This window comes from Novosphingobium sp. TK46 (assembly GCF_055361525.1).
The window spans coordinates 3,736,515-3,793,803 of sequence record NZ_CM143963.1 but is presented as its reverse complement, the minus strand read 5'-3'; the positions used below and the strand labels follow the sequence as shown (position 1 = coordinate 3,793,803).

At 62.5% G+C, this 57,289-nt stretch carries 50 protein-coding genes, 2 pseudogenes and 1 riboswitch (2 of these 53 only partly in view); of the genes and pseudogenes, 40 read left to right on the top strand and 12 right to left on the bottom strand.

The features are described from left to right. Positions 1 to 246: the 3' portion of a hypothetical protein gene (locus ACXJ1Z_RS18070; RefSeq protein ID WP_463778579.1), read on the top strand. It extends 54 nt beyond the left edge of the window; only the last 246 of its 300 coding nucleotides appear in the window; its start codon lies beyond the left edge, outside the window; the stop codon is at positions 244 to 246. On the opposite strand, the gene ACXJ1Z_RS18065 is transcribed toward ACXJ1Z_RS18070, so the two are convergent. Beyond that, positions 163 to 618, bottom strand: a complete 456-nt coding sequence (locus ACXJ1Z_RS18065) for an Arm DNA-binding domain-containing protein (protein WP_463778577.1) — start codon at positions 616 to 618, stop codon at positions 163 to 165. The genes ACXJ1Z_RS18070 and ACXJ1Z_RS18065 overlap by 84 nt on opposite strands. A gap of 252 nt (positions 619 to 870) precedes the next feature. Between ACXJ1Z_RS18065 and ACXJ1Z_RS18060 the strand changes: the two genes are divergently transcribed. The 8 genes and pseudogenes from ACXJ1Z_RS18060 (at position 871) to ACXJ1Z_RS18025 (ending at position 7,479) form a co-directional block, all read left to right on the top strand. After that, entirely contained in the window at positions 871 to 1,689 is an 819-nt protein-coding gene (locus ACXJ1Z_RS18060) for an SDR family NAD(P)-dependent oxidoreductase (protein ID WP_463778576.1), read from the top strand. Further along, positions 1,686 to 2,978 (top strand): sulfotransferase family protein, encoded by a 1,293-nt coding sequence (locus ACXJ1Z_RS18055; RefSeq protein ID WP_463778574.1) that lies wholly within the window; start codon positions 1,686 to 1,688, stop codon positions 2,976 to 2,978. Before ACXJ1Z_RS18060 ends, ACXJ1Z_RS18055 begins: the two co-directional genes overlap by 4 nt. Positions 2,979 to 2,990: 12 nt before the next feature. Then, positions 2,991 to 4,259, top strand: a complete 1,269-nt coding sequence (locus ACXJ1Z_RS18050) for an alkyl sulfatase dimerization domain-containing protein (RefSeq protein ID WP_463778573.1) — start codon at positions 2,991 to 2,993, stop codon at positions 4,257 to 4,259. After that, positions 4,256 to 5,050, top strand: a complete 795-nt coding sequence (locus ACXJ1Z_RS18045; RefSeq protein ID WP_463778571.1) for a sugar phosphate isomerase/epimerase family protein — start codon at positions 4,256 to 4,258, stop codon at positions 5,048 to 5,050. The genes ACXJ1Z_RS18050 and ACXJ1Z_RS18045 overlap by 4 nt, the downstream gene beginning before the upstream one ends. Positions 5,051 to 5,084: 34 nt before the next feature. After that, positions 5,085 to 5,939 (top strand): SDR family NAD(P)-dependent oxidoreductase, encoded by an 855-nt coding sequence (locus ACXJ1Z_RS18040; protein ID WP_463778569.1) that lies wholly within the window; start codon positions 5,085 to 5,087, stop codon positions 5,937 to 5,939. A 5-nt stretch (positions 5,940 to 5,944) separates the two neighbouring features. After that, a complete protein-coding gene (locus ACXJ1Z_RS18035) occupies positions 5,945 to 6,730 on the top strand; it encodes a carboxymuconolactone decarboxylase family protein (protein ID WP_463778568.1) in 786 nt (261 codons plus the stop codon). Beyond that, positions 6,730 to 7,154 (top strand): annotated as a pseudogene (locus ACXJ1Z_RS18030) (NAD(P)-dependent oxidoreductase). Before ACXJ1Z_RS18035 ends, ACXJ1Z_RS18030 begins: the two are co-directional and overlap by 1 nt. Beyond that, positions 7,072 to 7,479, top strand: a complete 408-nt coding sequence (locus ACXJ1Z_RS18025) for an NAD-binding protein (RefSeq protein ID WP_463778566.1) — start codon at positions 7,072 to 7,074, stop codon at positions 7,477 to 7,479. The pseudogene ACXJ1Z_RS18030 and the gene ACXJ1Z_RS18025 overlap by 83 nt, the downstream one beginning before the upstream one ends. A 48-nt stretch (positions 7,480 to 7,527) precedes the next feature. Here the strand turns inward: ACXJ1Z_RS18025 and ACXJ1Z_RS18020 are convergent, their stop codons facing one another. Beyond that, entirely contained in the window at positions 7,528 to 8,784 is a 1,257-nt protein-coding gene (locus tag ACXJ1Z_RS18020; protein ID WP_463778565.1) for an MFS transporter, read from the bottom strand. 266 nt (positions 8,785 to 9,050) lie between these two features. On the opposite strand from ACXJ1Z_RS18020, the gene ACXJ1Z_RS18015 reads away from it, so the two are divergent. The 3 genes from ACXJ1Z_RS18015 to ACXJ1Z_RS18005 all read left to right on the top strand — a co-directional run bounded on the left by ACXJ1Z_RS18015 (position 9,051) and on the right by ACXJ1Z_RS18005 (position 15,457). Next, positions 9,051 to 11,192 carry a hypothetical protein gene (locus tag ACXJ1Z_RS18015; protein WP_463778563.1) on the top strand — a complete coding sequence of 714 codons (2,142 nt, stop codon included), beginning with the start codon at positions 9,051 to 9,053 and terminating at the stop codon, positions 11,190 to 11,192. A 228-nt stretch (positions 11,193 to 11,420) separates the two neighbouring features. Beyond that, the gene (locus ACXJ1Z_RS18010) at positions 11,421 to 14,243 is read left to right on the top strand and encodes a TonB-dependent receptor domain-containing protein (RefSeq protein ID WP_463778562.1); all 2,823 of its coding nucleotides are present in this window, start codon (positions 11,421 to 11,423) and stop codon (positions 14,241 to 14,243) included. 476 nt (positions 14,244 to 14,719) lie between these two features. Then, positions 14,720 to 15,457 carry a FadR/GntR family transcriptional regulator gene (locus tag ACXJ1Z_RS18005; protein WP_463778560.1) on the top strand — a complete coding sequence of 246 codons (738 nt, stop codon included), beginning with the start codon at positions 14,720 to 14,722 and terminating at the stop codon, positions 15,455 to 15,457. A gap of 335 nt (positions 15,458 to 15,792) precedes the next feature. Here the strand turns inward: ACXJ1Z_RS18005 and ACXJ1Z_RS18000 are convergent, their stop codons facing one another. After that, positions 15,793 to 16,818: an IS110 family RNA-guided transposase gene (locus tag ACXJ1Z_RS18000; protein ID WP_463778559.1), complete on the bottom strand. Its 1,026-nt coding sequence runs from the start codon at positions 16,816 to 16,818 to the stop codon at positions 15,793 to 15,795. Positions 16,819 to 17,374: 556 nt separating this feature from the next. Between ACXJ1Z_RS18000 and ACXJ1Z_RS17995 the strand changes: the two genes are divergently transcribed. Then, positions 17,375 to 17,596, top strand: a complete 222-nt coding sequence (locus ACXJ1Z_RS17995; RefSeq protein ID WP_463778557.1) for an OsmC family protein — start codon at positions 17,375 to 17,377, stop codon at positions 17,594 to 17,596. Positions 17,597 to 17,804: 208 nt separating this feature from the next. Here ACXJ1Z_RS17995 and ACXJ1Z_RS17990 read toward each other — a convergent pair whose 3' ends face one another. Further along, positions 17,805 to 18,164: a hypothetical protein gene (locus tag ACXJ1Z_RS17990; RefSeq protein WP_463781294.1), complete on the bottom strand. Its 360-nt coding sequence runs from the start codon at positions 18,162 to 18,164 to the stop codon at positions 17,805 to 17,807. Between ACXJ1Z_RS17990 and ACXJ1Z_RS17985 the strand changes: the two genes are divergently transcribed. From ACXJ1Z_RS17985 to ACXJ1Z_RS17970, 4 genes are all read left to right on the top strand, one after another. Next, positions 18,075 to 18,293 (top strand): transposase domain-containing protein, encoded by a 219-nt coding sequence (locus tag ACXJ1Z_RS17985; protein WP_463781292.1) that lies wholly within the window; start codon positions 18,075 to 18,077, stop codon positions 18,291 to 18,293. The genes ACXJ1Z_RS17990 and ACXJ1Z_RS17985 overlap by 90 nt on opposite strands. After that, positions 18,257 to 18,511, top strand: a complete 255-nt coding sequence (locus ACXJ1Z_RS17980) for a M48 family metalloprotease (protein WP_463778555.1) — start codon at positions 18,257 to 18,259, stop codon at positions 18,509 to 18,511. The genes ACXJ1Z_RS17985 and ACXJ1Z_RS17980 overlap by 37 nt, the downstream gene beginning before the upstream one ends. A 567-nt stretch (positions 18,512 to 19,078) precedes the next feature. Next, complete coding sequence (locus tag ACXJ1Z_RS17975; protein WP_463778554.1) at positions 19,079 to 20,134, top strand: alpha/beta hydrolase; 1,056 nt, start codon at positions 19,079 to 19,081, stop codon at positions 20,132 to 20,134. A 627-nt stretch (positions 20,135 to 20,761) separates the two neighbouring features. Continuing rightward, positions 20,762 to 22,105: a chloride channel protein gene (locus tag ACXJ1Z_RS17970; protein ID WP_463778552.1), complete on the top strand. Its 1,344-nt coding sequence runs from the start codon at positions 20,762 to 20,764 to the stop codon at positions 22,103 to 22,105. Between the two features lie 23 nt (positions 22,106 to 22,128). On the opposite strand, the gene ACXJ1Z_RS17965 is transcribed toward ACXJ1Z_RS17970, so the two are convergent. Further along, a complete protein-coding gene (locus ACXJ1Z_RS17965) occupies positions 22,129 to 22,275 on the bottom strand; it encodes an AraC family transcriptional regulator N-terminal domain-containing protein (protein WP_463781291.1) in 147 nt (48 codons plus the stop codon). Positions 22,276 to 22,487: 212 nt separating this feature from the next. Between ACXJ1Z_RS17965 and ACXJ1Z_RS17960 the strand changes: the two are divergent. Together ACXJ1Z_RS17960 and ACXJ1Z_RS17955 are read left to right on the top strand one after the other, a co-directional pair. Next, positions 22,488 to 23,213 (top strand): annotated as a pseudogene (locus ACXJ1Z_RS17960) (SDR family oxidoreductase). Between the two features lie 141 nt (positions 23,214 to 23,354). Next, a complete protein-coding gene (locus ACXJ1Z_RS17955) occupies positions 23,355 to 23,561 on the top strand; it encodes a TOBE domain-containing protein (protein WP_463778550.1) in 207 nt (68 codons plus the stop codon). A gap of 336 nt (positions 23,562 to 23,897) precedes the next feature. On the opposite strand, the gene ACXJ1Z_RS17950 is transcribed toward ACXJ1Z_RS17955, so the two are convergent. Both ACXJ1Z_RS17950 and ACXJ1Z_RS17945 read right to left on the bottom strand, forming a co-directional pair. Further along, positions 23,898 to 24,662, bottom strand: a complete 765-nt coding sequence (locus ACXJ1Z_RS17950) for an SDR family NAD(P)-dependent oxidoreductase (RefSeq protein WP_463778549.1) — start codon at positions 24,660 to 24,662, stop codon at positions 23,898 to 23,900. Positions 24,663 to 24,697: 35 nt separating this feature from the next. Beyond that, on the bottom strand, positions 24,698 to 25,525 hold the full coding sequence (locus ACXJ1Z_RS17945; RefSeq protein ID WP_463778548.1) for a sugar phosphate isomerase/epimerase family protein: 828 nt from the start codon (positions 25,523 to 25,525) through the stop codon (positions 24,698 to 24,700). Positions 25,526 to 25,649: 124 nt separating this feature from the next. Between ACXJ1Z_RS17945 and ACXJ1Z_RS17940 the strand changes: the two genes are divergently transcribed. From ACXJ1Z_RS17940 to ACXJ1Z_RS17930, 3 genes are all read left to right on the top strand, one after another. After that, on the top strand, positions 25,650 to 25,880 hold the full coding sequence (locus ACXJ1Z_RS17940) for a hypothetical protein (protein ID WP_463778546.1): 231 nt from the start codon (positions 25,650 to 25,652) through the stop codon (positions 25,878 to 25,880). A gap of 81 nt (positions 25,881 to 25,961) precedes the next feature. Beyond that, positions 25,962 to 26,171: a hypothetical protein gene (locus ACXJ1Z_RS17935; RefSeq protein ID WP_463778545.1), complete on the top strand. Its 210-nt coding sequence runs from the start codon at positions 25,962 to 25,964 to the stop codon at positions 26,169 to 26,171. 79 nt (positions 26,172 to 26,250) lie between these two features. Then, a complete protein-coding gene (locus ACXJ1Z_RS17930; RefSeq protein ID WP_463778543.1) occupies positions 26,251 to 26,853 on the top strand; it encodes a LysE family translocator in 603 nt (200 codons plus the stop codon). Between the two features lie 346 nt (positions 26,854 to 27,199). Here ACXJ1Z_RS17930 and ACXJ1Z_RS17925 read toward each other — a convergent pair whose 3' ends face one another. Beyond that, entirely contained in the window at positions 27,200 to 28,714 is a 1,515-nt protein-coding gene (locus ACXJ1Z_RS17925; protein ID WP_463778542.1) for an amidase, read from the bottom strand. 341 nt (positions 28,715 to 29,055) lie between these two features. Here ACXJ1Z_RS17925 and ACXJ1Z_RS17920 point away from each other — a divergent pair, with 341 nt between their 5' ends. From ACXJ1Z_RS17920 to ACXJ1Z_RS17905, 4 genes are all read left to right on the top strand, one after another. Further along, the gene (locus tag ACXJ1Z_RS17920) at positions 29,056 to 31,641 is read left to right on the top strand and encodes a TonB-dependent receptor plug domain-containing protein (protein WP_463778540.1); all 2,586 of its coding nucleotides are present in this window, start codon (positions 29,056 to 29,058) and stop codon (positions 31,639 to 31,641) included. A gap of 86 nt (positions 31,642 to 31,727) precedes the next feature. Further along, positions 31,728 to 32,294: a GNAT family N-acetyltransferase gene (locus tag ACXJ1Z_RS17915; RefSeq protein WP_463778539.1), complete on the top strand. Its 567-nt coding sequence runs from the start codon at positions 31,728 to 31,730 to the stop codon at positions 32,292 to 32,294. Positions 32,295 to 32,393: 99 nt separating this feature from the next. Then, positions 32,394 to 34,004, top strand: a complete 1,611-nt coding sequence (locus ACXJ1Z_RS17910) for a flavin monoamine oxidase family protein (RefSeq protein ID WP_463778537.1) — start codon at positions 32,394 to 32,396, stop codon at positions 34,002 to 34,004. Between the two features lie 26 nt (positions 34,005 to 34,030). Further along, the gene (locus ACXJ1Z_RS17905) at positions 34,031 to 34,534 is read left to right on the top strand and encodes a RidA family protein (RefSeq protein WP_463778536.1); all 504 of its coding nucleotides are present in this window, start codon (positions 34,031 to 34,033) and stop codon (positions 34,532 to 34,534) included. Between the two features lie 688 nt (positions 34,535 to 35,222). Here the strand turns inward: ACXJ1Z_RS17905 and ACXJ1Z_RS17900 are convergent. Then, positions 35,223 to 36,101, bottom strand: a complete 879-nt coding sequence (locus ACXJ1Z_RS17900) for a transglutaminase-like domain-containing protein (protein ID WP_463778534.1) — start codon at positions 36,099 to 36,101, stop codon at positions 35,223 to 35,225. A 298-nt stretch (positions 36,102 to 36,399) separates the two neighbouring features. On the opposite strand from ACXJ1Z_RS17900, the gene ACXJ1Z_RS17895 reads away from it, so the two are divergent. From ACXJ1Z_RS17895 to cobJ, 9 genes are all read left to right on the top strand, one after another. Continuing rightward, positions 36,400 to 38,406, top strand: coding sequence for an HAD-IIB family hydrolase (locus tag ACXJ1Z_RS17895; RefSeq protein ID WP_463778533.1), 2,007 nt, complete (start codon positions 36,400 to 36,402; stop codon positions 38,404 to 38,406). After that, on the top strand, positions 38,403 to 39,551 hold the full coding sequence (locus tag ACXJ1Z_RS17890) for a glycosyltransferase (protein ID WP_463778531.1): 1,149 nt from the start codon (positions 38,403 to 38,405) through the stop codon (positions 39,549 to 39,551). Before ACXJ1Z_RS17895 ends, ACXJ1Z_RS17890 begins: the two co-directional genes overlap by 4 nt. Continuing rightward, complete coding sequence (locus ACXJ1Z_RS17885) at positions 39,548 to 40,495, top strand: glycosyltransferase family 2 protein (protein WP_463778530.1); 948 nt, start codon at positions 39,548 to 39,550, stop codon at positions 40,493 to 40,495. The genes ACXJ1Z_RS17890 and ACXJ1Z_RS17885 overlap by 4 nt, the downstream gene beginning before the upstream one ends. After that, positions 40,492 to 41,592: a glycosyltransferase gene (locus ACXJ1Z_RS17880; protein WP_463778528.1), complete on the top strand. Its 1,101-nt coding sequence runs from the start codon at positions 40,492 to 40,494 to the stop codon at positions 41,590 to 41,592. Before ACXJ1Z_RS17885 ends, ACXJ1Z_RS17880 begins: the two co-directional genes overlap by 4 nt. Positions 41,593 to 41,902: 310 nt before the next feature. Then, on the top strand, positions 41,903 to 43,129 hold the full coding sequence (locus ACXJ1Z_RS17875; protein WP_463778526.1) for a multidrug effflux MFS transporter: 1,227 nt from the start codon (positions 41,903 to 41,905) through the stop codon (positions 43,127 to 43,129). Between the two features lie 73 nt (positions 43,130 to 43,202). Then, a riboswitch (cobalamin riboswitch) is annotated at positions 43,203 to 43,433 on the top strand. A gap of 252 nt (positions 43,434 to 43,685) precedes the next feature. After that, positions 43,686 to 44,816: a ferredoxin-like domain-containing protein gene (locus ACXJ1Z_RS17870; protein WP_463778524.1), complete on the top strand. Its 1,131-nt coding sequence runs from the start codon at positions 43,686 to 43,688 to the stop codon at positions 44,814 to 44,816. Beyond that, positions 44,816 to 45,445, top strand: coding sequence for a precorrin-8X methylmutase (locus ACXJ1Z_RS17865; RefSeq protein WP_463778522.1), 630 nt, complete (start codon positions 44,816 to 44,818; stop codon positions 45,443 to 45,445). Before ACXJ1Z_RS17870 ends, ACXJ1Z_RS17865 begins: the two co-directional genes overlap by 1 nt. Continuing rightward, a complete protein-coding gene (locus tag ACXJ1Z_RS17860; RefSeq protein ID WP_463778520.1) occupies positions 45,442 to 46,194 on the top strand; it encodes a precorrin-2 C(20)-methyltransferase in 753 nt (250 codons plus the stop codon). Before ACXJ1Z_RS17865 ends, ACXJ1Z_RS17860 begins: the two co-directional genes overlap by 4 nt. Further along, complete coding sequence (gene cobJ / locus ACXJ1Z_RS17855; protein WP_463778518.1) at positions 46,191 to 46,943, top strand: precorrin-3B C(17)-methyltransferase; 753 nt, start codon at positions 46,191 to 46,193, stop codon at positions 46,941 to 46,943. Before ACXJ1Z_RS17860 ends, cobJ begins: the two co-directional genes overlap by 4 nt. Here cobJ and ACXJ1Z_RS17850 read toward each other — a convergent pair. Next, on the bottom strand, positions 46,919 to 47,668 hold the full coding sequence (locus ACXJ1Z_RS17850; RefSeq protein WP_463781290.1) for a cobalt-precorrin-6A reductase: 750 nt from the start codon (positions 47,666 to 47,668) through the stop codon (positions 46,919 to 46,921). The two genes, cobJ and ACXJ1Z_RS17850, sit on opposite strands and share 25 nt — an antisense overlap. On the opposite strand from ACXJ1Z_RS17850, the gene cbiE reads away from it, so the two are divergent. Genes cbiE through cobF form a run of 4 tightly spaced genes read left to right on the top strand, consistent with a single transcriptional unit; the run spans position 47,667 to position 50,786 of the window. Then, positions 47,667 to 48,875, top strand: a complete 1,209-nt coding sequence (gene cbiE / locus ACXJ1Z_RS17845) for a precorrin-6y C5,15-methyltransferase (decarboxylating) subunit CbiE (protein WP_463778516.1) — start codon at positions 47,667 to 47,669, stop codon at positions 48,873 to 48,875. The genes ACXJ1Z_RS17850 and cbiE overlap by 2 nt on opposite strands. Then, a complete protein-coding gene (locus ACXJ1Z_RS17840; RefSeq protein WP_463778514.1) occupies positions 48,857 to 49,237 on the top strand; it encodes a cobalamin biosynthesis protein in 381 nt (126 codons plus the stop codon). Before cbiE ends, ACXJ1Z_RS17840 begins: the two co-directional genes overlap by 19 nt. Beyond that, on the top strand, positions 49,234 to 50,019 hold the full coding sequence (gene cobM / locus ACXJ1Z_RS17835) for a precorrin-4 C(11)-methyltransferase (RefSeq protein WP_463778513.1): 786 nt from the start codon (positions 49,234 to 49,236) through the stop codon (positions 50,017 to 50,019). Before ACXJ1Z_RS17840 ends, cobM begins: the two co-directional genes overlap by 4 nt. After that, positions 50,016 to 50,786 (top strand): precorrin-6A synthase (deacetylating), encoded by a 771-nt coding sequence (cobF, locus tag ACXJ1Z_RS17830; RefSeq protein ID WP_463778511.1) that lies wholly within the window; start codon positions 50,016 to 50,018, stop codon positions 50,784 to 50,786. Before cobM ends, cobF begins: the two co-directional genes overlap by 4 nt. 69 nt (positions 50,787 to 50,855) lie before the next feature. Here cobF and ACXJ1Z_RS17825 read toward each other — a convergent pair whose 3' ends face one another. Both ACXJ1Z_RS17825 and treA read right to left on the bottom strand, forming a co-directional pair. Beyond that, entirely contained in the window at positions 50,856 to 53,432 is a 2,577-nt protein-coding gene (locus ACXJ1Z_RS17825) for a TonB-dependent receptor (RefSeq protein WP_463778510.1), read from the bottom strand. Positions 53,433 to 53,848: 416 nt separating this feature from the next. Beyond that, a complete protein-coding gene (treA, locus tag ACXJ1Z_RS17820; protein WP_463778508.1) occupies positions 53,849 to 55,435 on the bottom strand; it encodes an alpha,alpha-trehalase TreA in 1,587 nt (528 codons plus the stop codon). 283 nt (positions 55,436 to 55,718) lie between these two features. Here treA and ACXJ1Z_RS17815 point away from each other — a divergent pair, with 283 nt between their 5' ends. Then, positions 55,719 to 57,289 carry the 5' portion of an aspartyl protease family protein gene (locus ACXJ1Z_RS17815; protein ID WP_463778507.1) on the top strand. 193 nt of this gene lie beyond the right edge of the window, so the window shows 1,571 of its 1,764 coding nt (coding positions 1-1,571); its start codon is at positions 55,719 to 55,721; its stop codon lies beyond the right edge, outside the window.

Below are 57,289 nucleotides of genomic sequence, written 5' to 3'. Positions count from 1 at the left end.
GAGGCGGTAGAGCACGACAACAGGTGCGCTGATGCAGATCAAGCACCCGAAAGTGATCCGTCGCTTACGGTGGATTATGCATCGCTTGAAGCTGTATCGGTTCAAAAGGCAATCACATGGGCAGTCAGCCAGCGTTGCCCAGTCACCCTTTATCTCTACGATCTAGGCGGCGGCTTCGCGAGCAGTGAGCACTTCGATGCAGTTGGAAAGCGGTTCTTCGACGAAGGCGCAGATCGGGCAGGCTGAACGTCCGCAGAGGGGTGAGTTCGGACTGTCCGCTTTCGATGCCGACCCATCCAAAGCGAACGTCGATTGTTCCGGGACGGTTTGGCCGCCAGCGATGTCTCGCGAAGCGAGAAGGAGTGGATTGATCCCCATCTTTACTTGCTGTCGAAGCGTGTCACGGGTGTGGCGAGCGGTAGCTAACGAGATGCCTCCGAAGCCAGCGGACCCTAAACCAAGCTCTCGTGACTTGCCTTTGACCATGAAACGAAAGACCCATGAGCGGCCACCGCTTGCCCTCACTAAGAGCTGCAAACCATCTCCATCAGTATAGCGTCCCGGCATGGCTTCCTCGACTGCCGAAGGTGTGAGCACGTCCCTGAGTTTTTTGGGCATCGTTTTATCCTGATAAGAGGTCACTCATCGTACATCCGAGTTGAGACTTGCGGTCGCTTCCCCGCCTCAGCTAGCCCGACGTTGGCATGCAGAGGGTCGATGTGAAGAGCTAGCGTGCCGGCGACATAGCGCCGCAAGCTAACACCTTGACAAAGAGATAGAGGATACTCTTTAAGGATAGCAAGATTCGATGGGTCACATCGCTCCAAACGATCTGTGCTGTTTAGTGCACCAAAAAAGATGGGGAATTGGATGCCGAAGATGCCTTGGGACCTTGCTGGCAAGGTCATCGTCATTTCGGGGGGAAACTCGGGCATTGGCCTGGGCTTTGCACAGGGTATCGCCAAGGCGGGCGGCGATCTGGTGATCTGGGGACGTCGGCAGGAGAAGAACGAGGCGGCTGCGCAGGAACTGCGCAAGTACGGCGTTCGCGTACTGTCACAGGAAGTCGATGTTTCCGATGAAGCGCGCGTCATCGAAGCGTTTGCGGAAGCGGTGGCCGAGATGGGCCGGGTCGATGGCGCCATCGCCAACGCCGGCCTGATGATGAACCAGGGCTGCTTCACCAACATGACCAGCGAGGCATGGCACGGCCTGCTCGCCGTCAACCAGCACGGTGCATTCTATCTTGCGCGCGAAGCGGCGCGGCACATGCGCACGCGCGCCGAGGCCGGTGATCCGGGCGGCTCGATCCTGTTCTGCGCCAGCCTCTCGGCGGTGACCGGCTCAATCGGCATGCAGCACTACAACGCGTCGAAGGGCGCGATGGCCGCGCTCGCTCGCGGAATCGCGGTCGACATGGGCAAATATGGCGTTCGCGCCAACACGGTATGCCCGGGCTATACCGAAAGCGACACCGTCAAGGACCAGGGCCCAGACTCGCCGTTGGGTTCGCAAGTGCGCGAACGCTGCCCCATCCCGCGCTTCGGTACGCCCGAAGACTTTGAGGGCATCGGCATTTACTTCATGAGCGATGCGTCGCGCTATCACACCGGCGATCTGGTCAAGATCGACGGTGGCTGGATGGCGAATGCCGGCAAGCTCAACACCGCCGCCGAGCGCCGCGCGTGAGCGCCGCTGCTGACGTCGCCTCGGGCGAGATGAAGACCAAGGTGTTCCGCGTCGACCAGTTCCGCGACCCCAGTATCCCCGATGCACGTCGCGCCGAACTTGAGGCGGCCGAGGGCGAGCCGCTCGACATGTCGGTCGACGGCGTCCTCGCCGATGCGAGCACGCAAACCGGCCTCGACGACTTCGGACCGATAGACTTCGTGCCGCGGCTCGAAGCGTTGCTCGAGGAGGTTGCCGCCAATCCGAACCTATGGCGCTTTGCCAAGGCGAATTTCCGCGCGGCGTGCGTCAAGCAGGCGGCAAACCGGCTCAAGAACAAGGCGTTCCTCGACGCACATCCCGAAGTCGATGCGGTGAAGATCGATCGGCCGATCATCATCGTCGGCCTGCCGCGGTCGGGCACGACGCACCTGGAAAATCTTATCGCAGCCGATCGCCGGCTGCGCCACTTGCCGGTCTACTTGGGTTCTGAAGCGGTCCTGGCGCCGGGCGAGGAAGCTGGCCCAGACGGTCTGGACCCGCGCTGGGTACGCTCCAATGCGCACTGGGACCGCATGAAGCAGAACGCCATCATGGCAGCCATGCACGAACATTCGCCCGATCACGCCTGCGGCGAGAACGAGCTCCAGATGCCCGATTTCACCACGTATCAGTGGGAGTGGATGGCTGAAGTCCCGACCTGGCGCGACTACCTGCTGAGCCACGATCAGACGCAGCACTATGCCTATGGCAAGCGGATGCTCAAGGCGATTGCGCTGCAGTTCCCGTCCGAGCAGCGCTGGATTCTCAAGGGCAACCAGCACAGCGAGCAGATCCCCGCGCTGGTCGCAAACTACCCTGACGCTTATGTCGTGCAGATCCACCGCGATCCGCTCGCGATCCTGCAGTCAGTGCTGACGATGCGCGGCCTGTCGGTTCTTGCACACCAGAAGCAGCCCGACATCCAGGCCCACGTCGCCTATTGGATCGACCGCATCGAGCGGATGCTGCGCGCCTACCTGCGCGACATGGATGCGGTCCCGGCCGGGCAGCGGCTCGACATCCTGTTCGGCGACGTGATCGCCGATGACATCGGCACCGCGCAGCGCGTGCTGGATTTCGCGGGCTTGCCGTCGAACGACGAGAGCATCGCCGACATGCGCGGCTACATGGACAGCCATCCGCGCGGCAAGGACGGCCGGGTGGTCTATGACCTGGCCGGCGACTTCAACCTCGACATTCCGGCCTTGCGTGAGAAGTTCGCCTTCTACGTCGAGCGCTTTCCGGTCAAAATCGAGGTCAAGGCCTGACACAAGGCACGCTTGGGAGAGCACAGCATGAACACGAGCACACGCGACGCCGGTCAGCCACTCAACGCCCAGATCATTAACGACGGAGTCGGCCGGCAGGATGCGGTCGATCTTGGTGCAGGCATCTTCATGTCGCGCGACGTCTCGAACCTCTATCTCGTCACCACCGACGACGGTGACGTGCTGATCAACACCGGCATCATCTATAGCGCGGCCGAGAACAAGCGGCGCTTCAATGCGGTGAGCGCCGGCCCCTTGCGCAAGATCGTCTTCACGCAAAGCCACGAGGATCACATCGGCGGCTGGCCCACATTCAACGCGCCCGGTGTCGAGACGATCGGGCAGGCCAACCTGCCGTTCGTGCGCACGCAGTACCGTGATCTCGGCGAGGCGATGGCCCGCCGCTCGCGCCAGTTGTGGGCGCGCGACCAGAAGCGGGAACTGACCGAGCGGCCCGAGCCGGTGCTCACTACCATGTTCCACGACAGCCATGCCTTCGAAGTCGGCGGCCGGCAGTTCGAACTCTACTCGGTCAAGGGCGGGGAGACGGTGGACTCGCTGGTGGTCTGGCTGCCGCAGGACCGGATCGTGTTCACCGGCAACATGACCGGCCCGATCTTTGGCCACGTGCCAAACCTCTACACCGTGCGCGGCGAGCGCTACCGCTATGTCCAGTGGTACATCGACAGCGTGCAGCGCGTGCTGGACCTTGCGCCCGAAGTCCTGATCACCGGCCACGGTGAACCGGTGCGTGGTGCCGAAACCATCCGCACGCAGCTCACCGGGATGCGCGATGCGACGCAGTACCTGCGGGACCGTGTGTTCGAGGGCATGAACCGCGGCCAGAGCCTGTGGGAGCTGATGGAGACCATCAAGCTGCCGTCAGAGCTCGCGATCCCACAGGGCCATGGCAAGGTGCCGTGGATCGTGCGCGCCATCTGGGAAGAGCACCTCGGCTGGTTCCGGTACGAGTCCTCGACTGAGCTCTACGCAGTGCCGCCCCAGGCGGTGTACCCTGAGCTGATCACGCTGGCCGGCGGATCCGAACCGGTCGTGGCGCGCGCAAAGCAACTGCTGGACGAGGGCAAGCCGCTCCACGCGCTGCACCTGGCCGAGGCCATCTCCGCCGATGCCGGCGGGCACCGCGAGGCGCTGGACATTCAACTCGGCGCACAGCGGGCGATCTTGGAGAACGCCGGACGCGAGAACTTCAGCGAAGTGCGCTGGCTCGAAAGCGAGATCCGGCGCCTCGAGACCGCGCTGGCGGAGAGCGCCAAGTGATCAATCCGCGCCTCTCGATCGATGCGATGTGCACCTTCCGCTGGTCGTTCGATCGCGAACTCGCCTTGTGGAAGGACCTGGGTGCTCGGCATGCCGGGCTGCTGATGAACAAGATCGCCGACGATGCCGATCGCCATCTGGCCGACCTCGACGCTGCCGGCATCCGCATCAGCACCCTGATCACCGGTGGGTTCCAGCTCGCCGATCGCTCCACCTGGGACGAGACGCGCGCCCTGCAGCGGTCGATGATCGACCTGGTGGCGGCGCATAACGGTCACTCGATCTACTTCACCAGCGGCCGCACCGTGCGCTGCGACTGGGACGAGGATGTGGCACTGTTCGCCGAAGCAGTCGCGCCTACCGTCGAACATGGCCGCGCCAAGGGCGTGATCGCCGCGTTCGAGCCAAGCCTGCGCACCAGCGCCTCGTTCTGCACGCGCCTGGCAGACGCCGTCGACATCGCCGAGCAGACCGGGCTCGGGATCGTCTCGGACTTCAGCAACAACTGGATGGAACGCGGCCTGCCGCAGACGCTCAAGCGCGCCATGCCGCACATCGCATTGGTGCAGATCGGCGACATCGCCGTCTCGGGACCGGGCGGCCGCTCGCACATCGGGCGCGGCGACCTGCCGCTCGAGCGGATGATGGGTGACGTGCTGACTGCCGGATACGAGGGCGTCTTCGATCTCGAGGTCGTTCCCGCCGACTACACCGCGGATACCGACGAGACGGAGCTGCGCGCCGGCATCGCCGCCGCATCCGAACTACTCGACACCATGGGCGTACATTGAGCGCGAACACGCGCGTGAGCGAGAGGACAAGGCCATGACGACATTCTCAGGCAAGACGGCACTGATTATCGGCGCCGGACAGAACATCGGCCGTCGTATCGCGCAGGAGTGGGCCCGTCGCGGCGCACGAGTTGCCGTCGCCGACATCAGCGGCGATGGCGCTGAGGAAACCGCCGCCATTCTGCGTGCGGCCGGTGCCGAGGCGATCGGGCTACGCTGCGACGTCACCGACGACGCTTCGGTGCTGGCGACGATCGATACCGCGGAAGCCGCGCTTGGCCCGCTCGATATCCACATGAACAACGCAGGTCTGCTGGCAGGCGGCAACCCTGAGGACCTGCCCGTGTCCGAGTGGCAGCGCATGTTCGAGGTCAACCTGTTCGGCATGGTGCGCGCGAACAACGTCGTCGTGCCGCGGATGATGGAGCGCGGCAGCGGCCATATCGTCAACACCGCCAGCTTTGCAGGGCTCTATCCCTTTGCCGCCAGCCGCGTGCACTATGCCGCTTCCAAGGCGGCGGTCGTGTCGATGTCGGAGAACCTGGCGCTCTACCTCATGCAGTTCGGGATCAAGGTGAGCTGCCTGTGCCCGGGTCCGGTGATGACCACCTCCCCCGACGCGATGAAGCACTTCTCCAAGGGCTATGTGATGCGCGCGCCTGGCAGTCATATGCAGGTGATGAGCCAGCAGGACACCGCGCGCGTGCTGTCCGATGCGATGGAGCAGGACCGCATCATTATCCCGACACACCAAGAAGCTTGGCCTACCCTGAAGGAACGCGCCGCCGACCCCGACGCGTTTATCGCCAAGAAGCACGCCGAGTTCGTTCGCGGTGATACCGGCAAACCCGGCATTAGTCAGGACGTCATCGAGTCAATTGAGGATTGATCGCGATGACCTTGCTCGACCCTAAGGACCGAAGCGCCCAAGGAAGCGACACGGCACTCGGCGTGATCGCCCGAGGGTCGCGCACCCCGCAAACACCGATCGATGCCAGCTGGCGCGACTTCATCTTCGCAGAGATTTGGGCCCGGCCCGGTCTGGAACGCCGAGCGCGCTATCTCATCGCCATAGCGAGCGCGGCGAGCAGCGGCGGCGCTGTGGATCTAATCGACGATTATGTGCGCGGCGCGATCGAGAGTGGATTGCTGACCCAGGAAGAACTGCGCGAAGCGGCACTCCACCTGGCGGTCTACACCGGTTGGTCGCGCGGCGTTGAGCTGGATCGCGCCATCTCGCGCTTCGTCGACAACTCAGGCATCGCGCCATCCGCGTTCGCACCCATTCGCGCGGAGAGCTGGGATCCCGAGGTCCGCACTCGCGAAGGCATCGCCGAGTTCGGCCGTGTTATGGGCTTTCCCGGTCCGACGCCGATCACGCCATACTTTGACGCTGGTATCGACAACTTCGTCTTCGGCGAGATGTGGAAGCGCACCGCGTTAGACCAGCGTTCGCGTCGCTGGATCACGCTGGTCGGCGTATCCGAGAGCTGCGCGACAACGCCGATCAAGACGCACTTCTACGCGGCGATGGCGAGCGGCGACTGCACTCCGGATGAGCTGCAGGAGTTTGTGCTTCAATACGCGGTGCATGGGGGCTGGCCAAAAGCATCTGTTATCCAGGGAGCCGTCCTGGCAATGATCAAGAATTATGAAGGAGGTTTGCCGTGGGACGCGTGATGCGAGACCGCTTGCCACGCACCGCGTTTATCGGTCTCGGAAGCCAAGGCGGGCCGATGGCCGAACGCATGCTTGCAGGCGGCTATCCTCTTTCAGTTTGGGCCAGGCGTGCCAGCGTCACCGAGCCTTTCGTCGTCCGAGGAGCTATAGCGGAGCCATCCATTGAAATGCTTGGATATAAAGCAGATCACGTCGGGGTTTGCCTGGCGTCGATCAAGTCTGCGAGGGCTTGATCCCCGCCATGCGGCCAGGATCACTGCTCGCAATACACGCCACCATTCTTCCTGATCATTGTGAGGTGTTGGCACGGCGCTGCGCCGAGTCTGGGATCGCATTCGTTGATGCGCCAGTTAGTGGTGGCGGGCAGGAAGCAGCAGCCGGAACGCTCACGGTCATGTGCGGCGGAGAGATTGCCCGCTTTTGAGCAGGCGCGGCCCATGTTCGAGACGTTTGCAGGCAAGCTCGTGCGCCTTGGACCGTTCGGGTCAGGCCAGCGGGCCAAGCTGATCAATAACGCCTTGATGGCGGCAAATATGGGTCTGGCGCAAGCTGCACTGATGGCGGCCGAGGATCTCGGGATAGATCGCCAAGCCGCTGCCGAGTTGATCAAGGCAAGCAGTGGGCGCAGCTTCGGTTTCGAAGTGTTGGCCAGGCTTCGGCGACTTGCCTGTCGATGTCGGCGAGCAGGACTCGATGGGCCTGGGCCACGCGGCGCGCGATTGCGGTGCCGAGGCCGCCAGCGCCGATGACGATAACGAGGGGCAGGTGGGGGCGCAGTACGGGGCCGCGCAGCGAGATCATGCGGGGGTCCCGACCGGTGCGTCGTCCCAATCCGGGTACGCGCCGAGGCTGAACACGATCGCGCCGCTGACGAGCGAGATCGCGACGCCGACGAGCAGGAGATGGCTGTAGCTGCCGGTCGCGTCATAGGCGGCGCCTGCGGCCAACGGTCCGATCATCGAGGCTAGCGAGATCATGCTGGTCATGAAGCCGAAGATCGTGCCGTAGTTGCGCATCCCGGCGTAGCGCGCGGTGAGATAGCTGCACAGCTGCATCTTGGTGCCCGCCGCATAGCCGCTGATGACGATGCCGACGATGACGAGGCCGGTCGAGGCATAAGGTTCCAGGAACAGCGGCCAGGCGATCGCGGTGGAGGCCAGCGTCAGACCACCGACCCAGCGGACGTGGAAGCGGTCGACCAGGCTGCCCGTCACCAGCTTGCCCGCCACCCCGGCCACGCCCGACAGGCTGACGAGCCATGCGGCGCGCTCGCGGCTGATCCCGGCGTCGATCAGAATGGGGAACTGGTGGACGACAACCGCGATCGTCGCGGTGAGGACCAGGAAGGTGGAGATGGCAATCTTCCACAATGACGGGTCGCGCCAAGCCCGGCGAATGGTCAGCCCGGGCAGCATCTCCTTGGTCGACGGCGATGTCGTATCGCCGTTAGTCTTGCGCGGATTGGCCGAGCGCAGGAACAACAGAGAGGCCACAAAGGCGACGCCGCCCCAACCCAATCCGACGATGACGAACGTCATGCGCCAGCCCTGCGATGCGATCAGGGCATTGCAGAGCGGCGGCGCCAGGATCTGTGCGAGCGCGGTGCCCGACATCGTGACGCCGAGGGCAAGTCCACGGCTTGCCTTGAACACCGAGGCGACGGCGGTCGACCACAAGGTCGACTGGATGAACAGCGCCAGCATGCCCCACACCAGCCATAGCGCGATCCACTGCCCAAACGATCCAGAGGCTGTCGAAAAGGCGGCAACGGCGATGGCGTTCAAAGCGAGCCCGGGTAGAGCCAGGCGCCGCACGCCCCAGCGGTCAATGGCAGCGCCGACGAAGGGCGAAAGGAGGATGGCGATGCCGGCGCTGAGCGCCAGGCCTGCCGACAACTGTGTCCGATCCCAACCGAACTCGCGCTCCAACGGGCCCATGAAGACGCCTGCCGCCGGCGTCAGGAAGGAGACGAACGAAAAGCCCAGGCACGCCGCCAGCACCAATGGCCAATGCGCCGCCCACTCCGCTTTGCTGCTGGCTCTTGTGCCGGTCACACTCTCCACCCTCTTATTGATCTTGTTGCCTGCTTGGTAGATCGCAGATCCACGACGGTCTAGTTAAAAGGTTACTCAATAGGCCACTGCCGATGCTGACGGAGCGCAAAGCCCTCCACTCGGTCAATCACGTTTTGCTGCATCTGCCATAATGAAGAATGGTCTCTGGCATTAGTAGACTGACGCGAAACCTTTGCTTGCATCCGGATAGAGCGCGCTCAATAAGGCAACATTATCCGCCGGAGAGCGGCCATGGGGAGATGCGAATGATGGCGAAGAACCGGACGATGCTGCGCACCGCATCCATCTTGACCAGTGTGCTTGGCCTTTCACTTGTTACGACCTTCGTGCTGGCAAGCGCCGCCCCGGTCGGTGCGTCCGCCCCATCCCAAGCATCCGCTCAAGACCCGCTGTTCACGCAGCCCTACATCGATGTCGACGAATGGCGCGATACACCCGTCCGCCACCGCTATGTGCACGGCGGCTTTCGCGGAACAGATACACGGTTCTCATTCTATCTGCCGCCAAAGGAGATCTACCAGGGACGCTTCTTCCAGCACCTTACGCCATCGCCGGACAACGAGTACCTGGCGCAGCACCTCCCGCTCGGCGAGGAGAACAAAATCGGCTTTGCAATCGCCAGTGGCGGCTACTTCATCGAGACCAACGGCGGCGGGGCCAGTGTCTCGGGCTATGGCAGCGCCGACCCGACGATCGGCGCCTTTCGCGCCAACGCCGCGGCAGCGACCTACTCGCGCGCGGTTGCCTTGGCGATGTACGGTGGCAAGCGCCCTTACGGCTATGCCTTCGGTGGCAGCGGCGGCGCCTATCGTACGATCGGATCGTTCGAGAACACCCGCGGCGTCTGGGACGGCGCGGTCCCCTACGTGCTGGGCTCGTTCATGGCGATTCCGAACGGCTTTACGGTTCGCATGCACGCCATGCGGATCCTGCGCGATAAGTTCCCGCAGATCGTCGATGCGGTCGAGCCCGGCGGTAGCGGTGATCCGTATGCCGGGCTGACCGACGAGCAGGCGGCCGCCTTGCACGAAGTGACCCGCATGGGCTTCCCGATCCAGTCGTGGTTCGGTTGGCGCACCATGGGCATCCATGGTTTCGCGGCTCTGTATGGCGGCATGCTGCAGGCCGATCCGACTTACTTCACAGACTTCTGGACCAAGCCCGGTTACCTTGGCTTCGATCATCCCGAGAGCTTTGCCGGCCAGCGCATGCAGCACGTTTCGCGGATCACGAAAGTGATCCACGCCAAGGAGGCGGCGGCGCTGGGTCTCAACACTAGCGTGGTCAACGGTACCGTAAACGGTGGTGTCGATAATGCCTTCGGTGCGTTGCAGGGTTCCGGTGGGGATCGCGTCGTCGCATATCGCTTGGCCGCCGCGCCGCCGGCCATGCAGTTCCTCGGCGGCGACCTGTTCGCCCAGTCCGGGAAGGCGATCGGCAAGCGGCTGACGCTCAACCGGGTCGCCGGTGACGTGGTCATCCTCGGCGTGGCGGATCAGGCACTGGCCGCGCAGTTCGCGGTGGGCGATGAAGTGCGTGCCGACAATTCCAATTTCCTCGCCGCACAGACCTACCATCGCCACCAGGTGCCGCCCGGCACAGAGTTTCCTGAGTGGGATCAGTTTCGCGGTAGGGACGGCAAGCCGCTCTATCCGCAACGACCGATGCTCTTGGGCCCGATCTTCACCAAGGCGACCGCCGGCTCGCTGCTCGACGCCAATTTCGACGGCAAGATGATACTGCTGGAATCCTTGTGGGATCGCGAGGCGTTCCCCTGGCAGGGCGACTGGTATCGCAAGCGCGTCCAAGCTCGTTTCGGCGCGCAGGCCGACCAGCACTTCCGCCTGTGGTACGTCGACCATGCGCTCCATGGGGATATGACGAAGCAGGAAGACCCTACTCACACAGTCAGCTATCTGGGTGTCTTGCAGCAAGCGCTGCGCGATCTTGTGACTTGGGTGGAGCAGGGCACGCCACCTCCTGCCACGACCGCCTACACCATCGACGATGGGCAAGTACGCGTCGCGGACAAGGCTTCATCTCGCAAAGGCCTGCAGCCGGTCGTCACATTGTCTGCAGGCGCGGGACGACGCGTCAAAGTGAGGGCAGGTATGCCGGTTCGCTTGAACGGTCGGATCGAAACGCCTCCAGGTGGTGGCAAAGTCGTTGCAGCCGACTGGGACTTTGACGGAAGCGGCCAGTTCACGAAGCACTCTCAGGTGCGTCCGGGCCAAAGCGCAATTTCAGTCTCGATTGATCACGCCTTTGATGCGCCCGGCACCTACTTCGCTGTGCTGCGCGCTACGACGCAGCGCGAGAGTGCTCGTGGATCCCCTTATGCGCATCTGCAGAACCTCGATCGCACTCGCATCGAGGTGGTCAAGTAGTGCCGGCTTGCACCAGTAACGCCAAAGCGCCATAAAGGTCCCGCTTTAGGCATTACTATGCCTCATATGGCCTAGACTCGGCCATAAAGATCACTTAATAGATCAAGTCGTGAGAGCACGTAGCCGGGCAAATCTGCCAGGATGCACTCTGCTCCGCCAACGAACAGCCGACGCGACCGCCCATCATGAATGGGTAGCGGACGGATAAACGAAGAAGGGGAGACTGAAATGCGTTTGATTAAAGAGCGTTCGACCTGGCGTTGGACCATGAGTGCGGCAGCCATCGCGTTGATTCCAGGGGCGGCCTTTGCACAAGCGCAATCGGCCAGCGACAATGACGGAACGCCGCCGGTTCTTACACCCAACCAGACGGCCGAGAGTGACGTTGCGGGCGACCAGGCCACCAGCGAGCCCATCGTCGTCACCGGAACCCTGATCCGCGGCATTGCGCCGGCGGGTAACAACGTCATCGGCGTTACCGAACAGCAGATCGCCGCCAGCGGCGCGGTCAGCACCGCTCAGATTCTCAGCACGATCCCACAGGTCGGCAACGCCTTCAACGCCTTGCCGGCTGGCGTTTCGCCCCAGGCCGGCGCGAACGCTAGCAACCCGATCAACCGCCCCAATCTGCGCAACCTGCCAGGCGCGAACACCAGCGGCGGCGCTCAGACTCTCGTGCTGTTCGACGGGCACCGCGTCGTCGGAGCCGGCATCCAACAGATAGCTGTCGATCCCGATATCCTGGCACCGGGCGTGATCGGCCGGGTCGAGGCGCTCACCGATGGCGGTTCGGCAGTCTATGGTTCGGACGCGATCGGCGGCGTCCTGAACTTCATCACCCGTGACCGCTTCGATGGCCTGCAAACCACGGCACGCTACGGTTTTGGCGATGACTTCAAGTCCTTCGACGCCAGCGCAATTGCGGGCAAGGACTGGGGCACCGGCGGGCTCTACGTTGCCTACGGCTACTCGCATCACGACAGCATCTACGGCCGCGACCGCGACTGGGTAGAGCAGATCAATTGGGATACCGGAGTTCCTACTGGCCGTAATTGCGCCAACCCGAACGTTACTGTGGGAACAACGTCCTACGTGACTTCGGGCGCGGGGATCGCACCTGGCGGACCGGTGACTTGCGATTTCTCGGATGCCGCTGCGATCTATCCCGAGAGCACGCTGCACAACGTCTACGCGCGCCTGACGCAGGACCTGTCCGACACCGTCCACTTCAACATGACGGCGCTCTACGCCAATCGCGCGATCCGTGCGACCGGCGCTTCGCTTGGCACCGGCGGGCTTGCTACCGGCGCTGCCGGCACGGCTCGGCTGTGCCCAACCACCCTGGTGGTAGCTGGCTGCATTCGCAGCACCAACTATCGCAGCCCGGTCGGCACACAGGCTGGTCAGCCTGAAACGGTGACTTTCGACTACACGCCGCTTTACGGCATCGGCTCGACGACGCAGCGCACCGATCTCGAGACCTGGAGCGTGGCTCCAGAGTTGTCCGTCGAGCTCGGCTCGGATTGGCAGGTCCGTGCTCTGTTCAGCTACGGCCGAGCAGACACGTCCTATCGCAACGCCCAGATCAGCGCCTCGGCACAAGCCGCAGCTTTGAATGCCGGCACGCTCAACCCGTTCGATGTTGGCGCTACCAGTCCCGCCGTGGCTGCGACTTTGCTGCGGTATGACCGTGGTATCGGCATCAACGAACTGTACGACTATCGCGCAATTGCTGATGGTCCCTTGTTCAACCTGCCAGGCGGAGCGATCCGCGCCGCAGTCGGCTACGAGCACATGGAAGATAACTTCAAGCGCCGTACCACCAACGCGACGACCTACCTCCTTCAGAACCCCACCAAGTATTCGCAAAAGGTGGACTCGGTCTTCGGAGAATTGCAGATCCCATTGGTCAGCAGCGACAACTCGGCTTCCTTCCTGACCGCATTGTCGCTCTCGGCCTCGGCGCGTTACGACAAGTACAACGACTTCGGCGACACCTTCAATCCCAAGTTCGGCATCACGGCCAAGCCGGTCGACTGGTTCACGCTGCGCGGCACCTGGGGCAAGTCCTTCAACGCACCAACCCCGGTGGACAACCTTGGCGTTCTTGCATCGGCCGTTGCAACCGTGCCCGCAGCGTTCCTGCGTACCCCCGCCGGCGTGACCGCCGGACCCGGCGAAATTGGCTTGTTCGTTTCCGGAACTTCGCCTGATATTGCGCCACAGAAAGCGACAAACTGGTCCATCGGCGCCGAGATCGAGCCGCCCTTCGTCAATGGCCTGACCTTGAGCGCGAGCTACTACAATATCGACCTGAGCGGTACGATCGGCCGTCCGGTCACAGGTGCTGACCTCACCGATTACTACGCAAACTTCCCGCAGCTTTACAGCGTACGTCCAACCGGTCAGCAGCTGGCTGCGTACATTACCCAGTTCAATCCAGCGAACTTCAACTTCACGGTCGCTAATCCTAACTCGACGGCTCAGGCGTTGATCACCAGTGGCGGAACCACTTCTCCGGTGCTCGTAACGCTGGACACTCGTTCGCGCAACCTCGGTAGAACCAAGCTGGATGGCCTCGACTTCGCTGCCAACTATGTGCTCGACGCGCCATTCGGCTCGTTTGATGCCACGGTTTCGGGTAACTACCGGATCAGCCAGAAGACGCGTACCACGCCTACGTCGCTGATATCGAATGACTTGGCCATTAACACGCCACGGTTCCGCATTCAGGGTACCGTTGGTACCACACTGGGCGGTTTTCGGGGACAAGTCACTTGGAACCACACTGCCGGCTACAAGCGCGGGACGCCCGAATTTGGCCAGGACCGCGTCAGTTCGTTCGACAGCTTCAACCTTTACCTGAGCTATGACGTCAAGTCTGACGCCAAGATCCTGAAGGACATCTCCTTCTCGGCCAACGTCCAGAACATTCTCGACCGCGATACGCCGCAGTTCCGGAGCGCCAGCACGCCGGGGTACGACACTTCGCTCGGCACGGCCTTCTCGATCGGACGTGTGATCCAGCTAGGCGTAAGTAAGAAGTTTTAAAAACAGGTGGTTCTCCGGCCAGTCAAGATGGTTCTTTCGACTGGCCGGACAGCATGCACCACCATGACAGCAATCCCGAGGATTCCGACGCGCCATCGGTTGGCTTTCGATAGCCAGACGGGGCTTAGCCTCCCGCAAATCGATCATGTAGCTTTGGCCGCACAGTTAGAGTGCAGCGTGATGCAGAATAATTGCAACGCTCGATAACTACATCCACGAGGCCTGCTGTGAGCGGCTCCTGCCAGGTACCGGGGAGTTGCCATTGGCATCGTAGATGGACGCTCTGCCTTCCGGCACACAGATCGGCTTGTGATACCCAATCGCGTGAGCGCATCTGGCAGCGCAAGTTTGACGACTTCATTGGTCAGGCTTTCGCGCTAAGTGCCGCAATGTGTCCGGCAGACAGCGATAGCTAGAAGGCTCGCGGCATTCACTGCGGGCTGGACGCGCGCCGACATAGTTGCTTGAGGTTTAGCATGGACAATCGCACCCGCAGCCGAACACTCCTCGAAGTTGCCGCAGAGCGGCTGCGCACCATCGTTTTGGACGCTGAGGATGGTGCGCTAATCGGTAGCGAGGACGCGCTCGTAGAGAAACTGGGCTGTTCGCGCAGCACCGTTAGGCAAGTGGCGCGTTTGCTCGAGCGCGAGGGTTTGCTGCGGGTCAGGCGCGGTATCAACGGAGGGTACTTCGGTACACGTCCTGATGCTGGCACTATCGAGACGGCCGTGAGCGCCTACCTCGAGACGTTGCCGATGGAAGCCAGCGATATCACCGCGCTAGCCTCGGCACTTTGGGTCGAGGCTGTAAGGAAGGCGGCAGCACGGAAGCCTGACGAGATCAAGCCGGTACTCGCCAAATTGCGCATGCAGGTTAGCGAAATAAAGCCCGATGCAACATTTGATACGATAAGAACGCTGGAGCTAGAAACGCATGAGGCGATCTTCGCCTTGGCTGGCAGTGCTTATATCAAGCTGATCTTCGATATAAACACAGCATTCTCCAGGCGGCGTTTTTCCGAGCCAACGACTGATGATGCAAGTTCGGAGCATACATTGTTCGTACAGAAGTGGAAGGCAACCCGCTTACTCGAACTCGAAGCCATCGAGCTGCGCGACAGGGTTCTGGCGGTGAGCGCGGCTCAGGTAAGTCGGCGCGTGTGGCATGACCGACTAAAAAGTCGTTTTACGACGCTCGTGGACGACGGCAGCTAATGCGCCGTACCGACGCAAGATCCCCACTGATAAGTTTGAAAAAGACCGATTTTCGGGATGAACGAGTGGCCGTGTGTGGACGCCCCGCCGGATACAAGGGGGTGTTGAAGAGTTTTGTTCGCGCAGGTTCAGGTGCTTCCGTGTGTCCGGCCTGATTGATGCAGCCATCATCACGGCTGCAGGCCTGTATGGAGATCGCGGATCGGGTCCATGACGCTTTCGCGCGCTCGAAGCGCTTGGCCACTCTCTGGTTTTCCCGACCCCGTCTTCTGACCGTTGCGCCATACCTCCCTACTGACCTTCCTTGCGTCCCTGACGCCTCAAGCCTTGGCGGGTTACACTGCCGCGGCCGGAGCTCTGTAGGACCCGCCATGCGCCATCAGCGCCCAGACGATCCTAGCCATCTTGTTGGCGAGTGCGACGGTGACGAGCATGCGCGGCTTGCGCGTCAACATGCCGGCCAGCCATGCGCTAGCTTTATCGGGGTTACGTGCAGCGACCTTGGTCGCTGAGCTTGCGCCCAGGATCAGCAGCCGTCTCAAGCTGCGCTCGCCCATTTTCGTGGTGCGCCCGAGCCGCTCCTTGCCGCCGCTGGAGTGCTGCCTTGGGACGAGCCCGAGCAAGGCTGCAAAGTCACGCCCCCGCTTGAAGGTGTTAGCAGCCGGCGCAAGCGCAACCAACGCCGTTGCCACCACAGGGCCAACACCTGGAATAGTCATCAGCCGCTTGGCGACGGGATCAACCTTTGCGCGAGTGGCGATCTCACGATCGAGAAGAGCGATCTGCGATTGCAGCGCCTGAAAGCTGTCCGCCATGATCACGAGCACCGGCCGTGCTTCATCCGGGATGTCGGATGCAGGATCTCGGACCAGTTCGACCAGCTTGCTAACGTGGCCCACGCCTTGGCGCACGATGTAGCCGAACTTGGTAAGATGCCCGCGCAAGGCGTTTATCAGCTGCGTGCGCTGGCGAACGAGCAGATCACGGGTACGAAAGACTACCGCTGAAGCCTGGGCCTGCGCGCTCTTGCCTTGCACGAACCGCATCGTTGGGCGCTGAGCTGCCTCACAGATCGCTTCCGCATCAGCCATGTCGTTCTTCTGGCGTTTCACAAACGGCTTCACGTACGCCGGTGGGATGAGCCGTGTGTCATGACCCAAGCCTCCGATCTCACGCGCCCAATAATGAGCGCTTGCACATGCCTCCATCGCAACAATGCATTGCGGCAAGGACGCGAAGAAGGGCAGGACCTGGTCTCGGCGCAGCTTCTTGCGAAACACAACAGATCCATTCGGTCTTGAGCCGTGAACCTGAAAAACCGACTTGGCCAAGTCGATGCCGACTATGCTAACCTCATCCATGGACGCCTCCAACAGTGGTGTTTCAACACCTCCACTATGGCACATCAAGGCCGTCAGGGGGCGTCCACCCCAACGCTTTCGGAAACCTGACTTCAATCGCTGAGTGGCCGAAGGTGGGGCCCGACTGGCATGTCCGGAATTGGTGAAGCAAGCTGCTGTGGCGGAGGTGAGTAAGCGAAGAGAACGGGCAGGGAAGGGCGCCTGTCGCCCGCAAATGCGACATTCCGAGGCTTTCTCAGATATCTCGATAGCGGACTCTCATTCATCTTGCTGGTCCACGATGACAAAAGGTTAGGATTGGGATATTTCTGCCGTTCACCTGCGACGTGGTGAATGGCATTCTTATCGAATGCCAACGTTCAGTGTTTCCTCCTCTGGTCTAACGTGCCAACTGAGATTAGCCGTGATCCTGCCTGTCCGATCCCGACTTCAAGGTCGAATCAAGCTACCATTCGAAATTCTGATGCAGGACGGGGTAAATCCTGAAGCCGGCATCATGTGCCCCACCTCAATCTTCGTGCTCTAGCTCCCTGTCTTGGCGTTACTTGGTGCCCTGATGCGGCGCGACGGCCGCGCCCGAACGGAGGACGGCAAGCTTGATCTGCAACTCTCCTCGCCGAAGAAACTCGGCGGGCCGGGTGGCGACGGCACCAACACGGAACAACTGTTCGCGCTCGGTTCGCTCATCCGCGCGCGGCATGATCGGCGGCAAGCCGCTGATCGAGATCGGCGTGCCCAGGAGAGCGGGTGTACCAGCGCCGCCGAAAGCCCGCGCTGACCAGGGCCCTGCCAGGCAAGCACCCGAGCTTGGACCCCGGCAAGTGGCATCGCAAAGCCGAAGCTTGAACGGCAGCGCGCCGATCCTTTTGCCGGGCTCAAGCTGGATGCCAGCAGCCTGGGGACGCCTGCGGCACGCGATCAGCTTGATACAGCCGTCGAACGCTACGGCCGCGCCGCTCGCGACGTGCTGGCGATGAAGGCCAAGGCTACCGGTGCTCGCGCATCAGGCGCACGCCATGACCAAGGTGGCTGACGATCTCGATGCCGTACGCGAGCACGGCGTGCGCGATCTCTATGCCGCTACCGAAGCGGATCTGCCCGAGGACATTGACGCGCTCCGCGCGCTGGTCCTCGATCAGTCCCGAATGCTTGCCGAAGCACGCGCTTCCAAGGATGCTCGACTGGCTGAACTGGCCTTGGCCAAAGGCGAGGCCGACGCCGAGATCGAGCGGCTCCAGGCGATCATCGATGCCTTCATGCGCCATCGTTTCGGCACCCGTTCCGAGCAACTCGATCCCGACCAGCTCCAGCTTGGACTGGAGGATGTTGACACGGCACTGGGGCAAGCGCGCGCGGTCCGCGATGTAGTCTCACAGACTGCTCGCGGCGATAAGTCGCGCAAGACCAACCGCGGCTCGCTCCCTGCTCATCTGGCGGAGTGCGCAGCATCGCCAGTTCCGAGCTTGGAGGGCTGATCCAGAACGTGGTCAGCGCTCAGTACTCACAGGGAGCCGAAACCGCGTCCGACGATTATGCGCTGACCTTCATGACCGCTAAGGGTTACCCGCAACAGGCATGCCCCGCTGCAATGGATAAACTGGCGGCATTGGGCGGCGGCGGCGGCATCGGGCTGCTGAGAACGCACCCTGATCCAGCTCAGCGGGCCAAGCGGATGCGCGCAAAAATCAAGTGACCGACTGCGTAATCGTTGATGTTTTAGCCGAGGGGATCCTGCACAGCACGGGAAAAGGCCGAGGACAAAGCCCTTTGCATGATTATCTCTGCCATCCCGGGTGACCGCGGTTGCCTCCCCATCTAGTCACCTTGGCGCCCTGGTTTCGACCGGGGCGCCATTCCTTGCGCCTTCAGAAGCTCGACCATTCGCCGGCGCGTTGATGCCGTCCAACGCCGGCCCGGCGTCGAACAGCGCAGTGACGGTCTGCCGGCTGCAAAATGCCTGAGAACAGCAACATCTGGTCCCTCGGCGCGGTCTTCGCGGCCATTGTAGGGGGGGGGGTCGGCCATGAAGAGGCCGGCATAAGCCAGCGGGCGCTGGGAAGGACCGCATAAACGGATTGCTGAGGCAGTTCATCCTGCGGGCTCGCGATCCATCGGCGCAGGAGCGTGAGGAATGGTTGCACCAATGCGTCGGCATGGTCGTTGCCTCGGGCCTGCAATGGTCGCTAGACTGGCGAAATGACATGCGGTCGCACCCGATGACCGTGGAAAAAACGACTGCGTTGGGGAGGTTTAGAACGCCATGAAGATTTGGAAACTCGTGAGTTGTCTGACGATGCTGGCTCTGGCGCGGTCCGCCGCTCGCGCCAGTCAGCCTCGGGCCGGCGCGGACGGCGCCGATGCTGATGCTGCGCCTTTCGTCAAAGCGGACGTGCAGGCCTACCTCGATCACCTGAAGGCCAGCCCCAGGCCGCAGCTCGACCGCAAGATGCTGGAGATGATCCGCCGCCTTCCGCCTGAAAAGATGATATCGACCGACGATCTGCCGGTGGGCGATATGGCGACCATCACCGACGTGAGCGTGCCCGGACCCGGTGGCGCGCTGCGGACGCGGATGTACGATCCGCTCGCAAGTCGCAAACGCGGGCCGGTCGTCGTGTTCTTCCATGGCGGCGCCTATGTCGTCGGTGGAATCGAGACCCATGCGGGCTTCGCTGCGGAGATGGCGCGACAGCTGGACCTGCCGGTGATCTCGGTCGAGTATCGGCTGGCCCCCGAGGATCCGTGGCCCGCCGCGGTGGACGACGGCGAGGCGGCGGCGCGCTGGATCGCACGGAATGGCAAGGCGTTCGGCCGGGAATTCACCGGCATGATCATCAGCGGTGACAGCGCCGGAGGCAACCTGACGCTCGTTACGACGCTGGCCTTGCGCGACAAGCCGGCCGCGTTGCCGGTAATCATGCAACTGCCGATCTATCCCGCCACTGACAGCACCAGGTCCTATCCATCGCGCAAGCGCTTCGGCAACGGCTTTGCTCTGGATATCGATCCGGGCAGCGAAGACCTCTACGCGGCCGATCCCAAGAGCGTGCGTGCGTCGCCCTTGCTCGCGAACCTCGCCGGTCTTCCGCCCACGGTGCTCGTGACCGCATCCCTCGATCCACTTCGCGATGAAGGACGTGCCTTTGCGGCCAAGCTCATCGCCGCCGGCGTGCCGACGATCTTCTACGAGGCGAAAGGGACGATCCATGGTTTCGCGACCTATCGCAAGGCGATTCCATCCGCCCAGGTCGACACGACGCAGTTCCTGCAGTTCGCCGCAACGATGCTAAAGCAGATCACCGATGCAGGGGATTGAGGGTCCGAGCTGCCGTAAGGCCTCATCCCGGTCGTTCATCTCGCCGAGTTGCGGACAATCCGGCTAAAGTACCTCAGCCAACGCTGCCTTGTGGGCAAAGCGAATTGTAGTGGCATGATGGAAGTGGAGCATCCCTGGTCCTCTTGCCTATGAACGTGGCTTGACGGCCAGGCTGGTCGCCCATCGCAATCATGATGCCGGGTCAGCGGCGGGCAGCAAAATGTTCTACGCAAAAGCGACCTTCGGTAAGTCAACGCTCACAGATGCTGTACCCTGGCCGTAGCCTTTTTTTTGATCAAGGTTGCGGTGAACTGGGCCGGCTGCGATAAAGCCTTGGGGTGTCCGTCTTGCGATAGCATGGGCGGGCAGGTTTCTAACGTCGGTTGGGCCGCCAGCGGCAAACCGCTCGGCTAAAGGTAGCATCTTGACCCGCGACCCTGCGCATTCCAGCGCCATCCGCCGATTTCCAGAAGCACGATCGTTAGCCGGGATCGTGCTGATGGCGGTCGCCCTCGGGGCGTTGGTCGCGTCGATGAAGCAAGGCAAAGGCACATTTGGGCAGCGAATAGGCGCCATAGCGAGCGGGTTTGTCTGCCTCGTGGCGGTTGGCGCATCTGCGGACGTCTGATGGTCAAATTTCCTGAACAAGCGCGCGATCTCTTGCGCGAGCATGGCCCCACCGCGCCAGTGTGGCGACGGCGGGTCGCCATCCTAGGTGGAGCGGTGTTGATCGGGCTGGTCGCCCTGCTGTTCGCCCATGCTGCAGATTGGGCAGGTGCGCAGTTCGTATCACTGGTGGCGCGCTGGTGGTGGGCGCCGCTTGTCATCACGCCGTTGGGCTATGCCGCCATTGCCGGCCTCACGATCCGGTTGGCCCCGGCAGCCCGAGGATCGGGTATCCCGCAGGTGATGGCCGCGACCCATGACCCCGATCACGCGATGTCCAAGCTCGTCTCGGCAAGGACGGTTGTCGTGAAACTTGTGCTGACGGTCGGGACGCTGCTCGTCGGTGCTTCGACCGGGCGTGAAGGGCCTACGGTTCAAGTTGCGGCATCGATCATGGGGTATGCCCATAGGCTGATGGCCATTCCGCTGCGGGCGTCCGTGTTCATTGCCGGCGGCGCCGCCGGTGTTGCGGGGGCATTCAATACGCCGCTTGCAGGGGTGGCTTTCGCGATCGAGGAACTGGCCGCGGCCTACGAGCAGCGCATGACGTTGCTGGTGATGACGGCGGTGCTGATCGCCGGCATGACCAGCCTCGGGCTGTCAGGCGACTACGTCTATTTTGGGGTTATGCGGCAGACGCTCTCGATCCGGGAGACGATGCTGGCGGCGCCGGTTGCCGGCGTCCTCGGCGGGCTGATGGGCGCGTTCTTCTCACGCGCGGTGCTGGCTACGGGGCGGACGCGCTGGACGCCGGTCGCAAGCTTGCGCGCGCGTCCGGTTCTGTTCGCCGGATCGCTCGGAATGGTGGTTGCGGTCATCGGTGTAGCGAGCGGGCTGACTTGGGGCACCGGCTATGACGCGGCGCGCGGCATCATCACCGGTGCGGATGTGCCGCACTGGTTCGGTATTGCCAAGCTGGTGACGACCTTGGCGACCGCGGTATCGGGCATGCCAGGCGGCATCTTTGCCCCGTCGCTCGCAGTTGGCGCGGGTGTCGGCGACATGCTGCGCTGGCTTTTTCCGACCTATCCCAGCGGTGCGATCGTGCTGCTCGGCATGGTCGCATATTTCACCGGCGTCGTTCGCGCGCCGCTGACGGCGGTTATCATCATCTCGGAGACAACCGCCAGTCGCGGGCTGATGATGCCGCTGCTCGCTTCCGCGCTGATCGCGGACGTCGTGGCACAGGCGGTCTCCAAGGAGCGGCTGTACCATGTCCTCTCGCAGGGGTTCCTGCCGCCGGAGCATACGCATGAACTGCCGCGCGACGCCGACGCGGAGCCGATGCCGCCGGGCCAGCGCTGAGCATACCCATACTGGGCGCGCCTTCAGCGCCACCACTTAAGGACTCTATCGGGTTCCTTTGTCCAACCTTGCGCGATCAGGCAAACCGATGCCTCGTAGACAGCGGGCAAGGGTGCGCTTGGCGCATCCGCACGGAACAGCGATAGACAGGGCAGCGCAGTCGCAACCATGCCCGTTGAAGGGAGGTGACTTGCGATTGATTCAGCGAGGTAGGCGGCATTTCGCATGCCGCTATTCTGACCCGTTGCATCGGTAAATGGCAAGATGCCGACGTCGAACTTCATAGCATCGGGCAAGCCTGCCGGACGATGGGCCTAACGTCTCCACATCGCACCGTTCCATATTGCCGTTTCTCCTGAAACTCGAGCAGTGAAGACGACACATGCCTACTATCGACCAGACCATCCTCATCATCGGCGCGTCCAGCGGCATCGGTGAGGCCGCCGTGCGCGAGCTTGCCGGAACCGGAGCCCGGCTGTTCATAGGCGCCCGCCGAACCGAGCGACTCAAGGCGCTTGCGGAGGAACGCGGCGACAACGTCGCGTGGCTTGCGCTCGACGTGACGGATGCGAACAACTTCCAGGCCTTTGCAGCAGATGCCGCAGTCGAGCGGTTTGGCCGGATCGATGCGCTGGTCAACAATGCCGGCGTTATGCCGCTGTCCGCGCTGGCGGCGGTGAAGCTGGACGAATGGAACCGCATGATCGACGTAAACGTGCGTGGCGTGTTGCATGGCATCGCCGCCGTGCTCCCGCGCTTCGTGGCGCAAGGATCAGGGCATGTCATCAACGCGGCCTCGGTCGCGGCTTACGCGGTCATGCCAACGGCTGCGGTATACTGCGCCACCAAGCATGCCGTGAAGGTCATTACCGAGGGGATGCAGCAGGAGCATGATGAGGTGCGCTCCACTCTGATCTAACCCGGCGTTGTGGCGACCGAACTGGGCCACGACATTAGCGTGCCCGAAATTGCGGACGGCCTTCGCACCTGGCGCAAGAAGTCGCTGACGCCGTACGCGATCGCTCGCGCTATCCGGTACGCGCTCGAACAGCACGACGGCGTCGACGTCAACGAGATCATCGTCCGCCCCACCGCCGCCGACGTGTAAGCTTGGCATGATCGGCCCCGATATGCCTCTGCAGCCGTCACCATCTGCCGAGCGCTGATCTTCAGTAAGCCGGAGCTCGATCATTGATGCAGCTCGAGTGAGTCGCTAATCGAAGACCTCGTCAAAGCAAAGGATAGGCAGATGAAGATCAGCGCGCGCAACCAGCTTAAGGGTACGATCACGGCGATTACCGGGGGCGCCGTCAACGGTACCGTCAAGGTGGACGTCGGTGGCGACAATGTCATCACCTCGAGCATCACCGAGGAGGCTATCGCTGATCTCGGCTTGGCTGTCGGCAATACTGTCACCGTGTTGATCAAGGCCAGCGACGTCTTGATCGGCAAGTAGCAACCTCCCCCTGGACGTCTCCCAGTGAGAGGTCGGGGGGTAGGGGTACGGTCCCAGCCGTGGTCCTTCGCCTGGCTCGATACGGGACAGGCCTGGGCTATTCTGTCGTGGCGCTGCTTACGCGCTCCATGCCTCGCTTCCGCTTTGTCAGGCATAGATGCCGCCGCATGATCACGTCCACATTGCCATAACGGAAGGCCGAGACACCCGAACTGCAACCCCCGTCATGAGATTACGCATTCTGGCATCGTCATTGTCCCAATTGGGGTAGTCGAGGTCAACAACGTCGACATCGCAGGGGGCCCGGAAAAAACGCGGCCTTATACGTATCCGACATCAAATGGGCTTTTCCTCGATCGATCCCTTGAGGCTTGCTGCCATGGCATTTAGCGCATCGCGTCGCGGCATTGCGAGCAAGCCGTCGAACTGCTTGCGGTAGTAGTCGCTGCTGATAAACGTGGGGCCATTGCCAAGGTTGTCGAGCGTCAAGCTTGCGACATCTTCGGCGCTCATCACGTTTTGCAACTTGGATAAATCCATGCCGGACCGCGCCGCAGCTTCGGATTCAGTAGCACCAGGGCACAACGTGAGGACATCGATGTCCTCGCCTTGCAATTCACCCCAGAGCGCCTCGCCAAGCGACTTTACCAGTGCTTTCGTGGCCGCGTACGCAGCCGAGTAGGGGCAGCCGATCAGCCCCTCGACGGAACTGACGAGGACGATACCGCCTTTTCCGCGTTTCCTCATCCGTGGAATGAAGCCGTGTGTCAGCTGAAGCGGCGCCTGGCAGTTGACCATCAGCATTTCAGTCATCTGGCCGGGATCGTTGTGGGCATGATCCCCTTTCATGCCAAAGCCGGCGTTACTGATCACGAGACCGACATCAAGGTCGGCAGTCGCTTCGAGAATACCAGCCGCGGCATCGACCTGAGCCAGATCGGCCGTCAGCGAAAGCACCGTGATCCCGTGCGTCCGCTCCAGGCGTTCCTTGAGCGCGGCTAGGCGATCAGAGCGCCGCGCGACCAGAACCAAGTTCAAGCCAGCGGCGGCGAGCTGTTCCGCAAAGGCCGCCCCTATTCCTGATGAGGCGCCGGTGACCATGGCGACCGGTCCGTACTTCTCCGCAAATACGGACATCACTGCACCTCGGTGTTTGTCGCAGCCAAGAGCGTGCGTGTTGCTTCGACACAGCGCGCTAGCCGTTCGTGAGGGCCGACACCCGCCAAGGCATCACTGCGCAATGGAACTTCTATGGCATAAACCCGGTCCGACGGCAAAACAGCGATCAACTCAGACAAGCCGAGATCTCCCTCTCCCGGAACCATGCGCTCGAACATGGCCTCTTCGAAGTAATTGGATATGCGCGGCTCACGAGGTGCGTCGCAGACCTGGATATAATCGATCAGCTCCGGATCGAGCTGGTCAAAATCGGCAGGGGACGATCCCGAGCGAATCACGTGCATGGTGTCGATCAGCAATCGGAAGTCCGGCCTCCCGATCTGGCGCAGGGCGGCAAGGGCAGTCGGTAGATCCTTTATGGTGAGGCCCGGCGAGAGTTCGGTCGTGATGCGCAAGTTTCGATCGGCGGCCAATTCCGCCATTATAGCGAACTGGTCACACGTGCGATTGAAGTCGGCGTCCATGCTTACAGTGTTGATCCGTTCGGCACCAAGTTGCGCGAACAAATCCAGATCAGCGCGGTAACTTGTCGCATCCAATCCTTCGCGGATCGTGAAACCTTCGCCCAGCGAAATGGAAACACCGCGGTCGGACATGGCTGCCATGAACTCTCGCCGCAGGGCTGAATCATCACGTAACGAATAGGGCGCATAGTCGTAGATGCCAAACGCGAAGCTGGTAAGCCCGGTGGAAATATGTTGGCAGCCCAAGTCTGCTGCCAAGTCAACAAATTCCAACAGCGGGAGGCCGAACACGCTGATGTTCTCGATTCCAAGGCGTGGCATTTGCATTCTCCCGCTCGGTCAGTCCATCCGCTGCCGTTTGAAGTCGAGTAGCCCCAGATAAGGGTGGGAGACAATCGCGATCTATGTCGCAATCAGGTCACCATTGCGCTAAACTGCGGAAGGCATGACGGATTGCGACCTTGAACAAATGCTTGTCGACCGGCTTATCCGGGAGAAAGGTGGCACGTCGCAAACATGGCAGCGGGCGCTTGGCAAGGTGATCGTGCGTGACGTGAAGACGCATGCCCATTGCAACTGGGATTTCAGATTGGGCGGAACTGACGCGCAACGTGCCACCATCGAGCGGCTATTAGACGACGTGCGACTTGAGCACCCGATCGTTAGGGCACTTTAAACGACAAACGGCCCGCAGCAGAGCAGCGGTAGCCACTCAGGCCTTTGCGGCTATGGCTGCAAGCTCCTCAAGATCAAGATCGTGCTCGAGTTCGTGGAGCGTCTCATCATCGATCCGACTGGTTCGGTGCAAACGGACGAGCTCGGCGCGTCCAGCCTCTGCGGCAGCGATGATGACATCGAAATGGCTGACTACGCATGTTTGCGTTCTTCGATCGTGCCCCCGCTGTTCCGGCTTTCGCGCGCGCATGGCGGCCGATGGTCGGGAGCGATGCTGTCGGCCTCGCGCTGATGGGGCTTGGTAATAGCAGAACCCTTTGTACCTGACGCTGGTGTCGCTACGGTAACGATCAATTTTCAAGGATCGAGTGTTGGATTCGGGCTGGTTCTTTTCTGCGCTGGCATTTGCGATCGCCATGGGTGCTACGCCAGGGCCAAACAACACCATGTTGGCAGCATCTGGCGCCAACTATGGCTTCAGGCGCACGGTGCCGCACTTCCTCGGTGTTTCAATTGGCTTTCCGGCCATGTTCCTTGTGGTAGCTTTCCTGGGGCACGCGTTGCTTGCCGATCCTGTAATCCACGGCATCATGAAGTGGTTGGGCGCCGCTTACCTCCTGTGGCTGGCGTTCGCGATCGCTCGTGCAAAGCCGAAAGCAGAGGCGGGTGAGGGTGCCCTCACGCAGCCGTTCTCCTTCTTCAAGGCTGCATTGTTCCAATGGATTAACCCCAAAGCCTGGATTATCGTCGCCGGGGCGATCGCGACGTATACGCTACCGGGGCCTCAATCGACGGCGGCGTCACTGGTACTGGCGGCGATACTGCTCGTGGTGGCCTTCATCACTTCCGCTGGCTGGACATTGATTGGCGTTGGTGTTTCGCATGCGCTGACAACGCCAAGGTCCCTGCGTTTTTTCAACTGGACAATGGCGGCCCTCTTGGTGGCATCCCTCATTCCGGTTATTTTGGAGTAAGGCGGGTCGATCTGCCTCTGCGGCTACCAAGTCGATGACAGGCAGTTGCGACTTCGAAGCATGACTTAGCATGTTCGTCCGCCTGACAGGGGCCGGTGGTTCGATGCCGCCCGCCGACAATTGTCTTGCGAGATTGACGATCGCCTGCCTTGCGATCTGCGCGCCTTGGCTGCGACGCTCCTGAGCAGACCGATTAGCTGTCTGTGCCGGCTGCGGCCCCGGTCGCAATTGTACGTTGCCCCAAGTTCCGTGCACTGGGCCGGTTCAACGCGACAACTCTGCCTGGCGATGGCGCTACGACCGCCGATCGCTCTCGGTTTTCTAAGTGAATTGCACCATGTGATCGTCAGCGCTTCAAGGGTGCGAGTAGCGGGGCTACTTGTCGGCTCTCTTCGACAGAAGGCGCATAGCCAGGTTGAATGCTTGCCTGGCTGGCTTGCTCATAGCCGTAGCCAAGCGACAGGATGTGCGCATCGTTCCACTTGGCTCCGATGAAAGAAAGACCTAGCGGCAAGCCCATCGCGGCGCCCATCGGAACAGTCAGATGAGGGTATCCGGCGACCGCAGCCAGGCTTCCCGCACCCACCGCGTTGTACTGATCGCCATTCACCGCGTCGATCATCCACGCTGCGGGTGCGGTTGGCGCCACAAGCGCCGAAACCCTATATTGCCTGAGCAAGGCGTCGATACCGTCCGCACCCGCTAGCCGCACGCAAAGCGCGCGGGCCGCCTTGTATTCGGGATCGTCCAGACCCTTGGTAACTTCCGCCTGCTCGAACACATCCTGTCCGAACAACGACAGCTCACGCGGGTGGCTTTTGTTGAATGCGATCAGGCCAGCCAACGTGCGCGTCTTAACCGCAGGAGGGGTGGTGGCAAGATAGGCGTTGAGATCGACCTTGAACTCGGTCAGCAGAACCGTGAACTCGGCCGGACCTATCTTCTCGCGCCCGTCGAGCGCGATAATGTCGACAAGCGTCGCTCCACGCGCGCGAAGCACGTTGAGCGCGGCCTCGAAGACGCCATTCAAAGGCTCCGACGTAACCGTCGCAAAGCGCAGCACGCCGATCCGCGCGCCTTGCACGGCGTTGGTGTCGAGATTCGCCGCATAGTCGATCCGTCGGGCATCCGCTTCGCGCGTGGCTACGTCCGCTGGGTCGGAACCAGCGATCACGGTGAGTAACCGAGCGGCGGTCCTGACGTCCTTGGCGATAGGGCCTGCGGTGTCCTGGCTATGGCTGATCGGAATGATGCGGCTTCGGCTGACGAGGCCCACTGTCGGCTTGAACCCGACGACACCGTTGATCGCGGCGGGGCAGGTGATCGACCCGTCGGTCTCGGTGCCGATGGCCGCGTCGACGAAGCCAACGGCAACGGCAACGGCACTGCCCGACGATGACCCACAAGGCGTACGGTCCAGCGAGTGGGGATTGCGCGTCTGTCCGCCGATCGCGCTCCAACCTGAGATAGATGCGCTGGACCGCATGTTGGCCCACTCGGACAAGTTCGTCTTGCCCAGGATGATCGCACCGGCGCGCCTCAGGCGCGTGACGATCGGAGCGTCCCTGCCGGTGACGTTTGCAGCCAGGGCCATGCTGCCGGCGGTCGTCGCCTGCAGGCCGGCGCTTTCGATATTATCCTTCAACAGCACCGGCATGCCGAACAAGGCACGATCTCGCGCGCCTTCCCGGTCGAGCGTTCGCGCCTGCGCCAAGGCGGTCGGATCGAGCGCGATGACAGCATGAAGTTTCCCGTTCCCGTTCTCGATCCGCTGGATGGCAGCGGTCGTATTCGGCTCGGCTTGCTGCGCTGTGGCTGGCGTCGCCAATACCATGATCGTCGCCGCCACTATTCCTCGCATCGTTTAGACCCTGTTTCTGCCGGAACGAGAGAATGGCGGCGATTGGCAATGGCTTACAAGTAAAAATGCCATGCTGCAGAAGAAAGATGCGGCTGCAGTTATGATATATAGAAGATCGCCCAAGATGACGGTTTGCGGCATAATAGACACAGGAGAAAACAATCGTACGACGCGCTTCCCTTTAAATGACATTTTTGAGACGTTGATGTCGTCGACGGAAGTGCGGCCTGATGACCGCACACCCAGAGCAAGGAGATGTCCTGATAGGCGTGAAACAGGGGACACGGCCTATGCATGCTATTTCCACGCAAATCTCCATTAAGACCGTTCTTGCTTTAGGGGTGGCGAACATCGCGCTGCTCTCGGCCTCTCCTGCGTTGGCACAAGATCAATCCCTTGCCGCCGCCGACGAACCGGCGGGCGAATTGGTCGTCATCGGCACACGCCGCACCGATCGCACCATCACTGATTCCGCCTCGCCGGTCGATGTGATCGGCGCGGCCGAACTGCGGACCCAACCGGCCTCGGACATGCTCGACATCGTGCGCAACATCGTCCCCTCGTTCGTCGTCAACCAGAACACGATCTCCGATGCATCGACCTTCGTGCGTGCGCCGTCGTTGCGCGGTTTGCCCGCCGATGAAATTCTGGTGATGGTCAATGGCAAGCGCTTCAACCGCGCCGCACTGGTCCAGGTGGTTACGGGCGGCGACACCGCGCTATCGCTGGGTTCGCAGGGCTCCGACATCTCGCTGATCCCGTCGATCGCGGTCGGCAACCTTCAGGTCCTGCGTGAGGGCGCAACCGCGCAATACGGATCGGACGCGATCGCCGGGGTGCTCAACTACGGCCTCAAGACCGAACCCGGCTTCGAAGTGACCGCCCGATACGGTCAGTATTACGACAACGGTGGTGACGGGGACAGCCGTCAGATCGCCGCATATGCCGGCGTGAAAGTTGGCGATTCGGGCTTCATTACCCTCTCGGGCGAGTACAACGACGACAAGGGCACCAGCCGCGGCGTGACCCGGCCCGGCGCGCTGCTGTTCGCGCAGGAGTTTCCCAATCTGGCTGACCGGATCCCTAACTATCCCGGTCCCGCGCAGATCTGGGGCAATTCGCCAAGCGATGGCTACAAGCTGATGCTGAATTCGGGCTTCGACATTACGCCCGACGCCCAGATCTATTTCTTCGGCAACATCGCGCACGCGAAGGCTGACCAGAGCTTCAACTATCGCGCTGTCAAACAGTACGACACCACCACGGTCGATGGCACACCCGTGACCACCAGCGGTGTCAACGGGGCGTTCGCGCATCCTGTGTACCTGACGCCCTGTCCGCCCGGGAGCGCGACTTGCGCCGCCGGCGGCTTCGTCAAGGACGGCAACGTATTCAACTTCACGTCCCTCTATCCGGCGGGCTTTACCCCTCGCTTCGGCGGCACCAAGGACCAGGCCTACGGCGTGGTCGGCCTGAAGGGCACGCTGTCGGAGGTGAAGTACGACGTTTCCGCATCGCTCAGCCGCAACGCGCTTGACCTGTCGATGAGCCAGTCCCTCAATGCGTCCTATGGCCCCGACAGCCAGACCTCGTTCGAATTCGGAAAGCTGATACAGAAAGAATTCAACGTCAATCTCGACCTTTCCTATGGCTGGGAGGTTGGCCTCGCGAGCCCGATCACGCTCGCGGGTGGCTTCGAATACCGCCGCGAAACCTACACCACGACCGCAGGCGACCCGCAGTCCACCGGTGTCGGACCTTATGCCAATCAGAACCTCTATTCGCAGATCTCGCCGGGCGTTTACGTGTTCGATTCAACCGTCGGCATGGGGCCGGGCGCAAGCGGTTACGCCGGCACCAGCGAAGCGTCCGCGGGTACCAGCAGCCAGAAAAGCGCCGGCCTTTACCTCAGTGCCGAGGGCGATATCACCGATGCGCTGACGCTCGGCGTTGCTGGACGCTACGAGAACTACAACACGTTCGGTGACGCCTGGGTCGGCAAGGCCAACGCGTTGTGGAAGGCGGTCGATGGACTGGCGCTGCGCGGCACGGTCGGCACCGGCTTCCACGCCCCGTCGCCGGGCCAGAGCAGCACCCAGATCGTGACCACCGCCTTCGCCCCGGGCGGCGAGCAGGTGCAGACCGGTACCTACCCCGTCAATAGCGCCATCGCCCAATACTATGGCGCCGTGCCACTCAAACCCGAGAAATCGACCAACTTCGGTCTTGGCGTGGTGATCAACCCGGTGCCCCAGTTCACGCTGACGATCGATGCCTACCAGATCAAGGTGCGCAATCGGATCAGCATCACCTCGACCTTCGACGTGGATGCTGCCGATGTCGCGGCGCTGCCGGTTCTCGGCACCGTCGGCGTCGGCGGCGCCGTGCAATACTTCACCAACGGCTTCGACACCCGCACCCGCGGCGTCGATGTGGTCGGCACCTATCGCACGGGTCCGGTGCTCGGCAATCCGGTCAATCTCACCCTCGCGTACAACTACAACAAAAGCAAGGTCACCGACTTCGACCCGATCGCGATCGGCGCCGATCGCATCACCGACATCTCCAACTTCGCGCCAAAGCATCGCGCCATCTTTACCGGCAGTTGGCAGATCGAGGGCTTTACACTGACCGCGCGTGAGAACTTCTATTCCAGCTGGTCGACCCAGCAGGACTATCCGGGCGACAGCTTCGGCTCGGAATTCGTCACCGACATCGACGTCAGCTACACGATCGCCGATCACTACACGCTATCCGCCGGCGCGACGAACGTGTTCAACAACTACCCCGACAAGCTGAACAAGGCCTTCAACACGATCTACGCAGTCACGGGTGGTACGTCCGATGGCCAGATCTATCCGCGCAGTGGCGGTCCTTTCGGCATCAACGGGGGCTTCTGGTATGTTCGGGCCCGCGTCAAATACTGAGCTCCATCCGCTTCGAAGGGAGGCGCCGGGGCCAGGCTCCCGCGCCTTCTCGGATCGGCCGTTTCTCGCCTTTGCTTATGGACGCCATGACATCGATGCCTACGAACCACGCCGCCACCCCGATCGCAGCCCGCCTCGCCACCACTGCGGACCTTCCGGTACTCAAAAACATCATGCAGCTGGCCATCGACATCAGCCAGCGCGCGTTCCTGACACCGGCACAAGTCGCCGCCAGCCACGGCTTCATGGGGCTCGACACGCAACTGGTCGACGACGGCACCTATTTCGTGGTCGAGAGTGAGGGCACCATCGCCGGATGTGGCGGCTGGAGCCGTCGCGCAACCTTGTTCGGGGGCGACCATTCCGCAGCGCTGCGCGATGCCCGCCTCCTCGATCGCCGGACCGAGGCGGCGCGGGTCCGGGCGATGTACACCCATCCCGATTTCGCGCGCCGGGGCGTCGGCCGGCTCATCCTGCAGCAATGCGAAGCGGCCGCCCTGGAGGACGGGTTCACCCGCGTAGAGCTGATGGCAACGCTCGCGGGCGAGCCGCTCTATGCGGCCTGCGGCTACGAAGAGATGGAGCGCACCACGACGAACGTCGACGGTCTTGATGTGCCCGTCGTGCGCATGGGCAAGCGCCTTACGACCTAGGACTGCCCGTCACCATCTTCCGGGCCGGCAATGCACAAGGACAGCCAGTCGCTCCGCATCTCGATTGATACTCAACGCTACGAACAGGGGAACAGTTCGATGATCACACGCAGATCGATACTGGAACACATCGGCTTGATGGGCGGGCTGGGCGCCGGCTTCGGCGCCATGCACGCGCTTGGCATCGCCGGGGTCGCGCAGGCGCAGGACATGAGCGTGCTGCCCGCCGGAGTGGGTAAGGGGCGCCATGTGGTCGTGCTGGGCGCAGGCATTGCCGGGCTAACCTCGGCCTACGAACTGGAACAGGCCGGCTTCCTGGTGACTCTGCTGGAGGCGCGCCCCCGCGTCGGCGGCCGCGCCTGGACCGTGCGCGATGGCGATACGATCGAGATGATCGGCGAGGAGACGCAGACCGCGCGCTTTTCCGACGGGATCTATTTCAACGCAGGCCCCGCGCGCATCCCCAGCTTTCACCAGGGCCTTCTCGGCTATGCCAAGACGTTTGGCGTCCCGCTGGAAGTCGAAGTCAACAGTAGCCGGTCCGCCTACGTCATGGGCGACGACGGATCGAAGATCCGCATGCGTACCGCGATCAACGACATGCGCGGTCGCATCGCCGAACTGCTGGGCAAGGCGATCAACAAGGGCTCGCTCGATACCGAGCTTTCGGCGGCTGACCGCGAAAAGCTGATGCCGTTCCTCAAAGCCTATGGCGACCTTGGCGATGACGGCACGTTCACCGGTACCGAGCGCTCGGGCTTCGGCACCGCGCCGGGCGCGGGCGTCACCTTTGCTTCACCGTCCACCGCCATGCCGCTGGACCAGCTGCTCGCCAACCAGCGGCTGCCGGCCACCCTGTTCGAGGACAACCTCTACATGCAGGCGACGATGTTCGAGCCAGTGGGCGGCATGGATCGCATCCACATGGCGATGGACGGCGCGTTACGGCGCCCTGCCTTGCGCGGGGCCGAGGTGATGAGCATCCGTCAGCGCTCGGGCAGCGTCGAGGTGGTCTATCGCGACACCGCGAGCGGGGCGAAGGAAACGGTCGTCGCCGATTACATGATCTGCACGATCCCGTTTCCGGTGCTGGCCAAGATCGACACCAACTTCACGCCCCGCCTCAAGAAGGCGATCGCGGACGTAAAGTACGACTATTCGAACAAGGTCGCCTTCGAGAGTCCTCGTTTCTGGGAAAAGGAGCAGATCTACGGTGGGATCTCGTTCGTGGGCGGCCCCTCCGCACTGATCTGGTATCCCTCGGCCGGGCTGCACAGCGATCGGGGCATGCTGCTGGGATGCTACTGCTCGGGGCCCGATGCAGAGGCCTTCCAGAAGCGTCCCATCGCCGAACAGATCGCTTTCTCCCGCAGCATCGTCGACAAGCTGCATCCGGGTCACGGCGCCGACCTGATGAACGGCATCGCCGTCAACTGGCACAAGGTGCCCTACAGCCTGGGACCGTGGCCCGACTGGAACGCGGGCAGCGCCAACGGGCGCCAGGAAGGCAATATCGATACCGAGGACTTCCGCTTCCTGCAGGCGGCCGAGGGCCGTGTCTATTTCGCGACGGCGGCGCTGAGCCAAACGCCTGGCTGGCAGGAAGGCGGTATCCAGTCCGCCCGCGCGCAAGTGTTGGCACTGGCCCGTCGCGTCACCGCCGAAGCGCTCGTAACCCCTTATCGCTCCACTGCCGTTCGGGCAGCCTGAGCGTGGCTATCACCGGAGTTGAACACATGAAAAGATTTGCGTTTCTCTCGACCGTCCTGACCGCTTCGCTGCTGGCCGCGAGCGCACACGGGCAGACGGTAATCAAGCACCCCAACGCGCCGCCCGGGCTCATCCTGCAGTCGGCAACGGTGAAGGCGGGCGCGACCACGCTTTACCTCAGCGGCCAGCTGGCTTCGCCGATCGACCCATCGAAAAAGGTACCGCCGGCGCAGATCACTATGTCCGACCTGGGCGACACCAAGACCCAGACCGTCAGCGTCCTCAACAAGATCAAGGCCATCCTGGCGGAGCATGGCTACGCGATGAGCGACATCGTCAAGCTCACCGTCTTCGTCGGCGGCGATCCCGCGCTGAATGGGAAGATGGACTTTGCCGGCATGAACGAAGGCTTCAAACAGTTCTTCGGCACGCCCGAAAACCCCGGCACGGTGACGCGCTCCACGGTCCAGGTCGCCGCCCTTGCCGGCCCGGCCTATCTCGTCGAGATCGAGGCCACTGCGGCGAAGTGAGGGTTTCACGCGATGCTGTCGTCAAGAAGGTTTCAGGGCCCGCTTACGAGGCGTCCATGCTGTCAAAAACGCAGAGGATCAACAGGCCGGCTGGGCGGGCATTTTGATGAGCGCTAGATGCGGGTGGCAGCAGCACACCCGGTTAGCTCCACACCTTGCGGCGATCTACGCTTTGCTGGCGACGCCATGGTGCTTTGGTTTAGCTACATTAATCAGTTCAGTAGCCAAGTACGTATTGTCGGCACCGAACGGGTCCGTCGTGCTCGATCGCAAGGGTACTGAACGCGGCAGCCTGAACAATTTCGACCCGATAACCTACGATGTTCCAGGGCAATTCGGCTACCTGAAGCTTACCGCAGGACTGTAAATGAAGGGACCTGCTGCGTGCGGTCGCTCCGAAAAGGGCGACTGTACGCATTTGGTGCGGCTTGAACTCCCTAGGCGCAAACACCCGTAAGTCATCGCCATTGATCAATGACCATCTGCTTCGTTCTTTGGCAAGTAGCGTGAAAGTACCTGCCGAACGCGTTCTTTCCGAGGCCAGGCAGCCTTCCAACCGACCCATCGCGCTGGCACATAATTGCCACAACGCTTGCTGCTGCAGCGTTCGTTCAGCGAACCCTTTGGATGCTGCCGTCAAAAATTGGAAAAGCTTTGAGAAACTACTCCGCGGACTTCAGGCTGAGAACTAGGCGGCAACAAGGTGTAAGATACCGTCATGCGGCTGCAATGAGGTTGAACGCGCGATCGTGCGTTCAGACAGGCTGGACACTTCGTCGGCGATCACCTCGAAGTGGAGCAACTGCGCCCAGCCGAACGCGGTCGTGAGTGCGGTATCGGCCGCATCACGGCCGGCGGCCATCAGAATGCGACCGATGCGAGGGACATTGTGGCGCGCATCATAGGCGTGCCAATGGCCATCAAGATAGACTTCGAACCAGGCATGGAAGTCCATTGCGACATCGACTGGCGATACGCCGATATCACCGAGGTAACCACTACAATAGCGCGCGGGAATGTTCATGCACCGACATAAGGCGACTGCCAGATGGGCAAAGTCGCGACATACGCCGACGCGTTCCTGATAGGCCTCGTATGCTGTTCTGGTCGCCCGCGCATAACAATACCCGTATGTGAGATGGTGATGCACAAAGTCGACGATTGCTTTCACGCGGGCCGATCCTGGGGCAACGCCGCCGAACAGATACCATGCCTCGGACATCAAGCGGTCAGTATCGCAGTAACGGCTTCCTACGAGGTAGGTGAGGATCTCTGCGGGCAACTTTTCGACGGGCTGTTGTTCGGCATCCAGTTGGGGATCAGACAGTCCCGCATCCTCGATCACGAAGCTGCTGGACAGCATCGTGGTGCCTGGCTGCAGGACCAGGCGCGTGCAGACGTTTCCGAAGGCATCCAGATAATCCTCCCGACCTACGCAATCGCTGGCATTCAGCGATTCTGACAGACGCACATCAGCGACCCGAGACGGATGGATGTTTAGCATCGCGATCATTGGAGTGGCGACGTTGCATTGGAATGCCAGGTTATAGCCCGCGCGGATGAGCATGGTGCCTCGTCTTTAGAGCATCCGCGATAGCCACGCCGACAACGGTGATGCGAAAGTTCAACCCGCGAAATCTCAAGTGGTTGCGTAAATAGCTACCGGCTCGGACGGGTTGTTTGCAGCCATTCTTGCTTGGTTACGTGTGGCTGTTGTTGGTGCCCATATCAGTCGATAAGTTCATCTCCCTGTCCGCGAATTAACATTAATTATGTTCTCGATTGCCCGCATGGGCACCATTTTTATAGATTAGGATCAAAGAAGCATGCGAAGGGTTACGGGTTCCTGCTAACAGGGAACCGCATTGAACATCATTCATCTCGCGCTGGGGGGCTGTCTGCGAAAGCCACCGGTTGAATTTGGTGTAACCGCCGATACCGGAGGTCACATTGCCTACGTGCTGGATGCGGCGCGTCACCAAGCCGCGCTTGATCATGTTACGTCTGTCACCATCGTCACCCGTCTGTTCGTAGACGCGCGACTGGACCCGGTTCATGCTCAGGAGACTGATCGGATAGGGCCCAAGCTGTCGGTCAGCCGAATAGCCACAGCGAACCTTGCGTATGTGGAAAAGGAGGATCTGGCCGCGGAACTGCCGGCCTTTACCAGCGCATTCTGCGCTTATCTTGCCGGTCTGCGCCAAATTCCCGACATCATTCACGCGCACTTCGCCGACGCCGCCGCAGTGGCGCTTGCGGCGCAAATGCGATTTCGCATTCCCTTCATCTACACCCCCCATGCACTGGGCATAGACAAACGTTCCGAGGGTGGTTCGCGACTGGAAGCGCGGATCGAGGCCGAGCGCTTGGCATTGCGCACCGCTGCGGCGATCATCGCATCGTCGCAGGACGAAGCTGATTGCCAGATCGGGCGCTACGAAGCGGTGACGGATGATCGGGTAAGGATCGTGCCGCCGGGTGTACCCCAACGCCCACGGACAAAGAAACAGGGCACCATCGTGGATCGTTTGGGCGATTGGATCCTCGAACCACAGCGGCCGATCATCCTCGCGATTGCCAGGCCTGTGCGAAAGAAGAACCTCGCCGCGCTCCTGCGGGCTTATGCTGGGGACGGGTGGCTGCAGGAAAGCGCCAACCTTGTCATCCTGGCAGGACAGCACCGCCACGCCAATGGCGAGGAGCGCGCCGTGCTCGAAGAATTGCAGGCACTATGTCGAACGCCCCAGTTAACCGGGAAGGTGGCCTTGCCGTCGATGCACGATGCTGACGATGTTGCGGCTCTTTACCAACTGGCGGCTGAGGGAGGCATTTTCGTCAATCCGGCGTTTCACGAGCCTTTCGGTCTTACGGTGGTCGAGGCGGCCGAAGCGGGTGTACCGGTTGTTGCCACCTGCAATGGCGGGCCGGGCGAGATCATCGACAGGATCGGCCATGGCCTGATCTTCGATCCGCACGACGAGGATGCGCTTGCCGCCGCGTTGACAACGATACTTTCGGATACAGCCATGCACCAGCGCTTTGCGGCGGCAGGCAGGGCAGGGGTCAAAGCCTATTCATGGGCTCGGTACGCCGAAAGGTCGGTCGAGATCTACCGCGAAGCAAAGGCGCCGGGGCTGCTGGTTTGCGATATCGACAACACGCTGACGGGATGCAGACGGGGCGCAGCCGACTTCGCGGCCTGGCACAGCAGATCAGACCTGCCTTTCGCAGTCGCGACGGGACGCGATCTCACGGCGGCCTGCGCCATCCTTGATCAATGGCGCTTGCCGTTGCCGGATGCCTTCATCGTCGATGTGGGGACGCGCATCATGCTGGCGGATGGCAAAGGCGGCTGGATCGAATGCGCGGATTATGCCGCAATCCTCGATCAGGGTTGGGATCGCCGCGCCGTCGCCGCTACACTGGCATCTCTGGCCATCGATCCTCAGCCGAGCGCGACAGCTGGACCACACAAGATCAGCTTCTTTGGCGATGCAGTCGATGCCGCCCTTATCCAAGAGACGCTGGCCCAGGCCGGTCTTGCGGCGCGTGTGGTCTTCTCGCACGATCGGCTGATCGACGTCCTTTCGCCAGCGGGAGGCAAGGCGGCCGCTATCGCCCATTATGCGCGGCTTTCAGGTCTAACCCTCGCGCAGTGCGTTGCGGCCGGCGACAGCGGAAACGATGCCGACATGCTGGCCGCTTGCGGTTCGGCGATCGTGGTCGGCAATGCGAGCCGTGAACTGGACGGTTTGCTACGGCGTGATGGCTTGTACCGCGCGACTGCCTCGCATGCCGGCGGGGTCCTGGAAGGGCTCGCCCGGCTTGGCTTGGTGTCGCCAGCGTTTTCGACCGTGTGCGAGGCGGCATGAGGCGTCCATTCGGCTACTTCGTCCATCACCAGGGCCGGGGCCACGCGGAACGTTGCGCCGCGATCGCCCGCGCGCTGCCTCCTGAACGCCCCGTCACGATCTTCAGCGCGCGCGATGACATCTTTCCATCGCTGCCCGATCATGTCGAGATCGTGCGACTGCCATCGTTGTTCGAGCCTACCGGGCGAGAAGCCGGGTCGATGGACTGGGTGGGAACGCCTGAGACGCTGCACTGCGCGCCCTTGGGCTGGCCGGGCATAAGGCATGCTATGGCAACCATCACCAAGTGGTTCGACAAGGCCGACCCCGCGTTGATGATCTGCGACGTATCGGCGGAAATCGCACAGCTAGCCCGCATTTGCTCGGTTCCACACGTGAAGGTGCTGCAACATGGTGATCGCAGCGATCCCGGCCATCGCGCGGCCTATGATGGTGCCGCCGGCTTGCTTGCACCGTTCCACGAACAACTTGCTCAGCCAGACTGGGATGCCGACATGCGTGCCAGGACCTGCTTCGCAGGGGGGCTGGGCGTCGATGTGCGCGTGCCCGAACGCGATGTAGCACGCCAGCGTATCGGCGTATCCAGCACTGATCGGATGATCCTAGTCCTGTCCGGCGGTGGAGGGGAGGGCTTTGCTCAAGCCCCGCTGGGCGTCGGTGCTCGGACGACGCCCGGCACGCGGTGGATCACCATCGGCAAGGTCCAGCGCGATTGGCACGCGACCGAGCCCGCGAACATCGAGCATCGTGGATGGGTGGACAATGCCGCGGATTATATCGCCGCCGCCGACCTCGTCATAGCATCGACGGGCAACACGACCTGTCAGCAGATCCTGGCTTCAAGCCGGCCATGGCTGGCGGTGCCGGAGTGGCGATATTTCGACGAGCAGCACCACAAGGCTGCGGCGCTGGCGGCGGCCGGCCTCGCCTGCGTACAACCGCACCTGCCATCATCCGCGCATGGCTGGTCGGCGGCATTGGAGCAAGCATTCGCCAGCCACTTGCCAGCTCGCCAGCGTGACATGATCGACGATGCGCCGGCGCTGCGCGCGGCGACCTGGCTCGAGAATCTTGCCCATCGACTGTGGGACTCGCCTGTCCCGAATTCACCCTTACCCCTGCCCAAGGAGCCCGCCCTGCCATGACCACGATATCCGCTGTCACCTTGGCAAAGGGCCGTGCCGATCATCTGGCCAACGTGGTGATCGGCTTGTCGCGGCAGACCGAGCTGCCGACCGAACTGATCGTGGCGGTCATGCAACCGGAACGCTACGAACTGCCCGAAGCGCCTTTCCCGATCCGTCAGATCATGGTGGCGGGCGAGGAACTGCCACTGGCGGCGGCACGCAACCGCGCTGCGCACGAGGCCTCCGGCGATATCCTCGTCTTCCTGGACATGGATTGCATTCCCGCTCCCGAGTTGATCGCCGACTACTCCGGCTTCATGACGGGATTCGACGGTCTTCTGATGGGCGAGGTGCTCTACCTTCCCGGGGGTGCGACACAGGGTGACTGGAATAGCGACGCGTTCGCGAAAGTGGCGGTAAAGCACTCGGATCGTCGGGGCCCACCGCCAGATGGGATCGAGATATGCCAGGACTATCGCTGCTTCTGGTCGCTCAACTTCGCGATGCGGCGGGCGACGTTCCTGAACGTTGGCGGATTTGACGAACGCTACTTTGGCTATGGCGGCGAGGACACCGATTTCGGCAAGACGCTGAGCAAGGCCGGCGTGCCGATCGCGTGGGCAAAGGGTGGTCTGGCGTATCACCAGTATCACCCGCACCACATGCCGCCGGTGCACCATCTCGAAAGCGTGGTGCGCAATGCTCAGTTGTTCGAAGCCAAGTGGGGCTATCGGACGATGGGGCATTGGCTGCACGCCTTCAAGCTGATGGGCTTGATCGAGGATTTGCCCGGCCATCCCGTGCGCATCCTGCGTGCCCCGGGCGAAGAAGACCTTGCCCTGACCGGTCAGCAAAGCCACCAACCTTACGCCAATACCGCGCGGGTGCTGCGCTGGCTGGAAGCGAACGTCGTGCCTTCGACCGCCACCGCGCCCACCAGAAAGGACGCGGTGGCTGCGTGAAGATCGCGATCCTTGGCCACGTTCGCCAGCGGATCTCCGAGCCGTTCGCCGGTGGGATGGAGGCGCACTGCTGGCACTTGGCCAAGGGCTTGCAGGATCGCGGGCATGAGGTGACGCTGTTCGCCTCGGGCGACAGCGATCCACGCTTCGAAATCGACGCGGTGGTCGACACGCATTACGAAGCTACCTTTCCATGGGCGGAGCATCGCGGATCCGCTCCGCTGATCGCGCACCTGGACGCCGGCTATGCTGACGCGTGTGACCGCATCGCCGGCGGTGGGTTCGACGTGGTACACAACAACAGCCTTCACCGGTTCCCGCTGGAGCAGCGGCGCACGGCGATCGTGCCCACCGTCACCTCGCTTCATGTGCCGCCGTATGATGCTCTGCACTGGTTCGTCTCGGCGAGCCCGTCGCCGCGACATCGCTTGACAGTTACCTCCGCCCGCCAGTTGCAGGCCTGGTGGCCGCAAGGTGCTCCCGCGCAGGCCACGGTGCTGCATAACGGGATCGATCCGGCAAAGTGGCCCTTCGTCGCGCGCGGTAACGCCGAGGCTGTATGGTGCGGTCGCATGACACCGAACAAGGGGCCGCATCTGGCAGCGCGCGCTGCGCGGCAGGCTGGCATCGATCTCACGCTTTATGGTAGCATCGAAGACGGCGATTACTGGCAGGCCGAAGTCGTGCCCCTGCTTGGTCCGCATGTGCGGTACGGTGGCCATCTGTCAGGCGAGCGCCTTGCTGCGGAACTTGGCCGTGCATCGCTGTTCCTCTTCACCCCATGCTGGGACGAGCCGTTCGGATTGGTCGCCGCCGAGGCGATGGCTTGCGGCCTGCCGGTGGCAGCGTTCGACATGGGCGCCGCATGCGAGGTGATCGGGGAGGCGGGCGTTTTCGCACCGGCAGGAGATGTCGATGCGCTGGCGGCTGCCATCGCTCCGGCCATGGCAATTTCGCGCAGCACGCCGCGCGATCGCGTGCTGCGCTTGTTTACCAGGGACCGGTGGCTGAATCGCTGCGAGGAACTCTATCGCGAAGTCTCTAGAACGATAACGACACCGGCTGTCACGACCGTGGAAATGGCGGACGTGCGGTAGGGGTCGCGAGATGCTTAAGGCGACGATTGATCCATCGTATCGGCCCCGCATTCCGCCACGAAACATGAGATGGTCCGCAAAGAGTATTGATATTCCACGCAAGAAGAAACTTTACGGTATGGTGAAGCGTCTATCCGCATGTCGGCTGCGCCGGCACCGTGCGCTTGATCGACTGGTGATCAGCATGGGGTGATCCGTGCCTGCAAGCGTCATGCTGTGCATGCTATGGCCGATCAGCCGGGCTCCGGACGGGAGCGCTGAGCCGGGTCGATTGCGCACTATGCCGAAGCGAACAATGAGTAGAACGACAATGAAGCCGCAACACGCCTCCTCGGGAATGTACCCGCGCGAGTTCATCATTTTCATAGCCGCATTGATGGCCGTGAACGCGCTGGGCGTGGACTTGATGTTGCCCGCCCTTGCTCAGATCGGTCGCGAGCTGGCAGTGACCGCGGCCAATCACCGGCAGTGGGTGGTGATGGTTTACATGCTTGGCTTCGGCACCGGCCAGCTTGTGTATGGCCCGCTCGCCGATCGTTTCGGACGACGTCCGGTGCTTATTGCCACGCTGATCGGATTTGTCGCAGCCAGCGTCTTTGCGGCAAGTTCGGCGACGTTCGAAGCGTTGCTGAGTGCGCGGTTGCTGCAGGGTCTGATGTCCGCGTCAACTCGGGTCCTGGCCGTCGCGATCGTACGCGATGGCTCGTCCGGGCGACAGATGGCGCGGACGATGTCGGTTGCGCAGATGATCTTCTTCCTCGTGCCGATCCTGGCGCCAACCCTGGGCCAGGCACTGCTTACGATCGGACCCTGGCGGTTCATCTTCTATGCGCTGGGCGGCTTTGCGGCCTTCGTACTCGCGTGGACGCTGCTGCGGTTGAAGGAGACTTTGCCGGATGCCGGGCGGGTTGCGATTTCGCTGGCGAACCTGCGATCGAGCTATCGACTTACGCTCACCAATCGATTCTCGATCGGCTATGCGATCGCCGCGTCGCTGACGTTCGGGGGCATCATCGCCTTCGTCTCATCGGCGCAGCAGATTTTCGTCGATGAATTCGGTGCCGGGGAGCGCTTTACGATCCTTTTCGCGATCTGTGCCGGGGCGATGGGCTTGGCGTCGTTCGCGAACAGTCAGCTGGTCGAGCGCCTCGGCACCCGGTGGATTTCGCAAGCCGCGGTACTTTGCCTCATCGCGCTTTCGATCATCCACGTCGGCATCATCGCGACCGGGTCCGAGACGTTGTTGAGCTATATGGTGCTGCAGGCCTCGAGCATGACCTGTATCGGCCTGTGCGGTTCGAATTTCGGGTCGATGGCGATGGAGCCGGTCGGGCATATCGCCGGGACGGCATCATCGGTGCAGGGGTTCATCACCAGCATCGGCGCCGTGCTGGTCGGGTTTGCGATCGGCCAGTCGTATTCCGGTACCACGCTGCCTCTCGCGGTCGGTTACCTGAGCATCGGCGTGGCGGTGCTGGTGATCATCTACTTCGTCGAAAAGGGCCGGCTGTTCCATCCCCTCGAAGCTCCGGCCTGAGCCTACGACAAGAGCCATTGGCTTGGCGCTCGGTTTGGTCTAGGCGCTTCGCCGAAGTGCGGGGCTAGCCCTGTGTTTTGTTGATCGCGCCGGTGCCCCCGCAAGGGGCTTAATCGGGAATGCGGTGAGGGGGCTTGCCTCCAACTCCGCGGCTGTCCCTGCAACTGTAAGCGGATAGCGCGATGCGCAAGCTCTCCACGTTGGAAGAGCAGCCACTGGACGAGGCGCGTGCGCTTTGTCTGGGAAGGCGCGCATCAAGCTGTGACCCGTGAGCCAGGAGACCTGCCGGCGCACCGGTCGCTCTTGCCTGATCCAGGGGATGGTCATGGCACGGTAACTCTCCGTCTGAGCGACGAAGCTGTGCGGCTGGGGCTGCATGGTCGCGCGGGTTTCGGGTGCCTTGGCATGCCCGCCCGTCGTCGCGCGCCGACCGGTTCTGCCGGCAAGCCCCCGCCATCGTCGCCGTAGGTGTGTGGAGGTTGCCGGTGTTCATGTCGTGCAGGGTTCCGCCAAGCGTGTCGCCTGCGTTTGCAGCCCACGGGCGGCGTAAAGCGCGGTGAGCGACTTTGCGATCAAGGGATGGTGCCCTGATGCCTGGCACCCGATGATGGCGGGCGATGGCCTGCTGGTCCGGATCAAACCGCCGCTTGGCGTGCTGACGCGCGAGCAGGTTCTGTCTGTGTGCGAGGCGGCGCAGGCACACGGCAGCGGCGCGATCGATCTGACCCGGCGCGCCAACCTGCAGCTTCGCGGCATCGGCGCGGAGGGCTGGGCCGCCATGATCGAACGACTGCTGGCCGGCGCACTGATAGATCGCGACCCGATCCGCGAGACCCGTCGCAACGTCATGGTCGCACCTGATTGGCGGGCAGGCGACGACACGCACCGCATCGCCAGCGAATTGCTCGGACGGCTCGATGAGCTACCCGACCTGCCGGGCAAGATGGGGTTCGTCATCGACGCCGGAGCAACCTGCACCCTGCGCGAAGAGCCGGGTGATTTTCGTATCGAGCGCGGGGAGGGCGGCCAACTTATTCTGAGAGCAGATGGTCGGGATCACGGCATTGTCATCGCGGAGGGGCAGGAAGTCGCTGCACTCTTTGCCCTGACGAGATGGTTCGTGGCGAGCGGCGGCGCGGCGGCGGGACGCATGGCAAGACACGATCCAGTGCTTCCCGCCTGGGCCACCGGAAACATCGCCCCATCGCGCCAGCGTCAGCCTATTGCGCCAGGCCATCACGAGCTGGGCAGTGCCTATGGTTTGGCCTTCGGACGTATCCAGGCCGATGAACTCGCAGCAGCTATCACACAATCGTCGGCAGTGGCGGTCCGCTTCACGCCTTGGCGCGTCGTTTTGTTGGAGGGTGTTTCGATCGGAGCCATAGCGGGTCTGTTGGACGATCCGCACGATCCGCTGCTCCATGTCGATGCCTGTCCCGGGGCACCAAGCTGTCCGCAAGCTACCGTGGTCACGCGGGATCTTGCGCGCCGTTTGGCCCCGCTCGTCGCAGGACGGCTGCACGTGTCGGGTTGCGGCAAGGGTTGCGCGCGGCCGGGGCCGGCGGACATCACCGTGACCGGTCGCGATGGACGTTACGACCTTGCCACCCAGGCGCGTGCCGGAGCGCCCCCCTCCCACACGGCACTCACCCAAGATGAAATCCTGCGCCAGTTCGGAGCTTCCTGATGCCGCATGTCTATGAAACCGATGGCGCCGCGATCTATCGCAAGTCCTTCGCCATGATCCGAGCCGAGGCCGAACTGGCTCGCTTCGACAAGGACGAGGAGCCTGTCGCGGTGCGGATGATCCACGCCGCCGGGATGGTGGAGCTTGGCCCCCATATCCGTTTCTCGCCGGGTTTTGGGGTGGCGGCGCGGACCGCATTGAACGCCGGGGCGCCGATACTGTGCGATGCGCGCATGGTGTCAGAGGGGATAACCCGCGGCCGGCTTCCCGCGGGCAATCCGATCGTATGCACGCTGCATGATATCCAGGTGCCGGACATGGCGCGTCGGATGAGCAACACCCGCTCGGCCGCCGCGCTGGAGTTATGGCGCCCGCATCTCGGCGGCGCGGTGGTGGCCATCGGCAATGCGCCGACCGCACTGTTCCATTTGCTCAACATGCTGGAGGATCCCGCTTGTCCTCGGCCGGCAGCGATCGTCGGCTGTCCGGTCGGCTTCGTCGGTGCGGTTGAATCGAAAGCCGCCTTGTGGGCGAAGCAACCGGTGCCTTGCTGCATCGTCGAGGGACGGCTTGGCGGCAGCGCCATCACCGTCGCCGCCATCAACGCGCTGGCGAGCCGCGCCGAATGAGCCTGGTCTCTCTTGCCCCTTCCGTGCCTTGCGGAACGATACACGGTGTTGGTCTGGGGCCCGGCGCGCCCGACCTGCTGAGCGTGCGGGCCGATCGGCTGGTTCGTGGCGCTCGCCACGTCGCCTACTTTCGCAAGGCTGGCCGGCCCGGACAAGCCCGTCGTATTGCGGAAGGCATGCTGCGTGCGGACGTGGTCGAGATCGCGATGGAGTATCCAGTCACGACCGAGATCCCGCTGACCGATCCGCGCTACAACGCGCAACTTTCGGCGTTCTACACTGAGAGTACCGAGCGGATCGCGGCGCTTGCCCGCGCCGGCGATGACGTCGTCGTACTGTGTGAGGGCGATCCGTTCTTCTACGGCTCGTTCATGCACCTGCACTCGCGATTGTCGGGCGTGGTGCCGGTCAACGTGGTGCCGGGCATCACCGGCATGGCGGGCGCGTGGAACGCGACAGGGGTGCCGATTACCTGGGGCGACGACGTGCTGACAGTCGCCATGGCTACCTTGCCCGAAGACGAGCTGGTTCGCCGTATCCGCGATACCGATGCTCTGGTAGTGATGAAGATCGGTCGTAACCTACCCAAACTTCGTCGCGCCGTCGCCGCTGCCGGGCGTGAACAGGCCGCCTGGCTGGTCGAGCACGCGGCGATGCCCAACCAACGCGTCACTCCGCTGATAGAGGCAGAAAACGTCACGCCTTACTTCTCGATCCTGCTAATCCATGGGCAGGGGCGCCGGCCATGATTCCCGGCTGGCTAGCCATTGCCGGCTTGGGACCGGGAGATGATGCCCTGGTGACGCCGCAAGTCAGCACGGCGCTGGCAGAGGCGACCGACGTCATCGGCTATATTCCTTACGTGGCGCGGGTTCCCGCGCGCGAGGGGCTGACACTTCACCCATCGGATAACCGCGTCGAACTCGATCGCGCCACCCATGCGCTGCGGCTGGCGGCCCAGGGGCGCCGCGTGGTGGTGGTGTCTTCGGGCGATCCCGGCGTCTTCGCGATGGCGTCCGCGGTGTTCGAGGCGCTCGAAGCAGGGGACGCGGCTTGGCGGGAACTGGACATCTGGGTGCTACCCGGCATTACCGCCATGCTTGCCGCCAGCGCGCGGGCCGGGGCACCTCTGGGTCATGATTTTTGCGCTATCAACCTGTCGGACAACCTCAAGCCGTGGGCGCTGATCGAGAAACGACTGCGGCTGGCGGCCGAAGCCGACTTCGCGATGGCGTTCTACAATCCACGCTCGAAAGCTCGGCCCGAAGGATTTTCGCGCGTGCTGGATGTGCTGCGCGAAGCGTGCGGTCAGGATCGCCCGATCCTGTTCGCCCGGGCGGTGACCACGCCGGACGAGGAGTTGCGCGTGACGACGCTAGGCGCGGCACTGCCCGAAATGGCGGACATGCGCACGATGGTCATCGTCGGCTCCAGCCAGACCCGGATCATCGAACGTGTGACAGGTCCAATCCTTTACACTCCGCGTTCGGCTTCATGACCCAGCCAATTGAGCACGTCTCGCGGATCGTGAACTACGTGGCGCGGCGGCAGCATAGGCCGCTGGATCATCAGCACCGGCAGGCCAAGGCGGCGGGCGGCGATCAGCTTTGCCTCGGCGCCTCTGCCGCCTGCATTCTTGCAGACCACCAGTTCGACGCCATGGTCGCGCATCAGCTGCTCGTCTCCTTCGGCGGTAAATGGTCCGCGATCCACCACCAGTGTATGGCGCGGGAGTTTTGGTGGCTGGACGGGCCAATCGACGAACCGCAGCAAATAGTGATGCTGTGGCTGACAGGCGAAAGCCTCGACGTGCATGCGCCCCAGCGCCAGCATCACCCGCAGCGGCGGCTTGGCGAGCGCGGCGGCGGCATCGGCAATGCTGGGTACATGGGTCCAACGATCGCCGGCTACCGGCTCCCAGCCCGGACGGGTCAACGCGATGTGCGAAATGCCGGCAAGTTTCGCCGCCTCGACGGCGCTCACACTCATCGTCGCGGCGAAGGGATGCGTCGCGTCCACCAGGTGTGTCACGCGGTGAGACCGCAGATAGTGGACCAGCCCTTCAACGCCGCCAAATCCGCCGATCCTGATGGGAACGGGTTGCGCGCGCGGAGCTTCGGTCCGTCCGGCGTAGCTCAACGTCGCCACGATGCCGCAGGCGGCGAACAGCTGCGCCAGCGCACTGGCTTCGGTCGTACCGCCCAGCAAAAGGACGTTCGGCATGGCTGACACGGCATCTTCGGCATGGCTGACGATCATCGGCGTGGGAGAGGATGGCGCCGAAGGTTTGTCAATCGCAAGCAAGATTGCTCTGGCAGCGGCCGAGCTCATCATTGGGCCGGCGCGGCACCTCGCGCTGTTGCCCGCATTGTCCTGTCCGGTCATCGAGTGGCCGGTGCCGTTCGCCGATGGCCTGCCCATGCTCATGGAGCGCCGTGGCCGGCGCGTCGTCATGCTGGCATCGGGAGATCCGTTCTGGTTCGGCGCCGGAACCAGCGTGACGCGACATCTGAAACTGGGCGAGTGGATCGCTCATCCTTCGCCATCGACGTTCTCGCTCGTGGCCGCGCGGCTGGGCTGGGCGGTGCAGGACGTATCGTGCCTGGGGCTTCACGCCGCGCCCTTGCAGCGGCTGCGCCCCGAACTTTGCCCCGGACGACGTGCGATCGTACTGCTGCGCGATGGCGAGGCGGTCGCGACTTTGGCCCGTTATCTGACCGAGCAGGGCTTCGGCGCATCGACGTTGCATGTGCACGAGGCGCTGGGCGGCCCGCGCGAGCGTATGCGCAGCGTCAAGGCGGCAGCCTTCGTATGGGGCGACGTCGCTCATCCGGTCGCGGTGGGTATCGACTGCGCCGGTGAAGGTGATGTTCTTCCACGCAGCGCCGGACGCGCAGACGGCTGGTTCGCATCCGACGGTCAGATCACCAAGCGTCCGGTGAGGGCGCTCACGCTTTCGGCATTGGCGCCACGTGCGGGCGAACTGCTATGGGATATCGGCGCGGGGTCGGGGTCGATCGCCATCGAATGGCTGCTGAGCCATCCCGCGAACCGCGCCTGTGCGATCGAAGCGGACCCATCCCGTGCCGATCGCGCCCGGGCAAACGCCGCCGCACTCGGCGTCGATCGCCTTGAGATACTCAACGCCCGCATGCCCGATGGCTTGCCCGATGGTCCGCTACCCGATGCGGTGTTTATCGGTGGCGGTCTGTCGGAACGACTGCTGGAAGTGCTGTGGGCCAGGCTTACTGCGGGCACCCGCCTCGTCGTCAACGCCGTGACGCTCGAGTCTGAGGCTTTGCTGATCCGATGGCATGGGCTGCGGGGCGGGGAACTGCTTCGTATCGAACTGGCCGATGCGGTTCCGCTTGGTACCCGCACCGGCTGGCGATCACGCTATCCCATCGTGCAATGGAGCACCGTTCTGTGATCGTGGCAGGCTTCGGCTTTCGCAAGGGCGCGGCACTGGCCTCGCTGCTTGCCGCGTTCGAGCTGGCGCAAGAGGGAGAGGGGCAGGTGACCATGCTTGCCACCGCGCAGGATAAGGCCTCGGCCTTGCTCTCGCTTGGCGAGGCGCTTGGCCTGCCTGTCGCCGGCGTCTCCCCCGATCGCCTTACCTCGATCCCGACGGCTACGCGCTCTGGTCCGAGCATGAGCGCGCGCGGTACCGGCAGCGTTGCGGAAGCTTCGGCGCTTGCCGCTGCCGGTCCCGGATCGCGTTTGGTGACGACGCGCCGGATCTCGGCCGATCGCATGGCGACTTGCGCCATAGCCCAAGGACTTTCGACATGACGGTTCATTTCATCGGCGCAGGCCCCGGTGCGCCCGATCTGCTGACGCTTCGTGGCCGGGATTTGATCGCCGCCTCGCCGGTATGCCTTTATGCCGGCTCGCTGGTCCCGCAGGCGGTGCTCGCACATTGCCCGCCCGGGGTGCGGATCATCAATACCGCGCCGCTCGATCTCGACCAGATCGTTGCCGAAATCGCCGCCGCGCATGCCGCCGGGCAAGACGTGGCGCGCCTGCATTCGGGTGATCTTTCGGTATGGTCGGCGATGGGGGAGCAACTGAGACGACTACGGGCGCTGGCGATCCCGTTTTCGATCACGCCCGGTGTGCCCGCATTCGCCGCCGCCGCTGCGGCGCTGGAGAGTGAGTTCACCCTGCCCGAGGTCGCGCAATCCCTGGTGCTGACACGCACGCCGGGGCGGGCCAGCACGATGCCGCCCGCCGAAAGCCTGGCCAACTTCGCGATGACCGGCGCGACCCTGGCAATTCACCTGTCGATCCACAATCTGGCGAGCGTGGTCGCCGACCTGGCACCTCGATATGGCCATGATTGCCCGGTTGCGGTTGTGTGGCGTGCGAGTTGGCCAGACCAGCGGATCGTTCGCGCGACGCTGGCGACGATCGAGCAGGCGGTTGCGGGTTCCATGGAGCGTACCGCGATGATCGTCGTCGGGCGCGTGCTGGACACGCCGGATTTCGCCGAGAGCAGCCTCTACGCACCGGGCTACGACCGTCGTTTCCGCCCCCAGGATGCAGCCTCGCCCTTCGCGGGCAGCGGTGAATGAGCATGCTCGCGCCGCAAATAGCGCTGGACCTCATCGGCATCGGTACCGGGAATCCTGACCACCTTACCGCACAAGCGGTGGCGGTAATGAACCGCGCCGATCTGATCCTGCTGCCCCGCAAGGGCGATGCCAAGTCCGACCTGATCGATCTGCGTCGCCAGATCTGCGAAAGGGTTCTCACGTCCCCAGTGCAGGTGGTAGAATTTGACTTGCCAATGCGCGATGCCGGCGCGCCATATCTCGGCGCCGTTCATGACTGGCATGATGCCATCGCCGCTGTCTGGAAAGAGCAGATAGAATTGCATCTGCCGCAAGGTGGGGCGCTGGCCTTGCTCGTCTGGGGCGACCCTTCGCTTTACGACAGCACCTTGCGGATCGCAGAGCGCCTGCGGCATGGCGGGGTGCCCATCTCGGTGCGGGTCATCCCCGGCATCACCAGCATCCAGGCGCTAACCGCCGCGCACGCTATTCCCCTCAATCCCCTCGCCTCGGCGGTTACGATCACCACCGGGCGCCTGTTGCGAGAGCGGGGCTGGCCGCAAGGTGCCGAAACGGTCGTGGTCATGCTCGACAGTGGCGACGCGTTCGAGGTGCTGCAACCGCGGGGTACGACCATCTGGTGGGGTGCTTATCTGGGTATGGCACACGAAGCGCTGGTGCACGGGACGCTTGCCGAAGCGGGCCCGCGGATCACCGAACTGCGCGCTGAACTGCGCGGGCGCCATGGCTGGATCATGGACGTCTATCTGATGCGGCGTATCGATTAAGCCATCCGTCACAGCGGCGCGGGAGACATGATATCCCCCGCGCCGCACCGGTAGATCCTCGCCGGACGTTTACTGCCCGAACGCGTAGCGCAGGCGGAAACCGTACATGCGCGGCTCGCCGACCAATCCCGAGCGGAAGCTGCGCGAGGTATTGTCGTTGAGCGACACGAAGTACTTCTCGTTCGTCACGTTGGTCATAAAGAACGCCGCGTCGATCGACGAGCCGGCGATCTTCTCCCAGGTCGCGTTCAGGTTCAAAACACGCGAGGATGGGATGCGGCCACTATCGGAGTTGGCGTTGTTCAGGCCTGAGCCGGGATTGATACGCCCCGTGTTGACCGTCGTCGGTGTGCCGGCGGCCGTCAGGAACGGCTGATTGTTCGACGCATCATAGCATCCGCGCGATGCATCCGCCGCAGGGCAGCTTGGCACGACCGCTTCATAGGACGCGGTATAGACCCACGTCGCGCCGAAGCTGATGCGACCGACACTTTCGGAAAGCGGCAGGCGGTAATTGGCCGATAGGTTCAACTTGTGCGGTTGCGTGTTGGGGATCGGATCGCCGACCAGCGGTGGCGTCAGGGTCACGCCGGGGCCGACATCGGGTGCGGTGAACGCCTGGATCTTGGTGCTGAGATAGGCGTACGACGCCGACAGGACCATGCCGTCGAACGGACGCAGGTTGACGTCTGCCTCCAGACCATACAGCCGTGACTTTCCGGCGTTGGCGACGAGCGCATTGGGACGCACGCCGATCACCGCACCCAGCAAGAGCTGCTGGTCGCTGAACTTGTCGTAGAAGGCCGAGATGTTGAAGTTGCCCGGCACCGGACCCGACCAGCCCGTCTTTGCACCCACTTCGTAGTTGTCGACCTTCTCCTGATCATAGGGTTGCAGGTTGATCGGATTTGGGTTGGCGGCGCTCCGGGGGGCGCTGTCAGGCCCGAACAAGGAAAGACCACCTGCACGATATCCGCGCGACCATTTGGCGTAGAGCATGATATCTTCGATCGGCTTGTAATCGACGCCTACGGTCCATGTCGGCGCCTTGGATGTCTGCTGCAGGTTCTGGTTGCAGAACGCCAGGCGCGTTGCCGCCGGATGGGCAACACCGAAATCGGGCGCCAGCTGGTTGAGGCAGGTCGCGGTCAGGGGATTGACGCCCTGGACGTTTATGACCGCTCTTTGCTTGTCCCACGTATAGCGAAGCCCGGCGGTGAACGTTATCTCCGGCGTGATCTTGTAGCTCGCCTGACCATAGAGCGCGTAATCGGTGAATTTCGTCTTGGACAACGACATGCTGACCGGGCTGCTGATCGTGCCAAGTGAAAAGCCGGGTTGCGACACGCAGTTCAGTGCATCGATGTCGGCACAGGCGGTGCCGGTCGCTGTCTGGACGCCGGAAAAGCCCAATGGATCGTTGCGCTCCATGTAGGCGCCGGCCTGCCAGGTCAGCGCGTCACCCGCGTTTCCGGAAAGCCGCAGTTCTTCGACGAATGTGGACTGTGCGTTGGTGCGGCCATTAAAGGGATTGGCGTGGGTGAAGGCAAAGCCGGTGACTTGTCCGCCCGAAGTCACGCTGGCGGGATTTACCGACGCATTCGCCAAGTAGTAATTGCCGAAAAGGTCGATATTAGTGCGTTGGCGAAACTCACCATACGAGGCGATGTTGGTCACGGTCAGGTTGTCGCTGACAGTCCACTTGGTGGTGTTGATGATCTGCCATTGACGCAGTTCCGAAGCGGAGTCCGCAAGACGGTTCTGCACCGTGAAGAATCCGGACGAGGATTGCCTTGCAAGTTGCGCCTCGCACCGTGCCCGTGTCAACACACCGAAATTCTGGCTGCTCACGGAATCGCTGCAATCGATCAGTCGAGGAATGACGCCATTGCTGTCCGAGTGGGTGTAGTTGGCGACAGTGTAATTCTCAAGATCAGGTGTCAGCTCTGCCAGAATACTGATGCGGCCCGCCCAATAGTCGACATCGCCCATGCCATGATCGCCATGAAGCCCATCGCCCAGATTGCCGATGTTGTTCAAATAGCCGTTGCGCGTCTGGCGGTCGAGGCCGACCTTGAAGGTTTCCGCCAGCGGAATGTTCAGCACACTCTGGACCCGACGCATCTTATAATCGCCCAGCGATCCTTCGACGTAGCCTTCGAAACGGTCGGTCGGACGATTGGGGACTAATAGCACTGCACCGCCGGTCGAGTTGCGCCCTTGAAGCGTACCTTGTGGTCCTTTGAGGACCTGAATGTTCTGCAAGTCGAAGAGAGAGCCCGGCCCCGCCCCATCGCCGCCGAAGGTTCCGCCCGAGCCGCGGGGTGCCACGACATCCGCGAAGTAGACGCCGACCGTTGCCGATGTTCGCTGTTCCTGCGTGAAGCCTCGAATGGAGAAGTTGGTGCTGTCACTGCCAAAGCGGCTGTTCACCGCAAGACCGGGCGTAATGACACCAAGATCCTTGGCGCTATTGATGTTCTGATTGGACAGTTGCTTTTGGTCATAGACCGTGATGGAGATCGGAACATCCTGGAGGCGTTGCTCGATCCGCTGCGCCGTGACGATGATTTCATTGCCGGTAGTCTCCTGCGCAAACGCAGGTGTCGCCACCGTCGTGCCCAACGCGGTCGCGACGAAGAGCACGGTCTTCCGCCTTTTAATCATGCATAATCCCCCATAAATAGACTCTTAAGGCCTAATTTTATTAGCCCCACAGCGCTGCTGCCTGGCTTTTTCTACTCTAGCGACCGGAATAGTATGAAGTAAAGTGCTTCCATCGCTATTTGGAAATGCCGATAAGCTCGGGTGTCTCTCTTATGAAGCTTTGCCGCCACATTACTAACCTTGGTTAGTAATGAACTTATACTATCGGGAACGGGTTCATGAGCTCATGCTTGGCAAGATTACTGGCCGATCATGCTTTTGCAATGTCGCAATCGCGCAGCAAAAGAAAGAAGGCGTGCAGGTCCAGTAAGTCGATGTGGGGAGTGCGGGCGGAGCCCAGAAAGATACTGCCCGTCCGAGATTGGGTTATCCGCCATCGGAATCGAAACCGGCAACTAGGGTGCGGTGGCAGTCGCAGCGGCTTTCGGTGCGATTGTGGGATAGCGGGCCAGGATCGCGCTTGTCACACCGTTGGTCCACCCGAAGCCATCCTGGGTCTTATACTCTCCGCCGCCACCAGCCTTGCGTTCTTCGACGTCATATTTCTCGAGCATCTTGCCGGTTTCCGCAAATGTTTGCGCTACCGTGGTGATCCAGCGCTCGGCAATTTCCCGAGCCAGCGCGTCTTGGCCAGATCGTTCAAGCCCGGCAACCGCGATCCACTGCAGCGGCGCCCACCCGTTGGGCGTATCCCACTGCTGGCCGGTACGCAGAGGCGTCGTGCGAAGGCCACCGGGCGCCAGCAAGATGCGGCGGATGGTCATGCCGACAGCCGCCGCCTGCCGCGGCGATGTCGCCCCGACGAACAGGGGGTACACTGTCGCCGCCGAAAGGCGCGGGCTATGCGTGCCGGCAATCCGGTCCCAATCTGCAAACCGGCCTTCGCGTTCGACCCAGAAGTAGCGGTTGATGGCAGCACGTCGGTTCGCGGCCAGCCGTGCGAAGTGAGCGGCCTGAACGCCGTCTCCCGCCGCCGCGCTGCGCTTCGCTATCGACTGCTCCATCAGGAATAGGAGGCTGTTGAGGTCGACGGGGACGATGTCGGTGGTTCTGATCGTGGTGAGCTTGCTGGGATCGGCGAGCCAGCGACTGCTGAAATCCCAGCCGCTCTCGGCGCCGGCGCGTAGGTGGCGATAGACCACTGCCGGTGGACGGGTGGGATCTTCCTTCGCCGTGGTTACGTCTTCGGCATAGGACTCGTCGCGGGGCAGGGCGCGATCATCCCAATAACGGTTGAGCAGGGTGCCATCCGGCATTCGGACCACACGATCGCAGGCGCCGGTCGCATCCAGGCAACCGGCGCCCGCCATCCAGTAATCATGCTCACGCTTCAGGGCCGCTAGCCGCCGTTTCGCCAGTGTCGGATCGGTGTCCTTCGACAAGTCCAGCATCGCGGCATAGAACGGCGGTTGCGAACGGCTGAGATAATATGTCCGCATGCCATTCGGGATATGGCCATAACGTTCGATAGCTTCGGTAAAGTCGGCGATCATCGCTTCCACCAGCGGTTGTTGATCGTCAACGACGAGACCCAGCATGGTGAAGTAGCTGTCCCAATAATAGATCTCACGAAAGCGACCGCCCGGCACGACGTAAGGCGCGCTCATCGGCAGCGCTGAACTTCCGGGTGCAACCTGCCCGGGCTGGCGGATCAGGATCGGCCAGAGCGATTGGATATGTCGGCGCAGCTGATCCGCCCCATGATCGTTGATCTCCGGCACCGTGAAATTGGCGAGGACGAACGCGCGCAGCGCTTGGGACGTGGTCGGTGGATTGCGGCGATAGTCCTCCAGGATTGCGGCGGGGGCACGCTTGGGCACGGCATCGACGAAGACTTTGCCATCCGGGAAGATACGCCGTTGCTGAACATCGGCGAACAAGGCGCCGTAGATATCCTGGGGTGGTTGCTGCTGAGCCGAGATCGGACTAGCCAAGGTCGCCAAGGCCACAAGAGACAGCAACCGGGCTCGCGCTCTCTTCATGTTCGGATCCATCGGCTGTCCATGGCGAGACCAAGGATAGCCAAGAGCGCCCATCTCAACAAGTCGGCGGTGCAGGGCGGTAATTCATTGTAAGATAGCGATTTCATGGCTTCTAAAAGCATGCGCTATGGAGATCAGGTGTCGGGTAGCGGGAGTATAAAACAACAATGTCGTGATGGATTGGATCAGAACACCAATTGAAGTGGATCCTCTAGTTTCGTCTTACCTTGACGTTTCTTGATATCGAGGACTACCTTGCGATCCGATGCGTCGAGGCAAGCAAATGCGGGCTAGTCCATGGCTATGGTCGATCCTTCCCGGTATCATGGGGCTGCTCGTGTCTCAGCCTGCCGTTGCCGCCTGCAAGGTCGCAAAATTCGCGGAACTCCCGGTCACGCTCGTGGGCCGACGGGCGATGATCGACGCGAAGTTCGGTCAGCGCGATACGCGGCTCATCGTCGATAGCGGCGCCTTCTACAGCACGTTGTCGCGCGCATCGGCCGCCGAGTTCGGCTTGAAGACGGAGCCCGCGCCCGCATGGTTCCGGCTGCGCGGCATCAACGGGGATAGCTCGGCCTCGCTGACGCGTACCAAGGACTTCTCGCTCGCCGGCATCGCACTGCCGCCGGTCGATTTCATCGTGGGTGGCAGCGATACCGGAACCGCAGGACTGCTTGGTCAGAATATCCTCGCGCTCGGCGATACGGAGTACGATCTGCCGCATGGCATGGTCCGGCTGATGCGGGTCGAGGATTGCCGCTCCATGGCGCTTGCATACTGGGCGAACGGCAAGCCGTTTTCGACGATCCCGCTTGAACGCGGCAACGGTGGCTCGTGGAAGCCTCACATCATCGGCACCGTCCTGGTCAATGGTGTCAAGATGCGTGCCATTTTCGACACCGGATCGCCTACCACGATGATGACCCTCTCCGCTGCGAAACGCGCGGGCATCACCCCGCAAAGCCCCGGCGTAATGCCGTCCGGCATGACCGCCGGCCTTGGGTCGCATCGGATCGCCACCTGGCTGGCAACGTTCAGTTCCATCGATCTTGGCGGGGAGGTCGTTTCAAAGCCCAAGTTCCAGTTCGCCGACATACAGTTCGATGGCGATATGCTGATCGGCTTCGACTTCTTTCTCACCCATCGCATGTTCGTTTCGAACGCCAATCATATGCTTTACATGACCTACGAGGGTGGGCCGCTGTTCGGGCTCACGCCATCGGGTGCGCGCACGGCATCGGGTGAAAAGCTCGACCTTTCGGACAAGACCGCTGAGCCGACCGACGCCGAGAGTTTTAGTCGGCGCGGCGCCGTGTTCATGTCACATGGCAAATTCACCGAGGGGCTTGCCGACTTCGATAAGGCCGTCGCGATGGCGCCGAACGAGGGGCGCTATGTCCATCTTCGCGCGCAGGCCCGTCTTGCCAATAATCAATCGTCGCTCGCGATGGCCGATTTCGATACGGCCGTCAGCTTGCTGCCGACAAACTACGACGTGCGGCTCGAAAGAGCGCGGCTACGTCTCGCCAACCAGGACCGGGTTGGCGCTGCAGAGGACTTGAAGGCCGCGGATGCGGGGCTGGCACCCGGTTCCGATCGTCGCCTTGATCTGGCCCGCATGTACGAGAAGCTGGACGAACTGGCGCCGGCAATCGCCAACTATGGGGCATGGCTCAAGCTGCATGCGGCCGATGCCGGGCGGGAGGTGGCGTACAATGGCCGCTGCTGGTCGCGCGCCTTGCTCAATCGCGAACTCGATGGTGCGCTTGCAGACTGTAACATGGCGCTGAAACTGCGGCCGGGTTACGGCCCATATCTCGACAGTCGCGCGCTGGTGCGGTTCAGGCGTGGAGA

Excerpts from the sequence above, each read along its gene's own strand:
- ACXJ1Z_RS18065 (WP_463778577.1), bottom strand. The coding sequence starts at position 618 with ATGCCCAAAAAACTCAGGGACGTGCTCACACCTTCGGCAGTCGAGGAA.
- ACXJ1Z_RS18060 (WP_463778576.1), top strand. The coding sequence starts at position 871 with ATGCCGAAGATGCCTTGGGACCTTGCTGGCAAGGTCATCGTCATTTCG.
- ACXJ1Z_RS18040 (WP_463778569.1), top strand. The coding sequence starts at position 5,085 with ATGACGACATTCTCAGGCAAGACGGCACTGATTATCGGCGCCGGACAG.
- ACXJ1Z_RS18035 (WP_463778568.1), top strand. The coding sequence starts at position 5,945 with ATGACCTTGCTCGACCCTAAGGACCGAAGCGCCCAAGGAAGCGACACG.
- ACXJ1Z_RS18025 (WP_463778566.1), top strand. The coding sequence starts at position 7,072 with ATGCGCCAGTTAGTGGTGGCGGGCAGGAAGCAGCAGCCGGAACGCTCA.
- ACXJ1Z_RS18015 (WP_463778563.1), top strand. The coding sequence starts at position 9,051 with ATGATGGCGAAGAACCGGACGATGCTGCGCACCGCATCCATCTTGACC.
- ACXJ1Z_RS18010 (WP_463778562.1), top strand. The coding sequence starts at position 11,421 with ATGCGTTTGATTAAAGAGCGTTCGACCTGGCGTTGGACCATGAGTGCG.
- ACXJ1Z_RS18005 (WP_463778560.1), top strand. The coding sequence starts at position 14,720 with ATGGACAATCGCACCCGCAGCCGAACACTCCTCGAAGTTGCCGCAGAG.
- ACXJ1Z_RS18000 (WP_463778559.1), bottom strand. The coding sequence starts at position 16,818 with ATGGATGAGGTTAGCATAGTCGGCATCGACTTGGCCAAGTCGGTTTTT.
- ACXJ1Z_RS17995 (WP_463778557.1), top strand. The coding sequence starts at position 17,375 with ATGCGGCGCGACGGCCGCGCCCGAACGGAGGACGGCAAGCTTGATCTG.
- ACXJ1Z_RS17985 (WP_463781292.1), top strand. The coding sequence starts at position 18,075 with ATGCGCCATCGTTTCGGCACCCGTTCCGAGCAACTCGATCCCGACCAG.
- ACXJ1Z_RS17975 (WP_463778554.1), top strand. The coding sequence starts at position 19,079 with ATGAAGATTTGGAAACTCGTGAGTTGTCTGACGATGCTGGCTCTGGCG.
- ACXJ1Z_RS17970 (WP_463778552.1), top strand. The coding sequence starts at position 20,762 with ATGGTCAAATTTCCTGAACAAGCGCGCGATCTCTTGCGCGAGCATGGC.
- ACXJ1Z_RS17965 (WP_463781291.1), bottom strand. The coding sequence starts at position 22,275 with ATGGTTGCGACTGCGCTGCCCTGTCTATCGCTGTTCCGTGCGGATGCG.
- ACXJ1Z_RS17955 (WP_463778550.1), top strand. The coding sequence starts at position 23,355 with ATGAAGATCAGCGCGCGCAACCAGCTTAAGGGTACGATCACGGCGATT.
- ACXJ1Z_RS17950 (WP_463778549.1), bottom strand. The coding sequence starts at position 24,662 with ATGGTCACCGGCGCCTCATCAGGAATAGGGGCGGCCTTTGCGGAACAG.
- ACXJ1Z_RS17945 (WP_463778548.1), bottom strand. The coding sequence starts at position 25,525 with ATGCCACGCCTTGGAATCGAGAACATCAGCGTGTTCGGCCTCCCGCTG.
- ACXJ1Z_RS17940 (WP_463778546.1), top strand. The coding sequence starts at position 25,650 with ATGACGGATTGCGACCTTGAACAAATGCTTGTCGACCGGCTTATCCGG.
- ACXJ1Z_RS17925 (WP_463778542.1), bottom strand. The coding sequence starts at position 28,714 with ATGCGAGGAATAGTGGCGGCGACGATCATGGTATTGGCGACGCCAGCC.
- ACXJ1Z_RS17915 (WP_463778539.1), top strand. The coding sequence starts at position 31,728 with ATGACATCGATGCCTACGAACCACGCCGCCACCCCGATCGCAGCCCGC.
- ACXJ1Z_RS17910 (WP_463778537.1), top strand. The coding sequence starts at position 32,394 with ATGATCACACGCAGATCGATACTGGAACACATCGGCTTGATGGGCGGG.
- ACXJ1Z_RS17905 (WP_463778536.1), top strand. The coding sequence starts at position 34,031 with ATGAAAAGATTTGCGTTTCTCTCGACCGTCCTGACCGCTTCGCTGCTG.
- ACXJ1Z_RS17900 (WP_463778534.1), bottom strand. The coding sequence starts at position 36,101 with ATGCTCATCCGCGCGGGCTATAACCTGGCATTCCAATGCAACGTCGCC.
- ACXJ1Z_RS17890 (WP_463778531.1), top strand. The coding sequence starts at position 38,403 with ATGAGGCGTCCATTCGGCTACTTCGTCCATCACCAGGGCCGGGGCCAC.
- ACXJ1Z_RS17885 (WP_463778530.1), top strand. The coding sequence starts at position 39,548 with ATGACCACGATATCCGCTGTCACCTTGGCAAAGGGCCGTGCCGATCAT.
- ACXJ1Z_RS17875 (WP_463778526.1), top strand. The coding sequence starts at position 41,903 with ATGAAGCCGCAACACGCCTCCTCGGGAATGTACCCGCGCGAGTTCATC.
- ACXJ1Z_RS17865 (WP_463778522.1), top strand. The coding sequence starts at position 44,816 with ATGCCGCATGTCTATGAAACCGATGGCGCCGCGATCTATCGCAAGTCC.
- ACXJ1Z_RS17860 (WP_463778520.1), top strand. The coding sequence starts at position 45,442 with ATGAGCCTGGTCTCTCTTGCCCCTTCCGTGCCTTGCGGAACGATACAC.
- cobJ (WP_463778518.1), top strand. The coding sequence starts at position 46,191 with ATGATTCCCGGCTGGCTAGCCATTGCCGGCTTGGGACCGGGAGATGAT.
- cbiE (WP_463778516.1), top strand. The coding sequence starts at position 47,667 with ATGGCTGACACGGCATCTTCGGCATGGCTGACGATCATCGGCGTGGGA.
- ACXJ1Z_RS17850 (WP_463781290.1), bottom strand. The coding sequence starts at position 47,668 with ATGCCGAACGTCCTTTTGCTGGGCGGTACGACCGAAGCCAGTGCGCTG.
- ACXJ1Z_RS17840 (WP_463778514.1), top strand. The coding sequence starts at position 48,857 with ATGGAGCACCGTTCTGTGATCGTGGCAGGCTTCGGCTTTCGCAAGGGC.
- cobM (WP_463778513.1), top strand. The coding sequence starts at position 49,234 with ATGACGGTTCATTTCATCGGCGCAGGCCCCGGTGCGCCCGATCTGCTG.
- cobF (WP_463778511.1), top strand. The coding sequence starts at position 50,016 with ATGAGCATGCTCGCGCCGCAAATAGCGCTGGACCTCATCGGCATCGGT.
- treA (WP_463778508.1), bottom strand. The coding sequence starts at position 55,435 with ATGAAGAGAGCGCGAGCCCGGTTGCTGTCTCTTGTGGCCTTGGCGACC.